The organism is Lapidilactobacillus luobeiensis (assembly GCF_024345205.1).
GTDB classification, from domain to species: domain Bacteria; phylum Bacillota; class Bacilli; order Lactobacillales; family Lactobacillaceae; genus Lapidilactobacillus; species Lapidilactobacillus luobeiensis.
On record NZ_BROC01000017.1, the window covers coordinates 1 to 49,436 of the forward strand.

At 44.0% G+C, this 49,436-nt stretch carries 40 protein-coding genes and 1 pseudogene; 21 read left to right on the plus strand and 20 right to left on the minus strand.

The features are described 5' to 3' along the window. Nucleotides 1-193 precede the first annotated feature (193 nt). On the plus strand, nucleotides 194-1,063 hold the full coding sequence (locus OCU21_RS07170; protein WP_261806758.1) for a helix-turn-helix domain-containing protein: 870 nt from the start codon (nucleotides 194-196) through the stop codon (nucleotides 1,061-1,063). A gap of 183 nt (nucleotides 1,064-1,246) precedes the next feature. Here the strand turns inward: OCU21_RS07170 and OCU21_RS07175 are convergent, their stop codons facing one another. The 4 genes from OCU21_RS07175 to OCU21_RS07190 form a co-directional block, all read right to left on the minus strand. After that, nucleotides 1,247-2,539 (minus strand): hypothetical protein, encoded by a 1,293-nt coding sequence (locus tag OCU21_RS07175; protein ID WP_261806759.1) that lies wholly within the window; start codon nucleotides 2,537-2,539, stop codon nucleotides 1,247-1,249. A gap of 25 nt (nucleotides 2,540-2,564) precedes the next feature. Further along, a complete protein-coding gene (locus OCU21_RS07180; protein WP_261806760.1) occupies nucleotides 2,565-3,620 on the minus strand; it encodes a tyrosine-type recombinase/integrase in 1,056 nt (351 codons plus the stop codon). A 25-nt stretch (nucleotides 3,621-3,645) separates the two neighbouring features. Further along, nucleotides 3,646-4,344 (minus strand): hypothetical protein, encoded by a 699-nt coding sequence (locus OCU21_RS07185; RefSeq protein ID WP_261806761.1) that lies wholly within the window; start codon nucleotides 4,342-4,344, stop codon nucleotides 3,646-3,648. Nucleotides 4,345-4,710: 366 nt separating this feature from the next. Then, nucleotides 4,711-5,589: a GRP family sugar transporter gene (locus OCU21_RS07190; protein WP_261806762.1), complete on the minus strand. Its 879-nt coding sequence runs from the start codon at nucleotides 5,587-5,589 to the stop codon at nucleotides 4,711-4,713. 436 nt (nucleotides 5,590-6,025) lie between these two features. On the opposite strand from OCU21_RS07190, the gene OCU21_RS07195 reads away from it, so the two are divergent. Beyond that, nucleotides 6,026-6,937: a YitT family protein gene (locus tag OCU21_RS07195; RefSeq protein ID WP_261806763.1), complete on the plus strand. Its 912-nt coding sequence runs from the start codon at nucleotides 6,026-6,028 to the stop codon at nucleotides 6,935-6,937. A 170-nt stretch (nucleotides 6,938-7,107) separates the two neighbouring features. Then, complete coding sequence (locus OCU21_RS07200) at nucleotides 7,108-7,557, plus strand: Hsp20/alpha crystallin family protein (protein WP_125599322.1); 450 nt, start codon at nucleotides 7,108-7,110, stop codon at nucleotides 7,555-7,557. A gap of 1,187 nt (nucleotides 7,558-8,744) precedes the next feature. On the opposite strand, the gene OCU21_RS07205 is transcribed toward OCU21_RS07200, so the two are convergent. The 5 genes from OCU21_RS07205 to OCU21_RS07225 all read right to left on the minus strand — a co-directional run bounded on the left by OCU21_RS07205 (nucleotide 8,745) and on the right by OCU21_RS07225 (nucleotide 13,176). Further along, entirely contained in the window at nucleotides 8,745-10,001 is a 1,257-nt protein-coding gene (locus OCU21_RS07205; RefSeq protein ID WP_261806764.1) for an NAD(P)H-dependent oxidoreductase, read from the minus strand. Between the two features lie 264 nt (nucleotides 10,002-10,265). Further along, the gene (locus tag OCU21_RS07210) at nucleotides 10,266-10,880 is read right to left on the minus strand and encodes an NADPH-dependent FMN reductase (RefSeq protein ID WP_125599331.1); all 615 of its coding nucleotides are present in this window, start codon (nucleotides 10,878-10,880) and stop codon (nucleotides 10,266-10,268) included. 92 nt (nucleotides 10,881-10,972) lie between these two features. Next, entirely contained in the window at nucleotides 10,973-11,905 is a 933-nt protein-coding gene (locus tag OCU21_RS07215; protein ID WP_261806765.1) for an FAD:protein FMN transferase, read from the minus strand. Between the two features lie 57 nt (nucleotides 11,906-11,962). Next, on the minus strand, nucleotides 11,963-12,226 hold the full coding sequence (locus OCU21_RS07220) for a hypothetical protein (protein WP_261806766.1): 264 nt from the start codon (nucleotides 12,224-12,226) through the stop codon (nucleotides 11,963-11,965). A gap of 80 nt (nucleotides 12,227-12,306) precedes the next feature. Then, nucleotides 12,307-13,176, minus strand: coding sequence for an alpha/beta hydrolase (locus tag OCU21_RS07225; protein WP_261806767.1), 870 nt, complete (start codon nucleotides 13,174-13,176; stop codon nucleotides 12,307-12,309). 699 nt (nucleotides 13,177-13,875) lie between these two features. Between OCU21_RS07225 and OCU21_RS07230 the strand changes: the two genes are divergently transcribed. Next, entirely contained in the window at nucleotides 13,876-14,127 is a 252-nt protein-coding gene (locus tag OCU21_RS07230) for a hypothetical protein (RefSeq protein WP_261806768.1), read from the plus strand. Nucleotides 14,128-14,163: 36 nt separating this feature from the next. Further along, nucleotides 14,164-15,318 carry a cation:proton antiporter gene (locus OCU21_RS07235; RefSeq protein ID WP_261806769.1) on the plus strand — a complete coding sequence of 385 codons (1,155 nt, stop codon included), beginning with the start codon at nucleotides 14,164-14,166 and terminating at the stop codon, nucleotides 15,316-15,318. Between the two features lie 228 nt (nucleotides 15,319-15,546). Here the strand turns inward: OCU21_RS07235 and OCU21_RS07240 are convergent, their stop codons facing one another. Both OCU21_RS07240 and OCU21_RS07245 read right to left on the minus strand, forming a co-directional pair. Next, complete coding sequence (locus OCU21_RS07240) at nucleotides 15,547-16,020, minus strand: VOC family protein (protein ID WP_261806770.1); 474 nt, start codon at nucleotides 16,018-16,020, stop codon at nucleotides 15,547-15,549. Between the two features lie 483 nt (nucleotides 16,021-16,503). Continuing rightward, the gene (locus OCU21_RS07245; protein ID WP_261806771.1) at nucleotides 16,504-16,959 is read right to left on the minus strand and encodes an arsenate-mycothiol transferase ArsC; all 456 of its coding nucleotides are present in this window, start codon (nucleotides 16,957-16,959) and stop codon (nucleotides 16,504-16,506) included. Between the two features lie 250 nt (nucleotides 16,960-17,209). Between OCU21_RS07245 and OCU21_RS07250 the strand changes: the two genes are divergently transcribed. Then, the gene (locus OCU21_RS07250; RefSeq protein ID WP_261806772.1) at nucleotides 17,210-17,488 is read left to right on the plus strand and encodes a type II toxin-antitoxin system RelB/DinJ family antitoxin; all 279 of its coding nucleotides are present in this window, start codon (nucleotides 17,210-17,212) and stop codon (nucleotides 17,486-17,488) included. Then, entirely contained in the window at nucleotides 17,478-17,753 is a 276-nt protein-coding gene (locus OCU21_RS07255) for a type II toxin-antitoxin system mRNA interferase toxin, RelE/StbE family (RefSeq protein WP_261806773.1), read from the plus strand. The genes OCU21_RS07250 and OCU21_RS07255 overlap by 11 nt, the downstream gene beginning before the upstream one ends. A 218-nt stretch (nucleotides 17,754-17,971) precedes the next feature. Here OCU21_RS07255 and OCU21_RS07260 read toward each other — a convergent pair whose 3' ends face one another. Together OCU21_RS07260 and OCU21_RS11320 are read right to left on the minus strand one after the other, a co-directional pair. Beyond that, entirely contained in the window at nucleotides 17,972-18,502 is a 531-nt protein-coding gene (locus OCU21_RS07260; RefSeq protein WP_261806774.1) for a helix-turn-helix domain-containing protein, read from the minus strand. A gap of 750 nt (nucleotides 18,503-19,252) precedes the next feature. Continuing rightward, nucleotides 19,253-19,360, minus strand: a pseudogene (locus OCU21_RS11320) (P8 family protein); the annotation flags it as partial. Between the two features lie 232 nt (nucleotides 19,361-19,592). Between OCU21_RS11320 and OCU21_RS07265 the strand changes: the two are divergent. The 6 genes from OCU21_RS07265 to OCU21_RS07290 all read left to right on the plus strand — a co-directional run bounded on the left by OCU21_RS07265 (nucleotide 19,593) and on the right by OCU21_RS07290 (nucleotide 29,295). Then, nucleotides 19,593-21,731, plus strand: coding sequence for a glycoside hydrolase family 3 N-terminal domain-containing protein (locus OCU21_RS07265; protein ID WP_261806775.1), 2,139 nt, complete (start codon nucleotides 19,593-19,595; stop codon nucleotides 21,729-21,731). After that, nucleotides 21,728-24,973 (plus strand): GH36-type glycosyl hydrolase domain-containing protein, encoded by a 3,246-nt coding sequence (locus tag OCU21_RS07270; protein ID WP_261806776.1) that lies wholly within the window; start codon nucleotides 21,728-21,730, stop codon nucleotides 24,971-24,973. The genes OCU21_RS07265 and OCU21_RS07270 overlap by 4 nt, the downstream gene beginning before the upstream one ends. Nucleotides 24,974-25,068: 95 nt before the next feature. Next, nucleotides 25,069-26,322, plus strand: a complete 1,254-nt coding sequence (locus OCU21_RS07275) for a sugar ABC transporter substrate-binding protein (protein ID WP_261806777.1) — start codon at nucleotides 25,069-25,071, stop codon at nucleotides 26,320-26,322. A 63-nt stretch (nucleotides 26,323-26,385) separates the two neighbouring features. Then, nucleotides 26,386-27,279 (plus strand): carbohydrate ABC transporter permease, encoded by an 894-nt coding sequence (locus tag OCU21_RS07280; protein ID WP_261806778.1) that lies wholly within the window; start codon nucleotides 26,386-26,388, stop codon nucleotides 27,277-27,279. A 31-nt stretch (nucleotides 27,280-27,310) separates the two neighbouring features. Beyond that, nucleotides 27,311-28,132, plus strand: a complete 822-nt coding sequence (locus OCU21_RS07285; protein ID WP_261806779.1) for a carbohydrate ABC transporter permease — start codon at nucleotides 27,311-27,313, stop codon at nucleotides 28,130-28,132. A 206-nt stretch (nucleotides 28,133-28,338) separates the two neighbouring features. Next, complete coding sequence (locus OCU21_RS07290) at nucleotides 28,339-29,295, plus strand: LacI family DNA-binding transcriptional regulator (protein WP_261806780.1); 957 nt, start codon at nucleotides 28,339-28,341, stop codon at nucleotides 29,293-29,295. A gap of 677 nt (nucleotides 29,296-29,972) precedes the next feature. On the opposite strand, the gene OCU21_RS07295 is transcribed toward OCU21_RS07290, so the two are convergent. The 7 genes from OCU21_RS07295 to OCU21_RS07325 all read right to left on the minus strand — a co-directional run bounded on the left by OCU21_RS07295 (nucleotide 29,973) and on the right by OCU21_RS07325 (nucleotide 36,383). Then, nucleotides 29,973-30,194: a P8 family protein gene (locus OCU21_RS07295; protein WP_261806781.1), complete on the minus strand. Its 222-nt coding sequence runs from the start codon at nucleotides 30,192-30,194 to the stop codon at nucleotides 29,973-29,975. Between the two features lie 425 nt (nucleotides 30,195-30,619). Next, on the minus strand, nucleotides 30,620-31,591 hold the full coding sequence (locus OCU21_RS07300) for a CehA/McbA family metallohydrolase (RefSeq protein ID WP_261806782.1): 972 nt from the start codon (nucleotides 31,589-31,591) through the stop codon (nucleotides 30,620-30,622). Beyond that, nucleotides 31,592-32,038 carry a hypothetical protein gene (locus tag OCU21_RS07305; protein WP_261806783.1) on the minus strand — a complete coding sequence of 149 codons (447 nt, stop codon included), beginning with the start codon at nucleotides 32,036-32,038 and terminating at the stop codon, nucleotides 31,592-31,594. 105 nt (nucleotides 32,039-32,143) lie between these two features. Beyond that, on the minus strand, nucleotides 32,144-33,181 hold the full coding sequence (locus OCU21_RS07310; RefSeq protein WP_261806784.1) for an ABC transporter permease: 1,038 nt from the start codon (nucleotides 33,179-33,181) through the stop codon (nucleotides 32,144-32,146). After that, on the minus strand, nucleotides 33,178-34,356 hold the full coding sequence (locus OCU21_RS07315; RefSeq protein ID WP_261806785.1) for an extracellular solute-binding protein: 1,179 nt from the start codon (nucleotides 34,354-34,356) through the stop codon (nucleotides 33,178-33,180). Before OCU21_RS07315 ends, OCU21_RS07310 begins: the two co-directional genes overlap by 4 nt. Before the next feature lie 180 nt (nucleotides 34,357-34,536). Beyond that, nucleotides 34,537-35,520, minus strand: coding sequence for an ABC transporter ATP-binding protein (locus OCU21_RS07320; RefSeq protein WP_261806786.1), 984 nt, complete (start codon nucleotides 35,518-35,520; stop codon nucleotides 34,537-34,539). A 26-nt stretch (nucleotides 35,521-35,546) separates the two neighbouring features. Beyond that, nucleotides 35,547-36,383, minus strand: a complete 837-nt coding sequence (locus OCU21_RS07325; protein ID WP_261806787.1) for an ABC transporter permease — start codon at nucleotides 36,381-36,383, stop codon at nucleotides 35,547-35,549. Between the two features lie 330 nt (nucleotides 36,384-36,713). Here OCU21_RS07325 and OCU21_RS07330 point away from each other — a divergent pair, with 330 nt between their 5' ends. The 8 genes from OCU21_RS07330 (at nucleotide 36,714) to OCU21_RS07365 (ending at nucleotide 49,351) form a co-directional block, all read left to right on the plus strand. Beyond that, nucleotides 36,714-39,677, plus strand: coding sequence for a DEAD/DEAH box helicase (locus tag OCU21_RS07330; protein ID WP_261806788.1), 2,964 nt, complete (start codon nucleotides 36,714-36,716; stop codon nucleotides 39,675-39,677). A gap of 568 nt (nucleotides 39,678-40,245) precedes the next feature. Beyond that, the gene (locus OCU21_RS07335; protein ID WP_261806789.1) at nucleotides 40,246-41,094 is read left to right on the plus strand and encodes a DUF8370 family protein; all 849 of its coding nucleotides are present in this window, start codon (nucleotides 40,246-40,248) and stop codon (nucleotides 41,092-41,094) included. A 572-nt stretch (nucleotides 41,095-41,666) separates the two neighbouring features. Further along, a complete protein-coding gene (locus OCU21_RS07340) occupies nucleotides 41,667-41,882 on the plus strand; it encodes a helix-turn-helix domain-containing protein (RefSeq protein WP_261806790.1) in 216 nt (71 codons plus the stop codon). Nucleotides 41,883-41,891: 9 nt separating this feature from the next. Then, the gene (locus OCU21_RS07345) at nucleotides 41,892-45,164 is read left to right on the plus strand and encodes a helicase-related protein (RefSeq protein ID WP_261806791.1); all 3,273 of its coding nucleotides are present in this window, start codon (nucleotides 41,892-41,894) and stop codon (nucleotides 45,162-45,164) included. A 14-nt stretch (nucleotides 45,165-45,178) separates the two neighbouring features. Continuing rightward, nucleotides 45,179-45,928: a DUF4391 domain-containing protein gene (locus OCU21_RS07350; protein ID WP_261806792.1), complete on the plus strand. Its 750-nt coding sequence runs from the start codon at nucleotides 45,179-45,181 to the stop codon at nucleotides 45,926-45,928. Continuing rightward, the gene (locus OCU21_RS07355) at nucleotides 45,912-47,753 is read left to right on the plus strand and encodes a site-specific DNA-methyltransferase (protein ID WP_261806793.1); all 1,842 of its coding nucleotides are present in this window, start codon (nucleotides 45,912-45,914) and stop codon (nucleotides 47,751-47,753) included. Before OCU21_RS07350 ends, OCU21_RS07355 begins: the two co-directional genes overlap by 17 nt. Before the next feature lie 14 nt (nucleotides 47,754-47,767). After that, the gene (locus tag OCU21_RS07360) at nucleotides 47,768-48,742 is read left to right on the plus strand and encodes a Kiwa anti-phage protein KwaB-like domain-containing protein (RefSeq protein WP_261806794.1); all 975 of its coding nucleotides are present in this window, start codon (nucleotides 47,768-47,770) and stop codon (nucleotides 48,740-48,742) included. A gap of 9 nt (nucleotides 48,743-48,751) precedes the next feature. Next, complete coding sequence (locus tag OCU21_RS07365; RefSeq protein WP_261806795.1) at nucleotides 48,752-49,351, plus strand: KwaA family protein; 600 nt, start codon at nucleotides 48,752-48,754, stop codon at nucleotides 49,349-49,351. The last annotated feature ends 85 nt before the right edge of the window (nucleotides 49,352-49,436 follow it).

Consider the following 49,436-nt stretch of genomic DNA (forward strand, 5'->3'; position numbering starts at 1 on the left):
CAGCGCCTTGAGACGCTGGCCAGTACATAGGGCTTATAGCCCTGGAGCAAACCACCCGTTTTACGGGTGGTTATGATTTGCGTTTATTTTTCGCCAGCAATGTTCAAAATGTATCGGAATGATCACCACCTTGGCTTTATATAAGAAATGTATATGGTATAATAAGAATTAATGAAACTAGGAACGTGATAAGATGAATATTGATAAATTTGTTGCGACCCGTAAAGCAATGGGTTTTTCGCAGCAGGAGCTTTGTGACGGCGTTTGCACGCAAGCAACGCTGAGTCGATTGGAGAGTAATGGCCAGGTCCCGACGATCAAGATCTTGATCCAATTGTGCCGCCGTCTCCACCTTAGTTTAGATGATCTGTTTCCAAAATTTGGGGTACCAGAAAGTCAGCTCAATCAGCAAATGGACGCCACTGAATTCAAACTGGTGACCAGTGAATATCATGAGGCGCAGACCTTACTTGAAAAAATCAATTCAGCTGACCTGACTGATGAACGGCAGCGTTGGCGCTATCTTTATCTGCGTGGTTATTTAGCCACCTTGTTGGATCACCCGATCACAGATTCGATTTTTGACTTCAACCAGATTTTGATGGCTAAAAGTCAGGCGCCACTGATCTACAATCTTTTGGCTTATACAGGCTGTGGAATCGCCTATGCTCGCCACGGGCAATTGGATAAGGCCGAATTTTATTTCAATAAAGTTTTCGATCAGATCTATCAATGTACGATCGAGACCACCAAAGATGTTTGGCGCGTTTTGAACATTGTTTATAATACTGGCCGCTTTTACAGTCAGAGCGGGCATAACTATGAGATCGGCAACGAGTTGTTGAACTATGCGCTGACGATCTGCGCCAATAATCATGTGACTTATTATGTGGCGAAGGTCGAATATCAGTTAGCGCTGAACAGCATCGAGCTGAAACAGTCACCGAGGGAAACAATGGAACATATCCACGATTCTCGTGCCTTTGCGCGCATCAATCGCAACCACATCATGCTCGAGCAACTGGATATTTTGCAAGGGCAGTTGACTGGCGGTCAAGAGTAGCGGGGTTGGATCACTTGTAAAGTTGAATTGATACAACTGACAATTAGTTATTGACTTTTTAGTTAATATATTTGATTTTTGAAGAATTGTTAATAGGAGTATTATTTATCATGTTACTATAAAAAACCCCAGGTATTTTGACTTGGGGTTTTTTATAGTTTTAACCTTATATCTTTGATAATACTATTTCCCTATACTACTTGTGTTCTGTAAATAAAAACGGGCTAATCTATCTTCTGCCGACGTGCTATTCATATTGAATCTTTTTGTAACAACTTTTGCTGCCCCTCTTGCTGTTTTTCCTTTATCCACCTCTTGCTGCATGAAATAGAACCGACCCGCATTTAATAAACTTCGCGTATTAAATCCGCCAGCAAAGACTTCTTTCCGTCCATCCATCTCGGACATGGTCAGGATACGTCGCCGTACCGTCCCCAACTTGATATAGACGCTATCGGAATCGTAGGCTCTTAACAGCTGTTGAGTGTTGTCCAACAAAAAGACTCGATCAATAAGCCTATCGTTATTTATCACTTCCTTTTGTTCTTTTGCTTGTAGAAACGTTTGATATGCATCAAAATCAATTGTAACCCTTTTCACGGTTTCGCGCCATGGTGTTTCTATATAAGGCACTCCGTCAGGGCCCATCTTGACTCCATCACTCCTGACTAAAGCAACTTCTGGAACCCCATTAAACTCCTCTGTAGAAATACCAAAGAATATCAATAATGCTCCTGCTGCCGATTGTGACGACTCGTGCATATCACAAATGCTTTGCAGCTGTTCTCTAGTTATTAACTCTGGATTTTTAATATTCTTTATTCCCATCACGGTAAGCATATCTTTTGTGTAGAATTTTGCTATCGGATTTCTAAACTCAGCATAATTTGGCCAAAAATCATTTTTTCGTTCAACTGGCATTTTTTCGTCCCAAAAATCTTTTAGACTTCGATATACTAAAGTCAACCGATTAAAAGCTTCCATGGTTGAGGCCGCATTAACTTCTTTAACAATTAGTTCGCGCATATCTTCATTGTTAAAATTTAACAATGATTTGCCATGTTTATTTTCAAGCTCTTCTGTATTTCTTAGAACCATTTGATCGTTATAAACAACATCCTGACTGTACTTTATGCTCTGATCAATTATAAACGCCTGTTTAATATTATTATCCCAGTCAAAACTAATAATATCTCTGCCCATTGGAATAGTTGATTCCGACTGGATAGCTTTTGGCAATCCCAACCTAACGTTTTCTTCAAAATCTGGATAGGCTCTAGGGTTAAGCGCAATTAGGAAATTTATTTTATTAAGTGAGGGTAGCTTATTAAAATTTCGATAATCGGCAATTGAACGCTCCGCTGCGCTTTTGGTGAATCCGTAAGCTGATAACGCATCAACTGCTTTTTCTTTATTATTTTGAAAACTTTTTTCGTAACCACCTGCTTGACCTTCCTCAATTTTTGCAATTTGCATAAATACAGACACCTCTCTTACTTTATTATATTTGGCTCGTCTTACTAGCATACTTCCTAATATTATCATATCGCTTAGTGATATTTAACACCATGTTAGGACTCTCTTTAATAATTGCCCTTAACACATCAACAGGAATCTCGTCCAATCTATCAGGTTCGATTTCTGCGGTGAGTATATAGGAACCGAAATCAGTTACTTTTGTTCCTGAGCGAATATATTTCGTTGTCATGTCTAAACTTTCATGGTCTAAGAAGCGTCTCACCATATCTGGATCTTTTGTTAAGTTATACAATCGCGTTCCTGCACCAACCTTGAGACTTTGCGGTGTAATTTTGTGGCCAGTTTTTTCACTACATAACTCCATTATCTTGGCAAAATTTCTTTGTGAAACATCATGGAATAAGGTGTCGTCCTGATTGCCTTCATATAAAAGTTCCTTAAGTTCATAATACATTTTATCTGCAATAGGTTTCTTGTTGACCTTATTACCTTTGTCGTGTACATAGATAACCCAAAACTCATTATCATCAAAATCGCGATCATGTACAATATCGCTCCATTTAAGACGGAATGTTGCACTGATATGACTAGCGATACAAAACATCAACTTGGCCGCTGCCATATATTTTTCATTGATACGATTAGCCGTTGATTTAAATTTGTACTCTTTTAAAAATTCGATCAACTCATCAAATTCCCCGACAGACATACTGGGAACTTCACCACCATCTTTTATCAAAGTATCTCCAGCAAGACCGAACCGTCTAATATAGTTATAATCAACGTTATTTAGAATCATATTTTTTTCAAGGGCTGTTATAAAACTTGACACACCACTCAAATAGTTTTTGATCGTTTCGTCCTTAACCCCATTACGGCGCATTGGCTCAACAAATTTTTTAAAAGTTTTATCGCGATAAAAATTATTAATTAAAAAGTCATCATTAACTAATTCGGAGATTTTTTTAGAGTAAACCATTTTGAAAAACAGAACAACACTATTCTCATACACTTTTTTTGTACCTTCTGATTTGCGTGAGTCTAACCAATATCTATACGTTTGTTCGATCCTGTTCATTACTATCTACCTCTTTCTTCTATATCTAGGTTAGCTTAGGCCTTGGCTCAAACATAGGTTCATTATATTTGTTTTCATATACTGATCTAAGTGTTTTTGTTTTCCCTTGTCCAATATTATCTTTCAATCTTACGAACCCAGGCGCCCTCATGTTGTCGTACCTCTTAATATAGTCACCTTGACCCGTTGCATGTATTCTTTTTATCTCTGCTCTAAATAAATCAAGCAGCTGATCGTTTGAAAAAACGTTCCAGTTAAGTTTTGTAGCATCTTTTGGTGCACCATATTTCTTTATATAAGCTAATTGGACAAATGTGAAGGTGCCCATTCTATCCATAATTTTTAGTAGTGTTGGAGTTTCCTCAGAATGAACCAATCTATTGTAGTCGCCTGATTTGAAAATTTTCTTCTTGTGCATAAATTTAACCGCCGCTACTATTAACTCTTCATCCGTCATATTGTCCCATTTTAATTCATTACTATAACTTTTATACCCAAGTTTAAAAACAATTTCTGCCCATGTTAGCTTTTTATAGGTTAATAGCCAGTTGGTACTTGGAGCATTTTCCTTGTCCCTTTTTCGATTGTATTCTTTAGCGCGTGCATGATCCTGTATTCCAATACGCTTAATTTCTTCATTAACCAATGATAAAATTTGATACTCACTATAGTCGCCCCATTTTTTATCATATGATTGGCGTTCGTGATTTTTTTTAGGGTTCATTTTCAATATCTCCTCTTATGATATTTACTTTCATAGATTATCTTTAATTAAATACATTAAATTTTAATTTTTTTAAATCAATTCCATTCAATGAAATTGTAGCGGTTATTATATTTTGGGTCAACTCAGTTTAGTTATCATATAATAATTTTTTAAATAGTTTTACTGTTTGGTAGTGATTTCTTTATTATGAGCTATCTATGAGATTGGGTTATTGAAAACAAATTCTTAGCATAAAAAGTATCGATCATGATCAGCAACTACAGTTAAAAGAACGTGTTTCGCCACAGCAATCGGTGGGAAACACGTTCTTTATTTTGTTGCGATTGAAAATAGCTGAGAAAAGGCTATCAGTTTTTCAAGAAATTACATGATCCCGATGGTGATACCACCGACCATGACGAGGGCTAGACCAATTATGGTGAAGGTCAGTTCTTTTTTAGTTTTGTGCTCATGGAGCAATAAGATCCCGCCGATCGTGGAGATGACGACGCTCATTTGTGTTAGGGCAAAGCCGGTGGCAACGCCATTCCGACGCGCGGAAACGATGTAGAAAAGGGCGGCCAGAGCGAAGAAAAATCCGGAGGCTAAGTTGCGCCAAGTCGCGCTTTCAGTAAAATAGTTTTTGGCAGCAGGTGTTTTATGGGCGCGATACAGCGCAAAAATAGTCGACATCAAGGCCATGCCGATACCTTGAGGCAGAAAACCAGCCCAAGGATCAGCACCGACTAATTGGGGAAAAATATTGTAACCAAGATAGCCCAAAGTGGAAACGATGAAAGTAATGATCAAGGAAGCGGTACTGAAACGTTGCTCACCAGCGGCCTGACTTTTAGAACGGATCGTCGTGAAATACATGCCGAAAATAATGCCAATGATCGCCAATGTGCCAATGATTTTCACGGAAGTTTCCGCCCACTCACCGAAAACTAAGACACCGATCAACGCCGTCCCAATGATCTGGAGCCCAGTTGAGATCGGCATCGCTTTGGAAACGGTCATCTTTTGGAACAATTGGTATTGCAGCATTTGACCGGTAGCCCAGCAAGCGCCGGACAGCATGCCCATCAGCAGTAACTGCCAAGAGATCTGTGGTTGGCTGATCAAATAGATCACGATCGCGGTGATCAGCGTGGCGTAAGTCGTACCAACGATTTGGTTGATGTGATCGCCGCCGGCTTTGGTCGCGATCAATGGCATGATACCCCAACCCAATGCTGGGATCAGCCCGATGAGAAGATTCATTTTCTTACTCGCTCCTTTGATAATTTTCAGATTTTTACATTGTAACGTATTTCTAGTGGAAAAATCAATGAAAAGATTGAATGAAAGTGACGAAAATGGGCTAAAAATTATCAAATGGATTCAGAAAGCTTGTCGTTTCTAGGTTAAACCAGTCTCAAGGAAATGATACAGATTTTTTTATCTGTTTCAAAAAAGACAAATTTCCTCCATAAAAGATCGACATTTGCGTTACGCTAAAATCAGGCGTTATTTGGCCAAATCGTCTGAACAGGTGGGATCCAGGCGAGCTGTGTTATAATTATTTAGACTTAGTTGCGTAACAGTCAGTAAATTCGGTTGTTGCTCGTTACTGGACTGGCCACTGCCAGATCAGTCCTAGGCGTTTTTTAGTATCCGTAATGGGATTACATATTTTTTCGGAAAAGGAAGTGCTGTGATGACAAGGTTCGTGCGAACAAAATGGGCCCAATTTTTGGTGATGTTGGTGGCCTTAGAGATCATCGCCGTTAGTATCAATATGTTTTATGCGCCTCATGATATCGCTTCTGGTGGGGCGACCGGGATCGGGATCCTGCTGGAGGCCGCGTTTGGGTTTAATTTATCATTAGTGGTTTTGGTCATTAATATTTTCATGTTGATCCTGGCAGGGATTTTCTTAAATAAGCAAACCGTTTTGAAAATTGCGCTGGGTAGTTTCATTTTACCGATTTGTTTGGCCGTGACGCCGCAGATCAAATTGATCGAAGACCCATTATTGACGGTGATCGTTGGCGCTTCGATCTTTGCCGTGGGGATCTCGATGCTGTATCAGATCGATGCTTCTAGTGGTGGCACCACTGTCCCACCGTTGATCATCAAGAAATACTGGGGTATGAAAACATCAACGTCATTATTAATGATCGATGGCGTGATCTGTCTCTTAAACGTGTTCGTTGCTGGCTTTGAGGTGATGGTTTTAGCCGTGACTTCCCAGATCTTGACCACGATCGTTATGAATTTTATTGAAACTGGTCTTGATCGCAAGAAAGTTATTTACATTATGAGTGACAGCGACTTGAATAAAATCAAGGAAAAGCTTGGCTTGCTGGGCAAAGCGTTGACGATTTTTAACGTCACAGGTGGATATACGGGGCATGACAAAGAAATGCTGATGGTGATCGTGGAAAACCCCGATTATCATCAATTACTTGGCTTGGTCCATGAGATCGATCCGAGCGCTTTTGTGCTGGTGATGAACGCCGCCGAGGCCCGAGGAGGGATCTGGAACAATGGCGATCAATATTTGACCCAGATCCCCAGCGAGAAACGTTCCGAAGTGTTGGAGAAATTCAATTCTGATGAACAGTGAGTTTGTTCAAGGCGCGAGAAAAAATAAGTTTTGCCTAAAGTGGAAATGCCTAGACAGGGGCGTTTCCGCTTACTTTTTAGCACTCAGATATTTAGAGTGCTAAATTCTTGAAACCGATCCGAAAGTGATTATAATGGGTTTTGAAGGTTGAAGAAAGGAAGTAAAGAATTATGGCAAATGACTTAATGAATAATCGTCGTAATGATTTATTTGGAGGTTTCAATGATTGGTTTAATGATGACCGTTTCTTTAACAATCTCGGTCGTGCGTTCTATGGCATGTCCGAACCGAACGATTTGAAAACTGATATCAAGGAAACCAAGCATGACTATCAAGTGACTGTTGATCTTCCTGGTTTGGATAAGAAAGATATCGAAGTACGTTATGACAACGATATTTTGACGATCAATGGCAAGAAGGACAGTTTCACGGATGATGCCGACAAGGATGGCAACACCTTGATGAGCGAGCGCAGTTACGGCAGTTTCTCACGGCAATATCGCTTGCCTAAGGTCAAGGCGGACGCGATTTCAGGGCATTATGAAAATGGTGTTTTGAAGATCACATTGCCTAAGGAAAACAAGGAAATCAGTAGCGATCACCAAATCAAGATCGACTAATGAGTTTCGCACTGGGGTACAAGTAAAAGCGATGGCGAACTGACATGGGTAATGTTGGTTTTCCATCGCTTTTTTTGTTAAAAGTAGATTGGCCGCAGCTTGCGCTGCGAAATTCGGGGTGAGCTCGCTGTGGGCGTCACTTTGAGCTTTTCGGAAGGGCGCCGAAAAGCTCAAAGCTGAGCCTTATTCTAAGCGGCAAAGCCGCTAAGAATAACGACAGGTTGATCTCACCCCGAATTTCTCCGCTCCAGCCGCTCAACGTTATAACAGTCATTTGAGTAGTCACGCCAATTGGCAAGCTATGACCAATTGATGGGGAGCCACGCAATTGACGACCATGGCTAGTAGTCACCAGCTTTAAATTGGTGACACCGGTATAGTCTGCTTGATAAACCAGACTAGTTCTCTGTGAATCAACTGAATCAGTCGGTTTTCCATCGTTTTTTTGTTAAAAGTAGCTTGGCCGCAGCTTGCGCTGCGAAATTCGGGGTGAGCTCGCTGTGGGCGTCACTTTGAGATTTTCGGAAAACCACCGAAAATCTCAAAGCTGAGCCTTGGTCTAAGTGGCATATCCACTAAGACCAATTTCACGGCGATCTCACCCCGAATTTCTCCGCTCCAGCCGCTCAACGTTATCATAGTCGTTTGAGTAGTCACGCCAATTGGCAAGCTATGGCCAATTTATGAGGGATCACGCAATCGATAACCGTGGCTAGTGGATACAATTTTTAAATTGGTGACTCCAGTACAATCCGTCTGATGGACAGACCTAGTTCTCCGTGAATCAACTGAATCGGTCGGTTTCCAACCAGTGATTGTTAAGAAAACAAGCAGAGATGTTCAGCTTACATAAAATGTCCCGACTGTCTAATCCGTTGGCATTGCCGTACCAAAAAAGTGTGATGGGTTTTGACCACCACACTCGCAAAATCTCTTTGTCTGATACTCAACTTAGATTGCAGATCGGCTCAATTCTGTTCAGCAACCGGCTGGGACTGCGCGGCTCAGTGGTGAAATTGTCCTTGGCGGCTTTGCCGCTTAGGACAAGGCTCGATTTGAAGACAATTCCCGCTTTTGGAATTGGCTTCAAACGATGCCCACCACGTTCCAGTCCGCATCAGCAGTCCCAGCCGGTTGCGCTCACGCGCAACACCCCACCACATCAGCAATCAAGAGCGCAAGCTGGTTCAGTGTTTTTCCGAAGCGCCCGAAACACCATCAACAGCCGGCTTAGCAGGTGCGGCAGCCTTTTCCGAAGCGCCTGAAACGCCGTCGACCGCCGGTTTAGCTGGCCCAGATTTCTCCGAAGCGCCACTGACCGCATCCACATCGCCAACAAGTTTCTGGCCGGTTTGTTGCAAATACCAGTCGATGATCGGTTGAATATCCAGAACATATTCGTTGAGTCCTTTGTAAGCACCGGTTTCATCATGGAGTGCTTGGTAATTATGGACGACGAACTTGTCCGGTCCGTGGGTGGGCACGTGCATCCGAATCACGTCTTGTTTGCCGTGGCGCAGTTGTTGGATGACCCATTCCACGTTTTTCCGCGCTCGTTCTGGGTGGCAATTGATCAAGGGATTACCAGGTTGAGTGGGATTGCGGCTGGCCAACATTTTTTCGCCGGTGTCGGGTTGTTGATTGTAGTAGAGAAATTGGTTGTTGCTGTCGGCAAAAGTGAGTTCCATGGGCATTGAGGCCAAGAAATAATTCAATTGGTCGACGGTCAAGATTCCCCGATTCAAGCGAACATAAGTCTTGCCATCAACAGCGTGGGCAACTTCCGCGGCTTGTTCGACCCAATCTGGCGCGGATTTATCGACGCCTTGAATGGTTGTGTCGATCGTGCCGGTAGCCTTCAAGTCCTCGGGTGGCAATACTTCGGCCTCTGGTTGATTCAAGAATTCAGTCATTTTAATGAAGCGTTGAAACTTTTGTAAGCAGGTGCCCAAGAATGAAATTGTTTTCGGATCTTTCAAATCACCATGATCGTCGAAAGCCTCCTTAACGTTTCCTAGGAGAAATTCGTTGCCAGGAAAGGCCAAGGCGTTAACGCCGGGCGCATCCAAAATCTGACGCAAATGCAGTTGCGCGCGGGAGGAACCTTGGGTGAAATAAGAGGCGCCAATGATCATCACCGGCTTGCCGTCTAGGGGATGGATCTTATAGGAAAGCCATTCTAGCGCGCTTTTCAGACTGGCGTTGATCGTGTGATTGTGCTCCGGTGTGGCGATGATCACGCCGTCCGCTTCCTCGATCACTTGGACCAATTCTTGGACAGGCGCGCTATTGGTTTGGTCGTCATCCTGATTGAACATGGGTAAATCTTTGATTTCAGCTAAGTTAAAGTCGAAATCCGCGCCAAAGTGGCGACCGATAAATTGCAATAACAGCCGATTGTAGGAAAAATCAGCGCTTGAACCAACAATACCAACTATTTTCATCTTTTTTTCGCTCCTTATAGATGTGTTCGCCACCCCAGTACTCTCCGCGTAGCGACGCAATTGTTCTGGAAGCATGGTGCGACTTTCAAAACAATTGCTAGGCTCATGCGCAAGCGTTATTCGGGATGGTTCGCACTGTCGTTTGAAACGTGCTGCGCGCAACTGACTTCTGTGCTTAGCTACGCAAGGCTTCCGGAAGCAAAGTTCAGCTTCCAAAATCCTTGCTAGGCTAATGCTCGAAGTCAACCCGTTGCGCTCCGCACTCTATTTATCTTCCCAAGAAAAGTTTGCTGCTTCTTTGGCGTTGCTTTCATGGGCGTGGTTCAGTTGTTTGGTGATTTTTACAAAAGTCAAAAAGTCTTTGAAAAGGCCTTCCAATTGGTTACATTGCTCGCGATCCAGGAGCTCACCATCTGGCGAGAAACCAGCCAGCGAGTGACCAAGCAAGAACTCGGAACTCGGCATGATCCGCGCCTTCAGTTCTGGCGAGTCGAGGATCTGGCGCAAATGGGCCTGGGCGCGGGAAGAACCTAGCGCGCCGTAAGAAGCGCCGGTGATCATCACCGGTTTGTCGACGAATGGGTGCACGCCGTAAGACAGCCATTGGAGCGCGTTCATCAAGGCTGCTGGTACCGAATGGTCATATTCTGGGGTGCTGATGATCACGCCATCGGCCGCGTTGATCTTGTCAACGATGACTTGGGCTGCCGCCGGGATCTGCTTGTGATCGGGATCGGGCTTGTTGAACATGGGCAATCCTTTGATTTCGACCAGCTCGATCGTGGCCTGATCGGCGAAATGCTTTTGCATAAATTGTAACAGTTGACGATTCGTGGAATGACTGGAGTTGGTCCCCACTAAACCAATAAACTTATCCATTCAAAAACGTCCCTTCTTTTCAGTTTGAACGCAGTGTGACCGCTTTCATGCGTATAGTTTAACATATCTGTCTCAGTCGTGCACAACCTTTTTTAGAGAAAATGTCCCTGTAAACCGGCGGAGGCTTGCCAATGCCCATCTTGAAAGACCAGGATCCCTTCGATCCGCGATTCGGCGGCGATCTGCGCGAGAATCTCGTTGGCGTCATGACCAAATAAACGGGAGGTCCAAATCTCGCCCGTGACCGATTTTTCAGAAAAAATCGTCAGGCTGGCCAGGTCGGTGACCAAGGGATAGCCGGTGCGCGAGTCGAAAATATGATGATAACTGTGACCGTCGCGCTCCAAATGGCGCTCGTAGATGCCTGAAGTCACCACCGAACCCGCCGGCAATTTCAAAGCGGTCAGGTAATCACCGCGGGGGCTGTGGGGATTTTGGATGCCGAGGCGCCACAAATGGTCGGCGTGGGCCAAGGCGGGGCCCCAAGTGACCAGGTTGCCACCTAAGTTGACCAAGGCGGACTGGACGTGGCGCGCTTGCAGATGGGCAATCACCAAATCAGCGCTGTAGCCCTTGGCCAGTGCGCCTAAATCAATAGCCATGCCAGCTTGCGGTAAATAAACTTCCTGCGTCGTTGGGTTCAGCTGAATCTGGCGCGGATCGATCAACGGCAGACAGGCGGCGATTTCGGCGGCGCTGGGCACTCGGGCGTCACTAAAACCGATCCGCCAAGTTTGCACCAACGGACCAATGGCGATATTCAAATGACTGGCCGGCGCGCAACTGTGAGTTTTACCAAGTTCGATCAGCGCGAACAATTGAGGGTGGACCTTGACCGGATGCCGACCGGCGGCGTGGTTGACCGCCATCAACTCCGAATCGGCGGCGTTAGCGCTAAAGCGATGCTCCGCCACCTGCAACAAAGTGGCGCACTCCGCCAAAATCGGCTCAGGATCGGCGTCCACCTGAATATCCAAGGTGATCACCGTCCCCATCAAATGCAATTCTCGTTGTTCCCGCGCCATTTCTGATCGCTCCTTTACCAAAAACGCTTGATCAAGCAAGCGTTTTATTTACTGATTTCACCATAGCATATCGCCGCTGTGTTGCGGAACTTTTTGGTAAAAAAATTGGTGTTGCCACTGACGCAATGACCGACTAGCAGGCGCAAAAGCGGCGTCTAGGGCGCTTATCTTGCTGGCGCGTGGCCTAAAACCGCTGTTTTCTCGCTGAGCTGACGCGCCGAAAATGACAAGTTCAGAAGGCTGCTTTATCATTTTCCTAACAGAAATCGCTTGTTTTTTGAAATCATAAGATGTTAGAAGACAAGCAAATGAATAAACCATGAAAAAAGTCCCCCAATTTTCCGATCCGATTGAAAATGGACGAAAATTAGAGGACTGCTTAACTAGTCGGTGCACTGATATCAGACTTGATTTTGATCTGTTGGCGCTTTGGCGGCAGCTGTCGTGGTGGCCGGCAACTGGTGGTGCAACCAAGTCATGAAGAGATCAGGCCAGACGGTGACTTCCGGCTGAACACTGGTGTTGCGGTGGGAACTTTCCGTTTCCACTGTGGCCAAACTCAAGCCATGGTGACCTTCTGGAAAAATGTGTAATTCAAAAGGTACCTGGTTGGCTCGTAAAGCTTTCGCGAACAATAAGGCGTTTTCCATCGGGACTACATCGTCGGTAAACGTGGACCACAAGAACGTCTTCGGCGTGTTAGCGCCAACGTGATGTTCCAGCGAAACTTCCGCCCGCGCTTCTGCTTCATGCTTGCGCTCGCCCAACAACGCCGCGATCGAGCCTTCGTGGCAATATTTGCCAGCCGTGATCACGGGATAGGACAGCAGTAGGCCGTTGGGTTGGATCTGCGCCGCCGTGAAGCCAAAGTCGGCCAACAGCTTCTGATCCCAATAAACGCCTAAACTAGCGGCGACATGAGCTCCCGCCGAAAAACCAGCGGCGATGATCCGCTGGGGATCAACGTGCCAAGCTGCGGCGTTGGCCCGCACTGTCGCCAGCGCTTGCGCCATTTCCAATAAAGCCACTGGAAAACGTGCCGGCGCCACTGAATACCGCAAAATAAACGCTTGAACGCCGGCGGCCGCGAAATGGATCGCCACCGGCTCAGCCTCCCGAGCAGATAGAAATTCGTAACCACCACCAGGACAGATGATCACCGCAGGCCGTTGTCGCTGCGGATCGATCTCCGGTGAATTGTCCAGCACGTAGCCGGTCAGCGTGGCTGTGTCCGACAGTGGTGTGGTCAATGTTTGTTGAATCAGTTCCATGATATGTTTCCCCCTGTGTGCAAAAAAACTTGCGATAACAACGTTTCCGTTTTCATTATACGACCAAATGGCCTTGGGTTGGTAATTAGGGGCTTGATTGCGGCGGGCAACCGGTTTGAACGGATTTTTTTGGAAAGTACAGTTTCTGTTTCTTAGCTTCACTTGATTGCAGGTGTGGTAGGGTGTTGCGCGTAAGCGCAACCGGCTGGGACTGCTGATGCGGACTGGAACGTGGTGGGCGTCGTTTGGAGCCAATCCGCAAAGTGCGCGGCTTGTCTTCAAATCGAGCCTTGTCCTAAGCGGCAAAGCCGCCAAGGACAATTTCACCACTGAGCCGCGCAGTCCCAGCCGGTTGCTAGGCAGAATTGAGCCTATCTGCAATCGAAGCGAAGGATTTGACGAAGTGCTTTTGCAAGCTAGAGGTCAACCAATCGCCCTTTTTGAAGTGGTACGACGATGCCAACTGGTTTGGATTAGGGGGTCGGAACACTTTGCGTAGAACGAACATCGCTACCCGTTTTCTTAACAATCCATGGATGGAAGCCAACCGAATTAGCTAATTAATCAAGATCTTGCCCAGTTCATCAAGCAGATTGCACTGGTGTCACCAATTTAAGGCTGGTGACCACTAACCAAGGTCGTCAATTGCGTGGGTTCTCATCAGTTGGACATAGCTTTCCAGTCGGCGTGAGTGCTTCAATGACTAAGTTAACGTTGAGCGGCTGGAGCGGAGAAATTCGGGGTGAGGTCGCCGTGTCGTTATTCTTAGCGGCTTTGCCGCTTAGAATAAGGCTCAGCTTTGAGATTCGCGGGTTTTGCGAAGCTCAAAGTGACGCCCACAGCGAGCTCACCCCGAATTTCGCAGCGCAAGCTGCGACCAAGCTACTTTTGCCAGCACCAGCACCAGCAATCCCAGCAAAAGACGGTGATTTTTGCTATAATCAAGGGTAGAAGACAGCGGGAACAGCGAGAAAAAGGGGCTAGGTTGTGGAATTTTTAGGACAGATCACGATTATTTTGGTAACAACATTATTGGTAGGCTATTTGTGCAATCGGATTGGCATTCCCGCCGTACTCGGCGAGTTGATCGCCGGCGTTTTGGTCGGCCCGGCGGTTTTGAGTTGGGTCAAACCGACCAGCTTTCTTCACCAAATGGCCGAGATCGGCGTGATTTTACTGATGTTTGCGGCGGGATGCGAAAGCGATCTCGTCTTGTTGCGGAAATACTTCAAGCCCAGCATGTTGGCCGCTATTTTGGGCGCGGTTTTGCCGATCGTGACGATCTGGCCCTTGGCGCAATTATTTGGGATGTCCAGCCAGCATGCCCTGTTTCTGGGAGTGGTGTTTGCGGCGACGTCGGTGTCGATCTCGGTGGTGGTAATGCAGGAGCTGAACTTCACCAAGAATCGCGAGGCCAGCACGATCTTAGGCGCGGCGGTGGTTGACGATATTTTAGCGGTGATTATTTTAAGCTTGATGATGTCATTTCTCGGCGAGGAGAAAATGTCGACGCCGGCGATGTTCGGGCATTTCGCCTTGCAGATCGGCTATTTCGTCGGGATCTTCGTGGTGATCAAATGGGTCACGCCGATCGTCTTCAGCGTGGCGCGGCGGTTACAGATCCAATACGCCAGCACCGTGGTTTCGTTGATCATCGCCTTTGGCTTGGCCTATCTCGCGGAAGTTGTTGGCTTGAGCGATGTGGTCGGCGCCTTTTTTGCTGGGGTCGCGGTCAGTCGCACCGACTTTCGCGAGGAGATCAGTCGTTCTGTCGACACTTTGGGTAACAGTCTGTTCATGCCGATCTTTTTCGTTAATATTGGCCTGAGCATGACTTTCGACAGCTTCGTTCCGCAAATCGGCTTCATTCTGGTGCTGACCGTGGTGGCGATCGTCACGAAGCTGATCGGTTGCGGTGGCGCCGTGAAATTGTTGGGCTTCGACTGGAATAGCGCGCTGATCGTCGGCTCGGGGATGGTTTCGCGAGGGGAAATGGCGCTGATCATCGCCCAGATCGGCTTGACCAACCACCTCATGTCCACCGCCCATTATTCTGCGGTGATCGCGGCGATTATTCTGACAACCTTGTTGGCGCCGCTGTTTCTGAAAATGGCGATTGGGCACAAAGCGGCGGCAGTCTAGGATTCGCGTTCGAATATGAAGATTTCGGTAGTCACAAAAGCTAATCAATGTGATTTTCTGAAAAGCACCATGAAATTTATTTACCCGTTTACGTGAATAATGTGCCTAGCGTGAACAATGCGCTAGATCGCGAAAAGGATTCGCCTAGTTGCAAATAGTGCGATAAATAAAACAAAAAGACCATCAAAAGCTAGCTGATCAGGCTAACTTTTGACGGCCTTTTTTCTGTTACGCTAAAGCTGCCAGTGTGGCGATGTCGATTTTCTTCATCTGCATTAGCGCTTGGATCTGGGCGGGCGTTTGCGTTAGCGCGGCGATGTTTTCGGGGACGATCTGCCACGACAGACCGTAACGATCCTTGGCCCAGCCACATTGTTCAGCGGCGGCCACGTGAGAAAGTTTGCCCCAATAATAGTCGAGCTCGGCCTGATCGGCGCAATTGATCGTGAAGGAGATTGCTTCATTGAATTGAAATTCCGGGCCGCCATCCAAGGCGATGAAGTCTTGGCCGTTCAAGCTGAAAACTGCGGTCAACACCTTGTTGGTCATGCCCTGAAAATGGACGTCCAAATTTTCATCGGGGTAATAGGTGATGCTGTCGATGTGAGAATCGGGGAAGACACTAACGTAGTAGCGCACGGCCTCCTCACAATCATTGTGAGCAAACCACAGACTAGGTACGATTTTGTTGCTGATGGGCATCTTGTTTCCTCCTTATTTGAAAACAGAGTGTGAGCCGACCTGGTCAGCTTCCGAGCATTAGCCTAGCAACGATTTTGGAGGCTGAACTTTGCCTCCGGAATCGTTGCGTAGCTAAGCGGAAGAAGCTAGGTCGGTGAACACGTTTCGATAGAGTGTGAACCGTTGGTGGATGGCAGGTGTGGTGGGGCTCCAGGTCGGGCTGGGGGTGGTGGAACGCGGCGGGCGTCACTTTGAGCTTCGCGAAACCCGCGCGAATCTCAAAGCTGAGCCTTATTCTAGGCGGCAAAGCCGCCAAGAATAATATCGCGGCTGACTCACCCCCAGCCCGACCTTCCGCCAGACGGGTAAACAGCCCACCAACACCAGAGTGCGGAACGCAACGGTTTGACTTTGAGCATTAACCTAGCTAGGATTTTGGAAGCGCACTTTGCTTCCGGAAGCCTAGCGTAGTTAAGCGGAAAAGACAGTTGCGTGTAGCACGTTTCAATCAATTGCGTCCGGCGCTTGATCCGTCTGCGGGGTCAGCGGCGTCAACGGAAGCTGGTCTTGCTGGATCCGCTTTTGTAAATCGAGGATCTTGGCGGCGATGGTTTCGGCGCAGGCGCGATAGACCGCGGGCGTTTGGCCAGTGGGATCGGCTAGGCCCCAGTCTTCGCGGTAACGGCTGGGAACCATGGGGCAATCAACTTCACAGCCCATGGTGATGACGATGTCCAGCGCCGGCAATTGCGCCAAAGGTTTGGAGAATTGGGCGGACAGATCCAGCTGATACAAATCAGCCATGGTGCGCGCCGCTTGCGGGTCGATCCGCGCCGCCGCCGTGGTTCCGGCGGAGAAACTGTTGAACGTCGCGCCGGCCAAGTGACGCCCCAGCGCTTCGGCTATTTGACTCCGACAAGCATTGTGCACACAAATAAAACCAACATTCAATTTTGACAAACAGGCCACCTCACCAGTGAAAATTTGGAGAACTTCCGCTTTTGATCTTTTGAGGAACTTACACCCTTGATTTTACAGAAATTGGCTGATTTTACCAGTGATAATGGTTGGTAAAACTAAGTTAGTACCGCCAGCGACAAAAATCATTTATTTCCAAAAACTGCCAGAAATTTGGTTGATTTGAAATGGTTTCTGTGTCCGGCTATTTGTATAGCTGTTGTATTATTGTATACGTGCAGGAGGCGATACGATGGACACAAAAAAGAAAGCAGTGATTACTGCTCGCGTAGATTTGGACACAAAAGAACGCGCTCGCAAGGTATTTGAAAATGCTGGGTTGGATATGACAACAGCAATAAATATTTACTTGAAGAAAGCGATTGCGGTGAATGGCGTACCATTTTCAGTCACAGCAATTGATCCTTTGGATGAAGCAACACTTCGAGCACATGATGAGATTCAACGTGGTGAGTATGACAGTTTCGATAGTGTGGACGCTTGGTTTAAGGATTTGACCAATGGAGATTAAGCAAGTAAAGCTATTCAAGAAGCAGGCTCGGATGATGCAGAAGCGCGGCGCTAACCTGGATGAATTACGCGAAGCGATTGTGGCAATCGTCACTAAAAATCAGAAACGCCTTGATGAGTTGAGTGACCATGCTTTGAAGCGTGACCGTGGACTACATATTGCTGGTCGCGGTGACTGGTTGTTGCGGTACAGAATTATAGACGATACAGTGGTTTTATGGTTACTGGCCACGGGTTCACATCGAGATGTGTTGAATATCGAATAGTTAGTAGGTCATGGGCGAAAGTCTATGGCCTATTTTTGTGTCGGATACTGTATCGGATGGTCAGCCCGACAAAATAGACTTGTAAAATGCGAAAGTGTCCAAGGATAGGTATGTCATTAATTGGACGACTATCTCATTGGGTGGTTCTTCAATATACGACGGGGGCTGTCCCACTTAAATTGTTCGGTTCGTTTTGAATCGTTTCCACTAATAAATTTTTATTTTGATTGTTTTAATCTTAACTTTGCTTCATTTGAGTTCAGTAGTTTGATCTGATATAACATAGCAATATCAGTTTTTAAATTTTCTTCTTCTTTATTACTATCAATAGAATTAAAAATTCTGTTAATTATCCAAACAACTGATGTACCCAGACCAGCAGTTCCCAAGTTAAAACCTAACTGCTCGTTCTCTGAAAGTGTACTCTTTTTAATATCTTTAAGAATTGAATTAAATTCTCCTTGGATAATAAATTCATCCTCTTGTTCTTTTACTTTTTGTCGAATTTCTTTTAAATTAGATGCAGTATACAGCAAATCACTATCTCTAATAGTCAATAATTGGTCTAATACTTCTCCGGGAGAATGGTTAGTTCCTTTAGAGATAGCGATCAGAGTTTTTCCTGAATAAGTTTCTGGGTCTCGTTTTGATGCTTTTGATAAGGTTTGCTCTGATATTCCAACTTTTTTTGATAAATCATATCTAGTCAGACCATTTTGTTTTAAAAAGATATCTAGTACATTTTTCATATAAAAACCTCCTATTGTACTCAAATTCATTTTAGTACAATGGGAGGCTTTTTGCCAATGCGAACTAATATTTTGTCCGCACGCCCAACCCCACATTTCAAAACCGCCCTTAACAAACGCCCAAGGGGACACTTAAACAGGACACCTGTTTTGGCTAGCGTAGCACGCTTCCCAACGCAAAAAGACACCTTTCACTTAAACGAAAGGCGTCTTTTTAAACGTGGATCCCATCAATTGGACATCGCTTATCGATTGGCGGGGGTGCTTGAACGACTAAGTTAACGTTGAGCGCCCACAGTGAGCTCACCATGAATCGCGCAGTACTAAACTGCTGCTAATGCTCAGAAGCTGCCCGGGTCGGTTCACACTCTATCTTGAAACGTGCTGCGCGACCCAGCTTCTTCCGCTTAGCTACGCAATTGTTCTGGAAGCAAAGTGCAGCTTCCAAAACAATTGTTAGGCTAATGCTCAGAAGCTGCCCGGGTCGGTTCACACTCTATCTTGAAACGTGCTGCGAGGTGCAGACCGCTGCGCCTTAAAGTATCTGCTTGCCCAATCTGCTGCGCAGCTTAGTCAAGTAGATAAATTAATGCTCACGGTCTAACCGCACCTCTCCGCACTCTCTATCTAAACGTGCTGCGCGCAACTGCTTTCTGCGCCGATACGCAATTTGTCACAGATTGTCTAGAGCCAATCTGCAACAAATCGCTAGTCGTGCTCAAAAGCAACCCGTTGCGCTCCGCACTCTGACTACTTCTTCAAGTTCTTCTCGACGTAGTCTTTGATTTGGTCGTCGGTCATGTCCAACATTGGCTTCATGGCCTCTTCAGTCTTGATTGTGTCACGATCATTTGCTTCACAGTTACAATGTTTGCGGACTCAAAAGGTATCAGGTATCAATAAAATAAATTCAAAAAATAAATTAGCAGAAAGCCGATTGCTATTACCTAAGTGAAAGGGGCTCAACCGTTTTTTCAAGGGTTTTAAATTGAGTAAAGAAATGTTTTTTGGAGAAAACGATATCATTATTAAAAGAGTGTGCTATAATTTTGGTGAAACGTTTCTATAAAAACTATTGAGGAGTTTATACATGAAAGCCATCGAGTTAAAGCAACTTCTTAAGCAAATGACAATTTCGGAAAAAATCGGGCAATTACAACAACTTACTGCGGATTTTTTCACTTCGGGTGCTTCCGAGATTACTGGACCGGTTAAGGAAGCGAATCTAAGCCCAGAAATGATTTATCAGGCCGGGTCTATTCTAGGCGTTTCCGATAAAGAGAAGGTTCGGGCCATTCAAGCAGAATATTTAGCAAAGAATCGCCTAAAAATACCGCTACTATTTATGGCCGATGTTATCCATGGTTATAAGGAGATCTTCCCGATACCATTGGCTATGGCAGCAACATGGAATCCTGAGCTTGTACGACAAACGGCTGAATTTGCTGCGAAAGAATCGTATGTCAATGGATTGCATGTAACTTTCTCGCCCATGGTTGATCTCGTTCGGGATCCACGCTGGGGAAGAGTGATGGAATACAATGGTGAAGATCCTTATTTGAACAGTAGGATGGCGCGCGCCTACGTCCAAGGTTACCAAGGTGATCAAAACGATTTAAGACAACCCAATACTATCGCCGCCACTGTTAAGCATTTTGCGGCATATGGTGCGGTCGAAGCAGGACGTGAATATAACACTGTTGATTTATCGCGCTGGCAACTTTTTGAGAACTATTTAACCGGGTATCAAGCGGCGATCGATGCCGGTGCAAAGTTAGTCATGACATCTTTCAATATTTTTGAAGGAATCCCAGTCACTGCAAATGAGTATGTTTTACGAACGGTGCTCCGTGATAAATTGGGTTTTAAGGGAACTGTAATTTCTGATTGGGATGCGGTTGAAGAGATAATTAATCATGGTACGGCGAGTACAGGAAGTGCTGCCGCTGAGCAAGCCCTGCGCGCTGGTGTTGATATTGAAATGATGAGTTTTAATTACAACAAATTTCTTGAAGCTTTAGTTGATAAAGGGATTCTGTCAGTGTCGCTGATCGATGAGGCGGTTTTGCAGATATTGACACTAAAAAATGAACTGGGTATCTTTGAAGATCCATTTCGAGGATTAGATGCAACGTTAACAGAACAAGACCAAGTAAACGGTACAAAATTAGCGCTAACTGCCGCTAAAGAATCGTTGGTTCTTGTGGAGAATAAGCAGAAGGCACTACCCCTAGATGAACGAAAATCAGTCATTGTATTGGGATCGTTGGCAAACACAGGTGAATTGTTAGGTGGATGGTCTTGGCATGGGCAACCTCAAGAAACGGAGTCAATAATCGCCGCACTTGACCACGCTAAAATCAAATACAGATTTGTTGATGATCAAAATCACACGGCGCTTAACCATCTCGATGAAATTTCGGGTGATAGTATCTTGCTATTCTTGGGGGAACCGGCTAGCCAAACTGGTGAGGCCACCAGTAAGACTGACCTTCGATTGACATCGACACAACGGCGGCTCTTATCGTTGGCTGCTAGCTCGGGTAAAAAAGTGATCTCAATCATTATGAGTGGACGTCCGTTGATCGATTCAGAGATTTATGAAAAAAGCAATGCGGTTTTGTTAGCTTGGTATGGCGGTAGTGAGGTGGCTCAAGCAATCTGTACAACCATTTTTGGAAAGAACAATCCTAGTGGGAAACTACCGATGTCCGTACCTAGAAATGTTGGTCAGATACCAATTTATTATAATCATTATTCAACGGGTCGTCCGGAGACAAGTCCCGACGAGAAAGATAAATATGTTTCAAAGTACCTTGACAGTAGCAACCAGCCGAGATATCCGTTTGGTTTTGGACTTAGTTATTCAAACTTTGAATATGGGATCCCTAAATTATCTTCGGCAGTCTTGACTAAGACTAAATCAATTGAGTTGATGGTCGATGTGACAAACACAAGTCTCCAAAGCGGTGTTGAAACAGTGCAACTATACATTCACGCACTTGTTGGCGAGACCGTTCGTCCAGTTAAACAATTGATAAATTTCAAAAGAATTATGTTAGAGTCTCATGAAACACGGCGAGTTATTTTTACGATCAGCGAAACGGATCTACGTTACGTTCACAGCAATTTACAAAGTAAGAGTGATCTGGGTGATTTTGAGTATTTTATCGGTTCAGACTCAAATGTAAATAAAAAAGGAAATTTCGAATTGAGGGATGTTGAGTGATCAAAGTAAAAAATGAGAAGATCGCGTTTGATTTTCTTAAAAACGGCGCAGTACGAGCGATTCATGCAGATTCATTTATGATCAATCAGAGCATAGGAAATAATCTTGATGGAAGTATTGGTAATATTTATTTACGCATTGTTGACGAGCGAGGTAACTATCATAGCAGACCACTAATGGGACCACGGTCTGGCAGTGACTTTTATGTTGCAAAGAATAAACCCCAGGCTAAGTGGCAAGGCTCTTTTATGAGTGTTGACTATACCTTATCGCTACGGTTAGGGTCTAAGAGCTGGTTTTGGCATATTGCATTAAATAACCCAGAGCAGAAAACATGCGATCTTTTCTATACACAGGATTTAGGTTTAGCCTTGCCAGGAACGGTAATGAGTAATGAGGCATATGTTTCACAGTATATCGATCATAAAATAGTTGATGATCAGGTGCTGTCTAGACAGAATCAAGCACAAGATGGTAGCTATCCAGCACTACAGGAAGGTGCGCTTTCAACATTAGATAGCTATTCAACAGATGGCTATCAGTTTTACGGTTTAGATTATCGCCGGACTAATATCCCGCGTGCATTAGAAGAGGCACATTTATTAAGTCAAAATTATCAATATGAATTTGCCTTAACTGCATTAAAGAGTCCGATCACAAGCACAGCTGAATATGACTATACTTTTTATGCTTGCTATGATTCGAATCATCCCGAGCAGATTACTGAATGTCTATTGAAGAAAAACGAGTTGCGCGAGGAGTTTGCGGCTATTTCAGTGTCAACGGATTGGCAGCTGATCGGTGAGGGCGCCTTCTTAGATTTTGGCTATTTATCAGGTGAGCAAGTAGGTAGTGACTTCATTAAGGAACATTTCCCTGAGCGTTGTCAATCCGAAAAAATTGCAGGGGATCTAGCGGCATTTTTCACACCTGCAGGTGATCATGTCGTTTTACAGAATAAAGAAATGGTTTCCGAGCGCCCTACAGGAAATATTATTTTATCAAACTTAAATTATCATCCTAAAAGTCGTAAGTTAGCAACTACTGCATATATGAGTGGGGTGTTCAACTCTCAGATTGTTTTTGGTAACACTTCCAACAATAAATTCGTCACGAATGCCAGAAATTCATTGAATGTTTTAAAAAATTCTGGACAGCGGATTTATCTTAAACGACAAGGCAAATGGAACCTTTTGGGATTGCCGTCGGTCTTTGAAATGGGTATTAATTTCAATAAATGGGTTTACGAGTTGTCCGATGATCGACTAGTGGTAACGACTTATACGAGTGGATTATCAGATCAAGTTGTTTTAGAATTTCAAGCGCAAAAGAAATATGACATTTTGGTCACGACGCAGGTTGGGATGGGCGATGTTGAGTATCAAGACTCATTCAATGTTACGGTAGACAGCAAGGGGTTTGAATTTAGTCCTAAGAATGAGACACCGATGGCACAACATAACCCGGCCATTTCGTATACACTTCGGAATCAGAGCGTGGCTTCGGCCAGACCAGTAGCGATGGATAAATGGTTATTCAATGTTGATTCGGCTGATCAAACGCTCTTTGGCCTTGAATTCAAGCAGGTCAATTCTTTTCAGTTGACCATGGCCGTTACTTTTAATGAATCTGAGCTACCGGTAGTTGAAAGTGAAGCGAAGTCTATCCAGCTGTTTCAAGAAACTTATCACCACCTATTAGGCGAAATTCAACTCAGTGCGCTATCAAACGCTGATCCACGAATAAGTGATCAAATTGAAAAAATGAATTTAATTACCTATTGGTATGCACATGATGCAATGATTCATCTGCTTTCGCCACATGGATTAGAACAGTATGGTGGGGCAGCTTGGGGAACTCGAGATGTCTGTCAAGGTCCATTGGAATTTTTCATTGCTACTAGAAATTTCGATTATGCACGAGAAATTATTTTGACGGTTTATGCACATCAACAACTTGAAACAGGTAATTGGCCACAGTGGTTTATGTTTGATGAATATGAGGAGATTTTCTCTGATGAAAGTCATGGTGATGTGATCGTTTGGCCAATGAAAGCATTAGCCGCATATTTAAAGGCCACCGGGGACATCAGCATTCTTGATGAGAAGATCTCGTGGTTCTCCGCTAAACAGAAACGTACGACCGAGAAATCGGGTTCACTGTTTGATCATTTACAGCAAGAAATCAACTATATTCGTGATCACTTCTTCAAAGGCACAGTTATCTCAGAATATGGTGATGGCGATTGGGATGACACCCTACAACCGGCCAATGCTGCTGACAAAAAGAGAATGGCAAGCACATGGACCGTGGAGTTGACCTATCAAGCGCTGACAGAATTAAATTCTAATATGAGTGATTATGATCCTGATTTCTATCATTTGACCACAAAATTGATCGATCAACTTAAAAGACAGTTTCGTAAATATTTTGAGCCTCAAGATATTTTGCCAGGATTTATCAGTTTTGAGGCTGATGGGACTGTTCGGAAGATCATTCATCCAGATGATTCACGAACAGGAATCAATTACCGTCTTTTACCGATGACTCGAGGTATCCTTAGTCATCTTCTTAATGAGGAAGAAATCAATCAACACTTGCAAATCATTCGTAAGGAGTTAATAGCACCAGATGCGGTCCGACTGATGAGTGCGCCCGCTGAGTATCAAGGTGGCGTCAGCCATATTTTTAAACGAGCTGAGCAGGCTGCTAATTTTGGGCGCGAAATAGGATTAGCGTATATCCATGCAAACATCAGGTTTATTGAGGCTTTATCAGAACTACATGATCAATCCGCTTGGGACTTCGCGCAAAGAATAATTCCAATCAATATTAAAAATGAAGTTGAGAATGCCGCACCTAGGCAGGCCAATGCGTACTTTAGTAGTTCGGACGCTGACTTTATGGATCGTTATGCTGCTCGTAAAGATTTTGCAAAGATAAAGGCAGGGAAAGTACCTGTCAAAGGTGGTTGGAAAATCTATTCTAGTGGACCAGGAATCTTTTTGAGCACAATTTTCACTAAAATATTGGGCATTCGTATTCAAGACGATAAAATAATCATTGATCCAGTTATTCCAGACGAGATTTGGAAGACTGGTTTGCTGGTTTCGCTAAAGGTTTTCGAAAAAACGATTAAGATCAAGTACCTGATCACAACTGACGAATCTACTAATAACGAGCAGAAGAGTTGGTTTATCAAGGATTTGAGGGATGGCGAGACATTGGTGATAAAAAAATAGTCAAAAGGGTTGAAAACGCTAACAGAAAGTGTATAATCATGTTTGTAGAAACGTTTCACCATAAAATAATTTAAGTTCTGTGGAGGGCATTCATCATGAAGAAAAGCGTACTATTATCGCTGGTCAGTGTTGCTGTATTAGGGATCTTGCTATCAGGCTGTGGCAAGAAAGCAAGCTCATCAGGTTCCGAATCAAAAACGTTAAATGTATGGGCTATGGGTGATGAGGCAAAAGTAATGCCAACAATGGCGAAAGCTTTCACCAAAGAAACCGGAATAAAAGTTAAAGTACAAGCACTTCCTTGGAGCAACGCGCATGACAAATTACTAACCGCAGTTGCTTCTAAGGGTGGTCCTGATGTCGTTCAACTTGGTACTACCTGGATGCCTGAATTTCAAAAAGCTGGCGCACTTGAAGATATGAGTGCCTATACAGATAAATACAATAATCTAAAATCTGAAAATTTCCTACCTGGAGCCGTTCGTACAACCAAATATGATGGCAAATTTTATGGGACTCCTTGGGTCAGTGAGACGCGTGTATTATTTTATCGGACCGATACGCTCAAGAGCGTCGGATACGATCAAGCTCCTCAAACTTGGAATGAACTGAAAGATGCCGCGAAGAAATTAAGTGCACGCGGTAAGGATAAGTATGGAATTACGATCGATATGAAAGAGCAATCATTGGGCTTCATGTTCGCTCGTCAAAATGGCTCAAAATTGATCACTAACGATTTTAAAGATCCACAATTCAATAAGGCACCATTTACAGAAGCGGTTTCCTACTTGTCAGAGTTTATCCAGAAGGGCTACGCACCTAAAGCTGATTTAGGTATGGATGTTTCACAAACCTTTACAGGCGATGATCCTATCGTGCCAATGTTTATTAGTGGCCCATGGATGATTACCGCTGTTAAAGATACAGCTAAAGGGATCGATGGTAAATGGGCTGTTGCTGAATTACCAAAGGGTTCCAAAAACAACATTTCTAGCTTAGGCGGATCAGATTTGACTATTTGGAAATATGGTAAGAATAAGAATAATGCGGCTAAGTTTATTGATTTCATGTCAACAAAGAAGAATCAACTTAAATTTATGAAGCTTTCTAATGATTTACCTGCGCTTAAGTCAGCTTGGAAAGATGATTCATTAGCAAAGGATCCTTATCTGAGCGTTGTTGGTAAACAAATCAAAACTGCAATGCCAATGCCAGAAACACCAAAGTTCGAAGAGTTAGCACAGTCATATTTGAAACACTTTGAGAGTATCGCTGTTGGTAATGCCGATGTAAAAACAGAAATGAACACATTCAATGATGAGGCGAAAACAACTTTGCAATCAAACTAGGGACAGAAAGTGGTTGTGGGCAATGTCCTGCAATCGCTTTTTCTGTTTGAGGAGGTACAAGAAATGACAAAGTTTTTTAATAAACGTGCACCATACTTGTTTGTCTCACCAGCAATCCTTCTGTTGTTAATGTTTTCTATTATCCCGATCCTAATTGCCTTTGTTATTAGTTTTACGGATATGAGTTTAAATGGACTAGCAGATTTCTCGTTGATTAAATTTGTTGGTGTCGCAAACTATGTTAAGGTGTTTCAGGATCCAATATTTGTTAAAGCACTAGGAAATACGGTTTTTTATGTAATTATTGGTGTTCCACTGGTTATTGTTTGTTCGTTAGGCTTGGCACTGCTCATCAACTTTGGGCAGAATAAAGTCTTTAGTTTCTTTCGTCTAGTTTTTTATTCACCGTCAATTACTAACGTTGTGGCGGTCGCGGTAGTTTGGGCCTATCTATATAATCCGCAATTTGGATTATTCAATTATTTACTGAAGTTAATTGGCTTGCAACCAGTCCCTTGGCTACAAGATCCGATCGTGGCTAAAATATCTTTGATTTTGCTGGCGCTTTGGCGGGCGATCGGGGTCAACATGATTATTTTTCTGGCTGCACTTCAAGGAATTCCCAAAGCCTATTATGAGGCAGCGGAATTGGACGGTGCCAATGCCCGTCAGCGACTATTCCACATTACGATCCCAATGCTTAAATTTGCGACCTTCTTCGTTTCAGTCACGACATTGATCGGTTGGATCCAATTCTTTGAAGAGCCATTTGTTATGACGCAGGGCGGACCATTAGATAGCACCACTTCTTTGGCCCTGTTTATCTATAGAAATGGTTTCCAACTAAGTAAATTTGGTTATGCTGCCGCAGGATCATTCGTCTTGTTTGTTATCATTATTTTGGTGACCTTATTACAATTTAGGATTCAGCGGAAACAAGAAGAGACCGAGCTATAATCGCGTTAATCAAGTGAGGAAGTGTTGAATAATGAAAGAAAAAACAGTTGGTCAAAAATGGATAGTTGGCGTGATTTTAGCAATTTTAGGATTGATCTTTATCTTACCTTTGGTTTGGATGATCCTTTCTTCGTTTAAAACGGAATCTGAGTTATTCACAATACCACCTACCGTTTTCCCCAAGCATTTTACTTGGGATAACTTCAATAAATTATTTACGAGTTTTAACTTTGCACAATATCTTAAGAATACTTTGATCATTGTCCTGTTCAGCTTTTTTGGAATGTTTTTGAATGCAATGGCTGCCTATGGTTTTGCTAAATTTAAGTTTAAAGGAAAAAACTTTCTGTTCTTTATCGTACTTGCGACGATGATGATTCCTGGGCAAGTAACGATGATCCCCGTTTACTTGATCATGAATTCTCTTGGCCTCACTAATACAATGGCCGGGATTATTTTGCCGGGATTAGTTGGTGCGTTTGGTATTTTCCTATTCAGACAGTTTATTAGTACCATTTCGACAGAAATTCTAGAGGCTGCTAGATTAGACGGCGCCAGTGAATGGTTTATATTTTGGCATATCGTGATTCCAATCTGCAAACCGATTTTAGCGGTTCAGGGGATCCTTACTTTTATCGCCGGTTGGAATTCATTCTTGTGGCCATTGATCATGGCAAATGACGATAAGTACTATACTCTTTCCGTCGGACTTTCGTTATTAAAAGGACAATACGCTTCAAACTATGCCTTACAAATGGCCGGATCTACATTTATGGTCGTCCCGATCATTATAATCTTTATGATGTTCCAAAAATATATTTTGCAAGGATTTAATGTCTCTGGGATGAAGTAGTGAGAAAAGAATCTAATATGTGATTTTTTTAAGAATTTGAAAAAATAGTGAAATCTTTGGTATAATAATACCATGGTAGTTGACTCGATAATTAGGGCGATTGATGGATAATAGTATTCTTCTGAAAAAGACAATAATAAGACTGGGAAACAAGACATCTTCGTCTTGAACCAGTCTTATTTTGAATAGCAAATGGAGTGACCAAATTGGTTGGAATAAAGGATCTAGCAGCAGAACTAGGGGTTTCCATTTCGACAGTTTCATATGCAATGAATGATAATCCCAAAATACCACTTAAAACGCGACAAAGGATTAAAAAAAAAGCGAGCGAAATGGGCTACCAGCCTAATATTGCTGGAAAGATGTTGAAGCATAAACAAAATAATCTGATTGGTATATATTTCCATGATTTTGGGGGCTATTTTTATGCTGATATTGTTGAAGGTATTCGGCAAGTGGCCAATAAGCATGGTTACGAGGTAATCGTTTGTGTTGGGGAAAACACACATTCTTTCATTCCCCGTGGTTTGGTTGCTGCTGCGATTATTTTGGACGTTTCCTTTCCAACTAGTGAATTAGAGCGGTATGCTAAAGCCGGCGCTAAAATCATCTGCATGGATCGAACGATCGTGGGAGCCAATATTAGTAACATTCGCATTGATAATGGTCGAGGGGCTGAGTTGGCGATCGAGTATCTGTTGAATATGAAGGCTCAGTCCTTACTATTTATAACGGGACCAAGTGATTCGTTTGATAGCAATGAACGGTTGAAAATATCACTGCAAGTTATGGAAGATCACCAAACAGTGCCATTTCAAATCGTTCAAGGCGACTTTACGATCGAGAGTGGGAAAAGAATTGGTTTAGATCACGCGACCTCAATAGTACCGAATTTAGGTGTTTTTTCATTTAATGATGAAATGGCAGTAGGTTTTTTGGATAGTATTTCGAAAGACCGATTTGCACATGCACAACTTCACTTAATTGGTTTTGATAACGATTTGTTAGGTGAATATATCGCACCAAAATTGACCACGATTAATTATTCTAAATCGGAATGGGGACGGTTAGCGATGGAAAAGCTGATTCAATTACTCAAGAATAAAAATCAAGAATTGGACTCAGACATACTGTCCGTGAATTTGATTTCACGGGAATCGTAGACCATATCATCAAAATAATTGTCTAGATCTCGATTGATTAGGCTAAGTCCCAGAATCAAATAGCCCCTTTCATCAGGAGATCGGAGAATCTCCTAATATTCGGACTATCCTTGTTGTTGACGCATAAATACCCAGTTAAATGGCAAATATAGGGTCTGTTATTTGATGAATAGTTACATAGAATCAAATATTGGGTGCTTTGATTTCCTAGGCCACTAACATCATCGTTTTTGAATATTATAGTACAAAAAAACCGCATTTCTTTAAGAAGTCGCGGTTTTTTAGTAGTGAAAAGTGATATCAAAACGTGCTGAGCGCCCCAGCTTCTTCCGCTTAGCTACGCGATTGTTCCGGAGGCTAAGACCAGCCTCCAAAACAATTGCTAGGCTAATGCTCAGAAGCAACCCGGGTCGCTCTGCATTCTGATTTGAAACGTGCTACGAGGTGCAGACCGCTGCGCCTTAAAGTATCTGCTTGCCCAATCTGCTGCGCAGCTTAGTCAATCAGATAAATTAATGCTCACGGTCTAACCGCACCTCTTCGCACTCTGATTTTGAAACGTGCTGCGCGCAACTGCTTTCTGCGCCGATACGCAATTTGTCACAGATTGTCTAGAGCCAATCTGCAACAAATCGCTAGTCGTGCTCAAAAGCAACCCGTTGCGCTCAGCACTCTGACTATTTTTTCAAATTCTTCTCAACATAGTCTTTGATTTGGGCGTCGGTCATGTCCAGCATTGGCTTCATGGCCTCTTCAGTCTTGATTGTGTCACGATCATTTGCTTCCATGATATGGTCCCAAATGGCGTCGCGAATGACATCTTTGTCCTCGCTCCAATCGAATACCTCATTCATCCGCAGATTTAAAACTTCTGGTTCAGTTTGTTTGTAATCAGCCATCATGAATACCTCCTATTTTTGTTCACTTTCATTATAGGGCGCCTGACGTAAAATGGCGTGAAAAACGCCTTGCGTTTTTCGTGGCGCTTTCCAGAGAAACGGCGTGGCACTAGGGCCACGCCGCGAAAATCTCTTTGAAAAAAGTTGACTGGATAGGTTGGCAGCCAGGTTCTCATCTCGCTTAGACTTGATGAAAAATTCGCTGGTCGTGAGCTGGTGGACAAGACCGCGTTAACCGCCGTCTGTGTGGAGCCGACTGTCTGAAGTTGGCCGCTCGAAGCTGACTACGTGGAGCTGACTAAAGCTGACTACTCGAAGCCGCCTGCTTGAAGTTGACTACTTGAAGCCAACCGTTTGAATCGAACGACTCGAAGTTGACTACACTCGGAGCTGTTTTCATAGCTTGGTGATTTGTATCCGGGTTGTCAGCGCACATAGAAAGGATTGGCCAGCACCAGCAGTTGTTGCTGAGTTTGCCCCCGGGCGGTTCCCCAGAGTTCCACGCGCAGGTAGCCGACTTTTAGGAGGACAGGCAGTTCCAGCGGTGTATCTGGGGGCCAAGGAATGTCACAGCTAACGGTCTCGTTTTGGAAAATCCGGACCCGTTGCGCGACAAAGCCGAATTGGCGCATTTTGGCTTGGGTGGTCGCTTGAAACGTCAGCTGGACCAAGGCGGGACCGGTGGCCAAGGTGGCGCCCATTTCGTAGGTTTGGCCATTCTGGGTCAGGGCTAGGGTCAAGCGTGGACCCAGGCTCAAGTAAAAATTGCCTTGGGCCAAATTACGCAGGGCGTTGCTGGTGGTGCGTTCCTGACAACCGAGGTATAACAACGCCGTGTTCTTGGTGGCGGGCTCATCGTCGTGCCAATCGCGACCGGCGCTGGCGGCGACTCGCTGGCCCGCCGCCAAACGGGTCAGCCACAGTTGGTAGGCTTGCTGACTGCGGCGACTCTGGTCCGGCGCGGCGCCGTTCCAAACTTCAACGAAATCCAATAATTGTTGATCATGGACGGGAAAATCCCAACGACAACCGGTACAAAGCGGGCTACCCACGGCATAAGGATGGGCGCAACCGGTGATTCCGCCGACCGCCTTGAGCTGACGTAACGCAGCATCGATCGTAGCCGGAGTCACCGGACGCCAATCGATGAATTCTCGCGCCCCCCAAACCAATAAATGTCCGTAAAAAGTGGTCCATTCCATACCCGGCAAAATCACCAGGTCAGTGGTTGCCGTTAATTTTTGACAGTCGTGTAAGGCGGCGCTGGTGTTGTGGTCGGTGATCGCCAGGATCTCGTAACCGAACGCTTGAGCCTTAGCCAGTAATTCGGCGGTGGCGAAGTGGCCATCGCTGTGTTTCGTGTGGGCGTGCAATTCGGTCAAATAGTAGTCACTCATCTAAATCGCCTCGATCCGCAAGTTGACTTCAACCAAGTGGGAGCGCAGGCAATGGGTGCTTAACTGGACTTCCCAAGGGCCCGCCGCGATCTCGTGGGGAAGTAGCCCCCAAGAAGACTGATCGCAGGTTAGCCACAGTTGTTGCGTGGCGCTTTTGTTATGGTAACAGCCGAGATAATCGGCCCCGCAAGCTAGCGAGACCGTGATCAGATTGTCCAAGGGCAGGAAATCCGCCGCTTGGAGCTTGGCCCTTTCCGTGGCGGTAAACGCCGTGGGCAGGGCCGCCGTGATCACCGGCAAAGCTTCGGCGGGGGCCACTTGGCTGGGGGTGTAGCTGAAGGTAAGGCGCAATTTCTGATAAGATTCGGTTAAAACAAAAGGAACTTTGAGCTGACGCCGCTCGTCTTGCGGACTTAAACGCCATTGTTGCGCTAGAATCAAAGTCATCTTTTTCCCTCTTTTCATTTGTGCCTCGGTTTTTGATACAGGTTCGGCCCGCAAGCACTTCACGACCATTTTCTGCGGGCAGGACTTGCGCGATCGTGGGCGGGATTATTGCCGTTGCCGCAGATTGTTCACGATATAAAAAGATGCAGATAATGAGCAGATCAGGAACATGATCACCGATAACGCGGCGGTCCGTTCGTAATTAACATAATTGTTGAATTGGTCGAACAAGGCGATGCCCAACATTTTGGGATGATTGCCGCCAATCAAGAAAGGGGTGGTGAACGAGCCCACATTCCCCATGAAAATAAACGTGGTGGCGATCAGGATTTCCTTGAAGGTGTTGGGTAGAACCACTTTGACCAAAATCAGTAGTTTGCCAGCGCCAATATCTGTCGCCGCCTCGATGCTGGCCGGCTTCAAGGCGCTTAAACTGGCCAACATGATCAAGGTGACGAAGGGGATGTTGTACCACAGATTCATCAGAATGATCCCCGATTCGTGATACATCAGCCCGGGCTTGAAATTACCGCCCCAGAGCCGACTGAGCCGATTGAGCACGCCGGCGTCGCGGATCACCATGATCAGCGAATAGGTCGCCACCAAGCCGGGAATGAACCGCGGCACCACGGTCAAGGAACGCAACCAGCGACTGACCCAGCTGGGACTGAAATGCAGATACAGCGCCAAGCCGTAGCCTAGCACCATCGCCAGCGCCACCGTGGCCACCACGATCCGCAAGGTGAAGGCGAAATTATCCCGTTGCAGTGGATCAATGAAGAAGTAACGATAATTGTCCCAAGTGAACTGTTGGGTCTTGCTGTCGCGGAAGCTCCGCAAAAACGTGTTACCGATCGGATAAACAATGAAGCCCATCACCAGCAAAAACGCGGGCAGCGTCAGTAGATAAGGCAGACAACGCCGCCCCCAAAGCTTGAAGAAACGCCGGTGGGCCGAAATTTGGCTGGCCGAACTGGTTTGACTGATTTGATCGGGTTCGCTGATAGAATCGCTGCTGTCCTTGGCGGTGATTGCCAGGATGGGGCTCTCATGGCGCAGATTTTGCTCCAGCTCCGTCTTGAGATTGTCTGCTAGACTGCCATTGATTTGATCGTTGAGGTCGTCATTCAGGCCGTCGTTCATTTGGCCAACGTCCCGATTTGCCGATCCCATTGCGCGGTCAGTTCGCTACCTAAGTCGCCGATACTGATGATCCGGAAGTGGTCAATGTCCAAGCCCGCCAAGCGTTTGGAGTTTTCCGAGTTCAAGGTGCTACTATCCACAACTGGAATCGCCGCCATTTTGTCCAAAAGGATTTGTTGGCCTTCCTTGCTGATCATGAAATTCATCACTGCCTGGGCGCCTTCAGGGTTCGAGCCGACGCTAGGAATCGCCAAGCAGTCCACGTCGCCGGTGAAAGCAGGCGCCAACTGGGTCAATTTCACGGTTTCAGGCAAGCCGCCGTTGGCCAAATTAGTGATGGTCATGTCAGCCCAAGCGGGAATCATGTCCACCTCGCCATTGGCCAACAGATCCAAGGTGCCCTGGTTCTTGTTCGGATAAACCACTTTTCCGCCAGATTTGTACAAGTAAGGATGCAATTCTTTCAACAGATCAAAGCCCTTGTTCCATTCTTTCTGCCATTTCGGATCTGAATCAGACAACGCCTTCTCCGGCAAAAAGTTGTACAGCGAAGATTGCACGAAAGAACTACCAGAACCGCCAGAACCTGGAGTGTTGTAAGCGAAACGTCCAGGGTGCGACTTGATCCAAGTGTAAAGTTCTTGGGTGGTTTTCGGTGGCTTGGGTACCCGTTTTGAATCGTAAGCCAGCACCACGGTTGTGCCCCGGTATGGCATGATTACGCCTTTACCATCAGAAACCTTGGTGATCACGTTCTTCGCGTTAGGCACGTTGCTTTCCTTGTAAGCCGTGAAAAAGTCCTTGCCGCCTTCTTTGACATAGGATGAAAAGCTCCCGTCAGACATTAAAATCAGATCATACTTGGTGTTTTTCTGATTGGTTTTCTTCGCGGCCAACAGGCGACTGGACAAGCTTTGCGCGCCACCGCCGGACATGATGAATTCCAATTTCATTTTATATTTCTTGCCGTTTTCACTCTTGTTGAAAGCTGTCACGATTGCTTCCATGCTTTCTCGCACGTTGTCAGAACCGCCGGCCCACAACGTTACCGTCGACGGACCTGCCGCCTTCTTCGTTTTCTCCGCGGACGCCTTATTGGCGCATCCCGTTAACGCTCCCGTCAAGCAAAGCGCGGCCGCACCTACGGCTAACCATTGATACCATTTCTTTTTCAAAATAATTCTCCCCCTGATGTTTGCTAAAATGTTCCGTCTGTTTTGTTGTTAAAAGTGATTGCTTGCCAAATTTGCTGGCTGGTAAAAACTGTTATTATCAAAGCTTTTTCTGTAAACACGGTCAGTTGTAGTCCTGCTTTTCCTGAAAACAGTGTGGGCGGCCATCGTAGTCGTCGCCGCTTATTTCCCCGCAGTTAGGGCCGGCGCGCCATAAGTCTTGGCCTTGTTAACGGTGACGTAGACTTGTTGGCGCGGCTGATATTGGGCCAGCGCCACCTTGTCGACGAAAACTTTCAACGGTTGTTCCTGATAGGTCAAGGTGATGATGCCGTAATGACCGGCGCTGCTGACGTGTTCGATCTGGGCCAAGAAATCACCTTGATCCGCAGATAGCGTCGCGTCTTCAGGGCGAAATGCCTGCACATCCATGCCTTGATCGAGAAAATTCATTTCCCCGATGAAAGAAGCCGTGTAACGATTGATTGGATTTTCATAGATGTTTTGCGGTGTGTCGATCTGGGCGATGCTGCCCTTGTCCATGACCACGATGCGGTCGGACAACGCCATCGCCTCTTCTTGGTCGTGAGTGACAAAGGCCACGGTCACGCCGGTTTCCCGCTGGATCCGTTTCAATTCCTCCCGCATTTGTTGGCGAATTTTCGCGTCCAAAGCGGAATATGGTTCGTCCAGCAGCAAAACGGAAGGCTCTAGCAAGAGCGAACGGCCGATGGCGATCCGCTGTTGTTGCCCGCCAGAAAGTTGGCTGGGATATTTCTTAACTACTTCCGGCATCCGCAAAAGTTGCAACATGGCGGTGATCTTTTCACGGATCTTACTTTTCGCCATTTTCCGCAGTTTCAGGCCGAACGCTAAGTTTTCATAAACAGTCATGTGGTCCCATAAATTGTAACTTTGGAAAACCATGCTGGTCGGCCGTTTGTTCGCCGGCAACTCGGTCACGTCCTGGCCGTCGATCAGAATGTGGCCAGAATCAACGCCTTGAAAGCCGCCCAGACAGCGGAGGATCGTGCTTTTGCCACAGCCGGATGGTCCCAGCAGCGTCAAGATCTCGCCATTTCTGATTTCCAAATCAATGTCGTGGATGCCATCACCGTTTTCATAAACTTTGGAAATGTGATTGATTCTTACTTTGATTTCTGTCATATTCGTGGTTCACTGGCAGCTGAAAATTACATCATGATGCCGCCAGAGAGGATCCCCTTTCCAAATAGTTTGCGACAAACGAGCAAGATGATCACCGTGGGAATCAGCAACAACACGGAGAAAACCGCGCCGGCCATCGGTGGATAGTCTAAAATCATGCCGTACATCGAGGTCGCCATGGTTTTGACTTCGGGAAAGCCAACTAAAAGTGTGCCCTGCGCCTCTTCCAACGACCCCAGAAATGAGAACATTGCTGCCACCGCGATTCCCGGGAGCGCGATCGGCATGGTGATCGACAGGAACGTCCGTAACGGCCCCGCGCCCACATCCCGCGCCGCTTCTTCTTGTTGGATCCGGATTTTCTGAAAAGCGCCCGAAGGAATCCAGATCATGAAAAGTAACATGTTCAAAACGTGGATGATCACCACGCCCGTCAACGTTCCCATCAAATGAAACCGATAAAACAAAATGCCGATCGCCGTATACAGCCCGATTTTAGGGAAAGCGTTGGTCAACAAGAATGAAAAAAGAAAGAAACTTTTCCCCTTAAATTGTAAACGCGCCACCGCATAAGCTGCGGGCAGGCAGATCATCAAGGAAATCGAGGTGGCGATCAAGGCAATCAACAACGAGTTCAACATCACTTGCAGTAATTCCGGCTGACCCAGAATGTAGCGCCACCACTGCAAACCAAAGCGCGTCGGCAGCAAATGCGGCGCCTGATAACGCTCGGCGAAGATCAGCATGGCCGTGTTCAACAATGGCCCGAAAAAGAATAGAAAGAAAACAATGAAAATCAACGAATCAATCACGTATTTCTTTCCGAAAGTATAAAAAATCCGCCTGGGACTTAGGTGCTTCATAAGTTCCTCCCCAATACAAAAACTGAATTTGGTCACACAATCAACCACCCGGTGGCTAAACTCAAACGACTGGCGCGCCAGCCGTGCCCTCCTTTCTGAAAACTGTTTATAATATTAAGCAATCAACGTAAAGTAATTGTAAACATTAGGTAAATTTGCTGTAAATCGCTGCCGCGAGAGCGACTGTTTTTCCCGAGAATTTGGGGAAGAAAAGCCCCTCCTGCGTAAGAGGGCAGTGTGAAGGACTAATCGCGCAGAAGTTGTCATTTATCAAGGAGTAGAATGATATAATGGTTCTATTAAGATCAAGAAGTTTAGGTGGTTGGCAAGATGGAAAAAGGGCTTTATGAGCGTTTGATTGATCAGCGCTTAGCGACAATTTTGCAGACGTTAACGGATGACGTCACTCGGGCCAAGGTAGACGACAGTGAATTGCCGTTTTATTTGGCGGATCAATTGAAACGCTTGGCTTTGGCCCATTTTCTTGATGAGAAAACGGCGGAGCAGATTCCCGATTTTAATCGGTTGGTTGAATTGTTGCGGGCAGATGGATCCTTGTCCACTACAAAGGATGAAGAATTGCTGCTCACAGAAATTCGCGCGCAAAAGACTGCGGCGCAAATTGTGCCAGAAACAAAATTAGTGGAACCGACGCTGTTTACTGGTCGGAGCTCGAAGAATTTTCCTAGTTTGGCCAGCGAATTTAATAAAGAAATCCGCTCCAGTAATGAGATTGATTTGATCGTGTCGTTTATCAAAGTTGGCGGAATTAACACCATTTATGAAAGCTTGAAGACCTTTACGGAAAACGGGGGACAACTCCGGATTTTGACGACCACTTACATGGGGGCCTCCGACGCCAAGGCCATTCAGCGCCTGGCGCAACTGCCCAATACGCAGGTGAAGGTTTCCTACGATACGAAGGCGATTCGTTTACATGCTAAAACTTATATTTTCCAACGGGCGACCGGCTTTTCCACGGCTTATATTGGCTCGTCTAATATCTCCAATGCGGCGCTGACTTCCGGCCGAGAATGGAATGTTAAAGTCACCAACGCGCGCTTGCCTGAATTGTACAAGCAACTCATTAGTGAGTTTGACTTGTTTTGGAATTCGTCGGATTTTGAGCGTTATGATCCACAACAAGATTTCCCCCGCTTGGATCAGGAATTGGGGACGGCTCAGCTAACGCCCGGAACGGCTTTGCCCCTGGCTTATTTCGACATTAAGCCCTATCCTTATCAGCAGAAAATTCTCGATGAATTGTCGAATAAGCGCAAAAATGGGGTGAACCGCAATCTGGTGGTAATGGCCACCGGCACGGGCAAAACGATTGTCGCGGCGCTGGACTTCAAGCGGTTTTTTCGGGATAACCCGCAGGCTAAACTGCTGTTTATTGCCCATACCGTTGAAATTACGCAGCAAGCTTTGGCGACTTTCCGCCAAGTGTTGCAGGATCAAAACTTTGGTAGCTTGCTGGATGGCATCAATAAGCCGGCCAGTTTGACCCATGTATTCGCGACGATTCAGACCTTTCGCAAACTCGTGGCTGATTTTCCGGCGGATTATTATCATTACATTATTATTGACGAGGCCCATCACACCGGCGCCCCTACTTATTGGCAAACCTTGGATCAGCTCCAACCACAAATTCTGCTGGGTCTGACTGCGACACCAGATCGGATGGATGGCTTCGATATTTTGGGCCATTTCGACCAACAAATCTCCGCCGAACTCAATCTGTTTGACGCGATTGAGCAAGAGTATTTGGCGCCGTTTCAGTATTTCGGAATTTCTGATAGCGTCGATTTAGCCCAAATTGAATTTCATGCTGGCGATTATGATTTGCCGGCACTTTCGCAAGCTCTGTCCAACGAAAATCGCTTAAACACGATTTTCGCGGCCCTGGAACGCTATGGCCTGGCCACAAACCAGATTAAAGCGATCGGTTTCTGTGTCGATCAAGACCACGCTAAATATATGGCCGCCAAATTTACAGAGCGCGGCATCCCGGCGACCTATTTGATCAGCGCCGAATCTGAGCGCCGGGCTGAAGTACGCCGCGCACTACAAAGTGGGCAGGTCAACTTTGTTTTCACTGTGAATATGTATAACGAAGGCGTCGATTTCCCTGAGGTCAACACCGTGCTGTTCCTGCGGCCAACCCAGTCGAAGACAATTTTCCTGCAACAATTAGGTCGGGGCTTGCGCCGAGCGGAAGGCAAAGATTTCTTAACCGTCCTCGACTTTATCGGTGGCCAAAATAAAAAGTATAATTTCCAGACCAAGTTCAAAGCACTGATTCGCAAAGGCACCGTGCGGGCAGCGGTGGAAAACGACTTTCCCTATGTTCCTGCCGGATCGGTTGTGCAATTGGAGCGGGTGGCCAAGGAAACCGTCCTCCAAAATTTGCGCCAACAAGCTACAGGCAAGAAATGGTTCCAAAATGAGGTCCGCGAATTTCAGGATTCTTACGAACTAGCGCCAACATTAGCCAATCTGGTGGCCAAACTCGACGTCACACCAACCGAGATTTATACCGAGTTGTTGGACAAGAACACCACCTTAACTGATCTGCGGCAAGGGCCCCAAGCGCAAAGTGCCAACTATGCCTACGCCTTCAAGAACCTCGCGCCCAATAACAATAAGCATGTGTTTAAATTGTTGTTGAAGCCAGAACCAGCGCGCCTATCGGATCAAGATTATCGCTATTTATATGCCACTTTTTTCTCAGGAATTAAAAAAGGGACCGACAAATTCGTGGAAGTCCGTCAATTTCTTGCACAACCGAATGCCGCTTTACAGGCTGAACTTCAGGAATTAATTACCTATAAACAGCAACATGATTATTTGGAAGACGGCGTCGATGAGCACGGCTTCGTCAAATACGGCACCTATACCAACGCCCAAATTATGGCGCATTTGCCCGGGATGGAGCGAACTTTTGTCAACACATCCGGCGTGCTCAACATCAAGGCTCGCAACAGCGAAGTCCTCTTCGTCACTCTGGAGAAGAGCGAACAAGACTACTCACCATTGACCATGTACCAAGACTTCCTGATCAACCGCCACGAGCTCCACTGGGAAGGCCCCCACAACCGCGGCAATAAATACGCTCAAGAACTGGCAAGCCGCGACGCCATCCTCCTCTTCATTCGCAAAAATAAACGCAGCACCAACTATTACTACCTCGGCGCCGTCCAACCCGGCACCATCACCGGCGCCAACCCCATCCAAACCAACTTCACCGTCAATGAAGACATCCCCGGACAAATTTATCAAGAACTGGTGTGAGGTGAGTCGGGGTAGGGCGGGGAATTGACTGGTTAAGCGGGAGATAAGTGCGGTTTTATCGCTTGGGAAATGAGCGATAAGATGGAAATAGCGAAAATATACGGAATAATGAGCAAGATCGATCGAAGAAAACACGCAAATTTTACGATAAAGAATCAATATACAGCAATAACTCTTCAAAACGGAAACTGAGGGCCAATATAAGGACTCTGTAGCCGTTCTGAGTATCCCCCTATTAGACCTGCTTGAAACCTCTGAACGAGGCAAAATATTCGATTATGTAAAAAATAAATAGTGAAAGCGGTTGCAAAGTTGTTTTGCTTATGATATAATTAGAACATAAAAAGACCACTATGATATTGCAGTATCATCAGCGGCCAAGAGTTAAAACTATCTGCGTTGTCTTCACTTTAACACTAAAAGTGTGGCTTTTCAATACGCTGAATAATAAAATATCACTTTAAGTGAGAAAATCGGTATTGTTTGTCACACGTTGGGTAAGAAAAATAGGATTGACTTTTGGCTGAATGTCTTTTTAAATCTAATAAATTTAGAAAGGATTTTGTCAATGGCAAAATTTAATGAGTATTTTCGATGCAATGGTAAGGAATATTATAATCCGTCTTTGGATAAGGAAGAAAAACACTTCATCGATCCTAACAAAATCGGTAAGATAAATATTCCTGGCTTTAACGGTCAATCTGCAAAGCAGAGAATTGCATCCTTCTGTACCTATGCCTTTGAATTATATTTATCTGGAGATTTGGCGAGTGCCTATGATCTCCTCAGTATTCCTAAAGAGGTCAATGCCACAAGAATTGGTTGGGGTAAAGTGGACTATCACGGGAAGGGAACATCCTATGACATTCTCGAACCAGTTTTTCGCCCAATTAAAGTTATTAAGGATGCTGGCCTTTCTACCGATTCAATGTCTAAGCATATTGAATTCTTTACTATCATCGCGCCTAATTTTGCTGAGGATCGTTTGTCGGACCTCATTACAAATATTATTTGTGATTTTCTTGTTGAATTCACACAGTTTATCTGCACCGAGCAGAATATACCTATGGTTTCAGGAGCAGAAATTGAATATTTTGATGAGAGTACAAAGAAATGGTGTACAAAGGTGGTTGAGTTACCTGTTGATGAGCTGGGCAGGCCAATTATTCTCATTCCAAATAAGAGTGTAGTCGACACGTATCCCTTTAGAGCTGATTCCTTTGTTAGAAGTGTTATTTTTGAATCATTGCAGTCTAAAGCGTTAGCTGCAGGAGAAAAAATATCGAAAAAGAAGCTTTGGAAAAAAGAGGTAAGGCCACTTGGCAAAGGTATGACAAAAAAATATGTTCTCCAAGAAATAATTAGAAATCCGAAACTGTTTGATTATTATCTTGATAGACTAGAATTTTTTGCTTAATACTAAAGATTTCAACTTTATAAGTGATTTTTAAGAAAATATTTGAGTCGAAAGAATTATGATGATTAGTCTTTAGGATTAGTTGTCATAATTCTTTTTTTGTGGATGCGCCTTATGAATATATGCGGCACGATAAGAATTGGGTGACTTATGTAAAGTAGGTTGTAGTGGGGATTGAGACTGACATCAAATTAATGAGCTCTGCACTTGCGGACATTCATGGCAGAAAAAGTAAGGCGACTTAGATAAACTCGGTTAATATTAGCAGGCACAAATCCCTGGAGTTCTGACGCTGTGGGATTTTGGGGTGGTTTAGGAATAGAAGTCCTCTTGGCATGACTGTTTGTCACAAACTAGATATTGATGAATGCTGTGTGGTGATAAGCGCTGAATCGTTATTTATGTCGTTAACCAAGTTCTTAAGAACTCGCTCTTCCTCGAATCAGTATCTAAACACGATTCGGATGGATACAATTCAACAATAAGTTTATAGATAGCGTTTTTCCATCAGCCCTTCGTGATATAATCTACTCATATGCTCCGTTTATTTATTGAGTGACAGGAGGTGCGGGATGGGCATCACGTATAAGAAACTTTGGAAGATATTAATCGACAAAGAAATGAACAAGACTCAGCTAAGAAATCGCGCTGGTGTGAGCAGTAATGTTATCGCAAAGCTCGGTAAGAATGAACCGGTTGCGCTTGAGTCGTTGGTGAGAATCTCAGAGGCATTGGATGTAGACATCAGTGAAATTATTAGCCTTGAGAAGACCAAGAAAATAGTATGATGTAGAAAGTTGGATGAAAATACCGTGGACCTAAGGCTTATCGATAATAAAGGCGACAACACTCTGGAAAACTTATTAAAAGAAACCATTACTAAAGACTCTAAAATTAGTATTCAAACCGCGGCCTTTTCGATATTTGCATTTCATGCTTTGCAAAAGGAGATTCGAAAATCAAAAGAGCTGCGAGTAATTTTGACTAAATCTTTCTTTGAAAAGGAAGAAACTGGGTTCCTAAAGCGATATGAGATTGCCCAGGATGATGAAGATATTTCTGGAAATAAATACGAAATAAAATTGCGTAATAAAATGAATGCCGCGTTCATTGCGCGAGAAACTGCAAGGCTGATTGAAGAGAAGGTTCAAGTTCATCAATTGGCTAATAATCAAAGTGCGTTAGATGAGTTGTTGATTGAAAATTCAAGGGATATTTCTAGAAATGTTGTTGTCCCTTCGATGTTTAAATTCACTTCCGATGGGCTGGGCATTACCTCTTCAAATAATGTTTCTTCAATGACAGGTATTATTGGAGAGCCCAATCATCTTGCTGGTTTAAAAAAAGATTTTGATGATATTTGGCAGGATCCACATAGATCTAAGGAAGTGACTGATAAAGTATTAGGCAAAGTGAAGACAATCTATCAAGAGAATTCTCCGGAATGGATATACTTTGTTTCGCTTTACCATATCTTCCATGATAAGCTCAGCGAGCTTGATGAGCAGGAGACGGTGCCAGAAGGATCTGGACTGAAGGACTCTGTTGTCTGGAACAAACTTTATCAATTTCAAAAAGATGGCGTAATGGGTCTCATTCGCAAATTAGAGAAGTACAATGGTGCGATTCTTGCGGATTCAGTGGGACTCGGGAAAACCTTCTCAGCCTTAGCCGTGATCAAGTACTATGAGCTGCAGCGAAAGCGAGTTCTTGTCTTAGCGCCGAAACGGTTGCGAGAGAACTGGACGTTGTATACAAACCCAGATAAGAGAAATATTCTCTTTGATGACTATTTCAACTATACCGTTCTGAATCATACCGATCTTTCAAGGTACAAAGGAATGAGTGGCGAGATTAAACTTGACACTTTTCTTTGGTCTGACTTTGATTTGGTAGTAATTGATGAATCGCACAACTTCCGCAATAATGACACGAGTGTGAATCGAGGAACCAAATCCCGTTATCAACGATTAATGGAGGACATTATTCGGGCAGGGCGGAAAACAAAAGTATTAATGCTTTCAGCAACGCCGATTAATAATCGGATGGCTGATCTACGTAATCAAATTAGCTTTATTACTGAGGGGAACACGAATGCGTTAGCAGAATATGGTATTGACGATATTGATACTGAATTGAGATTAGCCCAAAGAGCATTTAATGAATGGATGGAACTTGCGGAAGGAGAACGCACTACTCAAAACTTTATTGATCGCATTAATCCTGGCTATTTTCGCCTACTTGATATGTTGACTATTGCCCGAAGTAGAAAGCATATTGAAAAATATTATGATACGAAATCTATTGGAGACTTCCCAATCCGGCTGAAACCAATAACTGTTAAATCAGACATTGATAGTGCGGGGAACTTTCCGGAGCTTCAACGAGTGTATGAGGATATTGGGAATTTAAACCTGTCCATGTATCAACCTTTGCAGTATGTAAGAGTTGATAAGAGGCGATATTACGAAGAGCTGTATGATACCGAAGTTAAGGGTGGCAAGTCTTCATTTAGACAAGTAGATCGTGAACGTGCACTGGCAAGCTTAATTCGGACTAACCTTCTTAAGCGGTTAGAAAGCTCGATTTCTTCTTTTGGATTAACACTAGATCGAATGACTAATGGGATTGAGGAGGCACTTCAAGATATTGAAAAGCATAGAACTAACCAGGTGAAAATGGCCAGCATTACCGATGTGGATGATGAGGATTTGGACGCGATGCTCGAAGAGCAATCTGTTGGCACAAAGACAAAAATTCTAATCGGCGATATGGATTTAATCAAGTGGAAGCAGGCTTTAGATGAAGATCTATTTATCCTAAAGGCATTACAACATGCCACGCATGAGGTAACACCGAACCGTGATGCAAAACTTCAAGACCTAGAGAAATTGATCAAGGCTAAGTACGATCATCCAATCAATCCTGGCAATCAAAAAGTTATTATCTTTTCCGCGTTTTCAGACACAGCGACTTATTTGTATAAGAATCTTGCACCGCGCGTTAAAGCTGAGTATGGCATAAATACAGCATTGGTTACCGGTGGATCAGCTCCAAATGCATCAACAATGAAGGGCATCTCAATAAATGATATGACTGACATTCTAACTAATTTTTCTCCCATCTCAAAAGGGCGCGCACAGATAGATTCTGGTATAACCGATGAAATAGACTTGTTAATAGCGACGGACACAATCTCTGAAGGCCAAAACTTGCAAGATGCTGACTACCTAATCAACTATGATATTCATTGGAATCCGGTGCGTGTGATACAGCGTTTTGGCCGAATTGATCGTATTGGCTCACGCAATAAATACATTCAACTCGTTAACTTCTGGCCGAATGTGGATCTGGATACCTATTTAAACTTGGAACAGCGTGTAAAAGGCCGAATGGTCATGCTTAACACAGCTGCAACAGGTGAAGAAGATATGCTGAATACAGATACAAATAAAGAGATGAATGATTTGAAGTATCGCAAGAAACAACTTCAACAACTTCAGAACGAGGTTGTTGATCTGGAGGATCTTAATGGCGCTATTTCGATTACGGATATGACTTTTAATGAATTTAAAGCCGATCTTCAAAATGCTCTCAAGAATCACGAGAAGGATCTAAATACCGCTCCACTTGGAATGTATGCTATTACATCCAGAGTGAACCTTCCTGAAGCGGATCCCGGAATTATTCTTGTTTTGAAGCAATCAGTTACTAGTCAAGAAAAAGAGAATAGTATTCTACCTTATATCGTTATTTATATGAGAATGGATGGCACGGTTAAGACTAATTATATGTACGCAAAACAGACCTTAGATTTCTTTAAAAAATTAAGTTTGGGGAAAAGAGAGGTTAATCAGGAGTTGGTTGAGGAATTTTATGCGGAAACTAACGGTGGTAGTGATATGTCGGTATATTCTGATATTCTAAGTCAGGCCATTCAAGCAATTAAGGGTGAACAAGAGGAAATTGGTGTGGATTCAATGTTTACACCAGGTGGAACAAACGTCCGCGCAAGTGTGTTAGATAGCCCAGATGACATCGAGTTAATTTCTTTCTTAATTATCAGATAGGAGTTCAGAAGCAGATGTTAGAGACGAGGAACATTATAAGATGGTGGGGCTTTCCTTCTGCAACAATTATTAATCGAAATTTTCCGAAAACTCAATTATTTGCGCATATGAAAAATGCAAAGGACAAACAATTCTTAACTGATGTCGTCCAGAGTATCTATATGTTAGCAAATCTTAAAACAAGTAACACCCATATTCCGACTTATGAATCAGACCAAGAACTTTATACGGAAATTTGGTTTTATTATGTTAGGACAAAGGAAACTGGTAAAGCAAATGCGATTTATAAGCTGCTAGCTAGCCTGATCCCATATCCAATCGTTTTAATCGTTGATAACCTAGATAGCTTTGTAATAATAACTGGCCGTTTTGAACGTCAGGCTGATGACTATTTAAAGTTGATAACTGTTTACTCTTCTCCTGAGTATCCAAATGAACAGGCTAAGTTCGAAATCGAGCGCACCGCGCTCATGTCGATGCCAAAACAAAGCCTTAAGACAGTTTATGATGGACTAAGGGATGAAATGACCACCCGGTTGGCTCAAAATCAATATGGAAAGGAACTTGGTAAGGTAACAAGCGAGAAGAAGGATTTGTTGGATAGTCTCAGTTCTCAGATTGATAGATTGAAAGCACAGATAGGGAAGGAAAAACAAATAAATCGCCGAGTTGAAATGCAAGTAGAGTTGCAGAAAGTTAAGAATGAATTTAATGATTTAATCAGCGAGAAGGAAGGCAGTGAGAATAATGAAAAAGAATACTAATGAGGTGGACTCAGGCTCCCTCGACCTAACGAAGGAAAATATTGAGAAGCTAAAAAATCTTTTTCCAGAGATTTTAGCCGACGGGAGGATTAATTTCGATAAATTACGCTTGATTTTGGGTGATGCGGTCGATGATTCTGCGGAAAAGTATAGCTTCAATTGGCATGGTAAGCGTAAGACCATAAAAATCGCCCAGCAGTCAACAACCGCGACTCTGAGACCAAACAAAGATAAGTCAAGAGATTGGGATAATACACAAAACATTTATATTGAGGGTGATAATCTTGAGGTTTTAAAAACACTTCAAAAATCATATTCAAATCGCATTAAAATGATTTACATTGATCCCCCTTATAATACTGGGAAAGATTTTGTCTACAAAGATAATTTCCATGACTCAATGAAGAACTATATGGAGCAAACTGGTCAAGTTGATAGTGAAGGAAATAGTCTTAGTGTCAATCCTGATACAAGCGGACGATATCATACTGATTGGTTAAATATGATGTATCCAAGACTAAGATTAGCGAGGAATTTGCTAACTGAAGATGGCATTATTTTTGCCTCGATTGATGACGCTGAGGTTTCTAGATTGCGGATGCTTATGGATGAGATATTTGGCGGTGATAATTTTATCCTCGAAGTTGCATGGCGGAGGACTGATAATCAACCAAATATAGGTAAGGTTGCAAGGGTAAAGGAATATATCTTAATTTATGCGAAAAATAATAAACGTGTTCAAGTTGGACGTTTGCCGCTATCAGATAAAGCGCTTAAGGAATATCGTTATGAGGATAGTCTTGGGGGTAAGTTTAGGCGAGGAATTTTGCTGGATAAGACTAGGGGGCGGCATTTGTACCCGGTTACTACAAAAGGTGGAAAAGTTTTAAACGGGCCTTGGATGGTGACTGAAAAGAAGCTAAAGGAAATGGATAAAAATAATGAAGTATATTGGACTTCTAGTGGTGATGAACAACCATATAGTAAAACTTACCTTTCAAAAAGTACGGGTGCTATACCTAATGATTTCTGGGGCCTTGAATTCGGTTCCAATCAACGCGCAAGTTTGGAAGTGGAATCGTTATTTGGTAAACGCATCTTCGACTTTCCTAAGCCAGTATCCTTGTTGAAGAATATCATTAAATTAGGTGCTGCTGAGGATTCGATTATTCTGGATTTCTTTAGTGGGTCTGCCTCAACAGCAGAAGCAACAATGCAGTTGAATGCTGATGATGGGGGGGAGAGAAGATTTATTATGGTTCAGTTGCCAGAGCAGACGCCGCAAGACAGCAAAGCCTATGAGGCCGGCTATCGGTCAATACCACAAATCGCAGAGGATAGAATCAAATTGGCTGGTGATAAGATACTTTCTTCAACTCCGAAAAGTGGGAAAATAATAGATGTTGGATTCAAGGTGTTTGAGCTTGGGGAATCAAATATTAAGGAATGGAATCTAGATTCGGATAACTTGAATAAACAGATTGAAATGCAGCTGGATAACATTAGTAACAGATCAGAGGACCTTGATTTGGTTTATGAGATTATGTTGAAACAGGGGCTCGATTTATCGTTAGACGTTAATATGATTGTAAGTGGAACTTCCAGAATTTATAAGATAGCTTTTGGCGCATTATTTATTATTCTGGGAGAGAATATCAGAACAGAAACAGCTGCAAGAGTCATCGAAATTATTAGGGCGGACGGGTTAGAAAACGTTGTTGTGGTCTTTAAGGATACCGGATTCGAAAGTGACGCGGATAAGTTAAATGCGATTGAGATATTAAATGCTGGTGGTATCGGCTATGATGATATATTAAGCATATAGAAAGGGCGTTTACTGTGGTTGCTGAGAAGATAAATTTGGAGGATTTGTCTCGAACATTCAATTCGTTCGTAAAGCAAGATACTTTTGATCAAAATATTAGTCTGTATCTTTTAAATACACGATCGGATCCGACAGAAATATATCAAATTGAAGCGGATTCTAATATTAAGACAAGAATATTTAGTATTATTACGGATCAGTATGATTCTCGGCGCTTTCAGGAGAAAGAAATTACTGATTATGATCCAGTAGTAACTAAGAATGACACACATCAGCAGTTGTTAGCAACTCAGTATGATAGTGTGTGGTCAGTAGTGAGCGCCCTGACGAATAAACCGGAACTAAATCATACAAGTAAAGGTGTTCCCGAGGAACGCTTCTCGGATTATATGGTAGAGTTTTCAATTAACGGTGTGATCTATCATGCAATCGGTAGTTTTTCTTCCATCTCAAAAATGAGAAAAATCGGAATATTTGCCAATTTCAATAATAACAAGCTTAAGCAACTAAAGAAGGACGGATTTGTTGGTCTAAACAGTCGTATTGATACGCTAGAGATAGGTGGACAAAATATATTGATTCATGGATCCCAAGGATTTGAGCGTGTGTTTGAACTGAAAAAATTATTCTCAAAAGAAGCAAAAAGAACTTTAGAATCGGAGAATTTTATTGGTCATGTCACAAAAGAGTCTTTGGATAATATGGGAAAAACCGTAACCAATGGCGGAAGAATTGCTAGAAGACTGACAAAGTTAAGAAATGATGAGTCGCGACTAAATGATTTTTTTGTGCACATTGATAAAGTGAATGATATCGTTGGAAACCAGAATTATAAGAATTTCAAGAAATTTGATTCGGTAGCATATGATTCAAAGACGAAGAAGTTATCAGTTCCAGCTGGCAAAGAAGAGCAGTTACTAAATATTATTTCTGATGGGAATTATCGTGCCGAGGTATCAGGGCATGTTGGTTATGATGAAGGGAGGTAGTGTAAGTTGATGAACGGATATTGGCAGAAGTGGTTGTTTTTTATTACTTCGTACTTTCCGTTATACTGCCTAATGATATTTGGAAAACTGGATTATTCTAATGATATTTGGTTTCAAGTAAGATCAAACTATTCTTATTTTTTTGTGTTAGTAGTATTTATTTTAATTTCCATTATTCATTCATTCGTTCTTTTAAAGGGCGATGGTTCAGAGACAAAAAAACTTCCTAAGGAGATGGCAATTTCCCCCGAGAGTGAGTCATTGATGAACTATGTGATTACATATATCACTCCACTCCTGTCCTTGAAAATTGAAGACAAAAATTCCGTTATTACAAATGCTATCTTGTTTTTAGTAATCGGATTAATCTATGTCGGATCAAGTGCAACCTTTTTGAACCCATTATTGGGGATTTTGGGTTATAAAATATTCGGCGTTAATAATCTTCCTGGTGCTCATCATCTCATCTCTAAGCTATCGTTTGATGAGTTGGAAAAGGCCAGGAACAATCAAGAATTGGTTGTTATGCTTAGGATCGGTGAGGGTGTGTATACAATTAAAGAGAAACGAGAGAAGAACAACTTGACAGGAATGAAACGGGGCCTATAATATGACGAACGAACGAACGAACGAACGAACGAACGAACGAACGAACGAACGAACGAACGAACGAACGAACGAACGAACGAACGAA

Coding starts and splice junctions, on each gene's coding strand:
- OCU21_RS07170 (WP_261806758.1), top strand. CDS start 194: ATGAATATTGATAAATTTGTTGCGACCCGTAAAGCAATGGGTTTTTCG.
- OCU21_RS07175 (WP_261806759.1), bottom strand. CDS start 2,539: ATGCAAATTGCAAAAATTGAGGAAGGTCAAGCAGGTGGTTACGAAAAA.
- OCU21_RS07180 (WP_261806760.1), bottom strand. CDS start 3,620: ATGAACAGGATCGAACAAACGTATAGATATTGGTTAGACTCACGCAAA.
- OCU21_RS07185 (WP_261806761.1), bottom strand. CDS start 4,344: ATGAACCCTAAAAAAAATCACGAACGCCAATCATATGATAAAAAATGG.
- OCU21_RS07190 (WP_261806762.1), bottom strand. CDS start 5,589: ATGAATCTTCTCATCGGGCTGATCCCAGCATTGGGTTGGGGTATCATG.
- OCU21_RS07195 (WP_261806763.1), top strand. CDS start 6,026: ATGACAAGGTTCGTGCGAACAAAATGGGCCCAATTTTTGGTGATGTTG.
- OCU21_RS07200 (WP_125599322.1), top strand. CDS start 7,108: ATGGCAAATGACTTAATGAATAATCGTCGTAATGATTTATTTGGAGGT.
- OCU21_RS07205 (WP_261806764.1), bottom strand. CDS start 10,001: ATGAAAATAGTTGGTATTGTTGGTTCAAGCGCTGATTTTTCCTACAAT.
- OCU21_RS07210 (WP_125599331.1), bottom strand. CDS start 10,880: ATGGATAAGTTTATTGGTTTAGTGGGGACCAACTCCAGTCATTCCACG.
- OCU21_RS07215 (WP_261806765.1), bottom strand. CDS start 11,905: ATGGCGCGGGAACAACGAGAATTGCATTTGATGGGGACGGTGATCACC.
- OCU21_RS07220 (WP_261806766.1), bottom strand. CDS start 12,226: ATGGTTTATTCATTTGCTTGTCTTCTAACATCTTATGATTTCAAAAAA.
- OCU21_RS07225 (WP_261806767.1), bottom strand. CDS start 13,176: ATGGAACTGATTCAACAAACATTGACCACACCACTGTCGGACACAGCC.
- OCU21_RS07230 (WP_261806768.1), top strand. CDS start 13,876: ATGACTAAGTTAACGTTGAGCGGCTGGAGCGGAGAAATTCGGGGTGAG.
- OCU21_RS07240 (WP_261806770.1), bottom strand. CDS start 16,020: ATGCCCATCAGCAACAAAATCGTACCTAGTCTGTGGTTTGCTCACAAT.
- OCU21_RS07250 (WP_261806772.1), top strand. CDS start 17,210: ATGGACACAAAAAAGAAAGCAGTGATTACTGCTCGCGTAGATTTGGAC.
- OCU21_RS07255 (WP_261806773.1), top strand. CDS start 17,478: ATGGAGATTAAGCAAGTAAAGCTATTCAAGAAGCAGGCTCGGATGATG.
- OCU21_RS07260 (WP_261806774.1), bottom strand. CDS start 18,502: ATGAAAAATGTACTAGATATCTTTTTAAAACAAAATGGTCTGACTAGA.
- OCU21_RS07265 (WP_261806775.1), top strand. CDS start 19,593: ATGAAAGCCATCGAGTTAAAGCAACTTCTTAAGCAAATGACAATTTCG.
- OCU21_RS07275 (WP_261806777.1), top strand. CDS start 25,069: ATGAAGAAAAGCGTACTATTATCGCTGGTCAGTGTTGCTGTATTAGGG.
- OCU21_RS07280 (WP_261806778.1), top strand. CDS start 26,386: ATGACAAAGTTTTTTAATAAACGTGCACCATACTTGTTTGTCTCACCA.
- OCU21_RS07285 (WP_261806779.1), top strand. CDS start 27,311: ATGAAAGAAAAAACAGTTGGTCAAAAATGGATAGTTGGCGTGATTTTA.
- OCU21_RS07295 (WP_261806781.1), bottom strand. CDS start 30,194: ATGGCTGATTACAAACAAACTGAACCAGAAGTTTTAAATCTGCGGATG.
- OCU21_RS07300 (WP_261806782.1), bottom strand. CDS start 31,591: ATGAGTGACTACTATTTGACCGAATTGCACGCCCACACGAAACACAGC.
- OCU21_RS07305 (WP_261806783.1), bottom strand. CDS start 32,038: ATGACTTTGATTCTAGCGCAACAATGGCGTTTAAGTCCGCAAGACGAG.
- OCU21_RS07310 (WP_261806784.1), bottom strand. CDS start 33,181: ATGAACGACGGCCTGAATGACGACCTCAACGATCAAATCAATGGCAGT.
- OCU21_RS07320 (WP_261806786.1), bottom strand. CDS start 35,520: ATGACAGAAATCAAAGTAAGAATCAATCACATTTCCAAAGTTTATGAA.
- OCU21_RS07325 (WP_261806787.1), bottom strand. CDS start 36,383: ATGAAGCACCTAAGTCCCAGGCGGATTTTTTATACTTTCGGAAAGAAA.
- OCU21_RS07330 (WP_261806788.1), top strand. CDS start 36,714: ATGGAAAAAGGGCTTTATGAGCGTTTGATTGATCAGCGCTTAGCGACA.
- OCU21_RS07335 (WP_261806789.1), top strand. CDS start 40,246: ATGGCAAAATTTAATGAGTATTTTCGATGCAATGGTAAGGAATATTAT.
- OCU21_RS07340 (WP_261806790.1), top strand. CDS start 41,667: ATGGGCATCACGTATAAGAAACTTTGGAAGATATTAATCGACAAAGAA.
- OCU21_RS07350 (WP_261806792.1), top strand. CDS start 45,179: ATGTTAGAGACGAGGAACATTATAAGATGGTGGGGCTTTCCTTCTGCA.
- OCU21_RS07355 (WP_261806793.1), top strand. CDS start 45,912: ATGAAAAAGAATACTAATGAGGTGGACTCAGGCTCCCTCGACCTAACG.
- OCU21_RS07365 (WP_261806795.1), top strand. CDS start 48,752: ATGAACGGATATTGGCAGAAGTGGTTGTTTTTTATTACTTCGTACTTT.